Source organism: Allobosea sp. Tri-44, from assembly GCF_004123845.1.
Lineage (GTDB): Bacteria > Pseudomonadota > Alphaproteobacteria > Rhizobiales > Beijerinckiaceae > Allobosea.
In genome coordinates, this window is the sequence record NZ_NBDP01000023.1 from 110,704 (window position 1) to 165,176 (window position 54,473).

Below are 54,473 nucleotides of genomic sequence, written 5' to 3' on the forward strand. Positions count from 1 at the left end.
GGCCGGCGCCGCTTGGCGCGAGTGTCGCATATTCCGGCCGGATGCCGAGTTCGATCTTGCCGGCGAGAGCGGAATAGTGCCGCGCCAGCGCGATCTCCTGTCCGGCGAGGCTCGCTCGGGAGCCTTCGACCTTGCAGGGCAGCACGTTCATGCCGGGCGAGCCGATGAAATGGCCGACGAAGGTGTGGGCCGGGTGCTGGAACAGCTCTTCCGGCGTGCCGGTCTGCACCACGCCGCCATCATGCATCACCACCACCGTGTCGGCGAAGGTCAGCGCCTCGGTCTGGTCGTGGGTGACGTAGATCATGGTGAGGTCGAGCTTGCGGTGCAGCTCCTTCAGCATCGAGCGCAATTGCCATTTCAGATGCGGGTCAATGACGGTCAAAGGCTCGTCGAACAGGATCGCGGCGACGTCGGGCCGGACCAGGCCGCGCCCGAGCGAAATCTTCTGCTTGGCGTCGGCCCCGAGTCGGCTCGCCTTGCGGTCGAGCGCCGAGGTCAGATCGAGCAGGCCGGCGATCTCGGCGACGCGGGCTTCGATCTCGGCGCGCGCGACGCCACGGTTCTTCAGCGGGAAGGCGAGGTTCTCGCGCACTGTCATCGTGTCGTAGACGACCGGGAACTGGAAGACCTGGGCGATGTTGCGCGCCTCGGTCGGCAGCTTCGTCACATCCTTGTCGTCGAACAGGATGCGCCCGCGCGTCGGCACGACGAGACCGGAGATGATGTTGAGCAGCGTGGTCTTGCCGCAGCCGGACGGGCCGAGCAGCGCATAGGCGCCGCCCTGGCGCCAGACATGGTCGACCTCGCGCAGGGCATAGTCCTGCGGCCCCTGCGGGTTGGGCTTGTAGGCGTGGGCCAGTTTGTCGAGCGTGATCCTGGCCATCTCACGCCGCCTTTGCCGGAGCTGCCGCGGCGAGCCTGCCGGCGGCATCGAACAGGAAAATGCGGGCGGGATCGAGCCAGGCTGTCACGGCCGCGCCCGGCTCCAGACGCCGCACGCCCGGCACCAGCGCGATCAGGCGATGCGCGCCGACATCGAGATGGACGAAGGATTCCGAGCCGGTGATCTCGGAGACGGAGACATTCGCCTGCAAGGCGATCGCCGGCGCCGGCTGCGCATCGAGTGCGAGATGATGGGCGCGGAAACCGATCGTGTAGGCGCCATCAGGCACGCTCGCGAAGGCGCCCGTCGCCGGAATGCTCTGGCCGGTCGAGAGCCGGACCTCGCCGCCCTGCCTGGTGCCGGAGAGCGTGTTGAGCGGCGGGTCGGAGAAGACCTGCGCGGTCACAAGGTCATGCGGCTGGCGATAGACCTGCGCGGTCGGGCCGAACTGCGTGACCTTCCCCTGGAACAGGGTGGCGGTGTTACCGCCGAGCAGCAGGGCTTCACTCGGCTCGGTGGTGGCGTAGACGAAGATCGCGCCGGATTCGGCGAAGATGCGCGGCAATTCCTCGCGCAGCTCCTCGCGGAGCTTGTAGTCGAGATTGGCGAGCGGCTCGTCGAGCAGGACGAGCTCGGCACGCTTCACCAGCGCGCGGGCGATCGCGGTGCGCTGCTGCTGGCCGCCGGAGAGTTCGAGCGGCTTGCGCTGGAGATAGGGCTCGAGCCGCAGCAGTGCCGCCGCGCTCTTGACCCGGGTGTCGATCTCATTCGCCGGCAAGCCGGCGACGCGCAGCGGCGAGGCGATGTTCTCGTAGACCGATAGCGCCGGGTAGTTGATGAACTGCTGGTAGACCATCGCGACATTGCGCTTTTGGACCGGCAGCCCGGTGACGTCGCGGCCCTCGACCAGGACCTTGCCGCTGCTCGGTGCATCGAGCCCGGCCATCAGCCGCATCAGCGAGGTTTTTCCCGCAAGCGTCGCGCCGAGCAGCACGTTGAGCGAGCCCCTCTCCAGCGTCAGCGAGATATCGGCGAGCAGGGTCTGCGCGCCGCGCGTCAGGCCGATGCTGTCCAGCGTCAGGCTCATCCGCGCGCCTCCATCCTGACGGAAGCGGGCGACGAGGCCTTCGCCGCCATGTATTCGTCGAGCGCCCGGCGCTGCTCGGGCGAAAAGCGCAAGCCGAGCTTGCTGCGCCGGAACAGCACGTCCTCGGCGCTCGCAGCCCATTCCTGGCTCATCAGCCAGGCGACCTCGCGCTCGGTGAGATCGGCGCCGAAGACGCGGCCGAGATCGGCCATCGCCTTGGCGCCTTCGAGCAGGGCTTCCGTGCGGGTGCCGTAGGCGCGGGCGAGCCGGCGCGCCAGCTTTCGGTCGAGCCAGGGGCGGGCGGCGCAGATGCGCTCGACCAATCCCTCGAAACCCTCGACCGGGAAATCGCCGCCGGGCAGATGTGCCCCGGCCGTCCAGGGGGCAGCCCGCAGCGCCGGCACGGCGGCGGCAAGCTTTTCGACTGCCGCTTCCGCCAGCCGGCGCGCGGTGGTGATCTTGCCGCCGAAGACCGAAAGCAATGGCGCCGAGCCGGCCGGCTCGTCGAGCGTCAGCACATAGTCGCGCGTCGCCTCCTGCGCCTTGCTGGCCCCATCGTCATAGAGCGGGCGCACGCCGGAATAGGTCCAGACCACGTCCGTGCGCGCGATCGGCTTGCGGAAATACTCGCTCGCCGCGGCGCAGAGATAGGCGATCTCGTCCTCGCTGGCGGCGACCTTGGCGGGGTCGCCGTCATAGTCCTTGTCGGTGGTGCCGATCAGGGTCAGGTCGCCCTCATAGGGGATGGCGAAGATGATGCGGCCATCGGCGTTCTGGAAGATGTAGCAGCGCTCGTGCTCGAACAGGCGCGGCACGACGATATGGCTGCCCTGGACGAGTCGCACCGCGGCCGGACGGTTGCTGGCGACGATGCCGTTCAGCACGTCCGCGACCCAGGGGCCGGCGGCGTTGACCAGCACGCGCGCGCTGGTCTCGGCGCGGGTACCGTCCGCAGCTTCCGTGGAGACGACCCAGAGATCGCCCTGGCGGCGGGCACCGATGACCTTGGTCCGGGGCAAGATCTTGGCGCCGTGCTCCGTCGCATCGCGGGCGTTGAGCACGACGAGGCGGGCATCCTCGACCCAGCAATCGGAATATTCGAAGGCACGGTCGAAGCGCGGCTGCAGCGGCTCGCCGGCGGCGTCGCGCCTAAGGTCGAGCGAGCGCGTCGCCGGCAGCAGCTTGCGGCCGCCGAGATGGTCGTAGAGGAAGAGGCCGAGCCGCAGCATCCACCAGGGCCGCAGGCCCGCATGGTGCGGCAGCACGAAGCGTAAGGGCCGGATGATGTGCGGCGCGGCGCGCCACATCACCTCGCGTTCGGTCAGCGCCTCGCGCACCAGCCGGAATTCGTAATGCTCGAGATAACGCAGCCCGCCATGGATCAGCTTGGTCGAGGCCGAGGAGGTCGCGCTGGCGAGGTCGCCCTGTTCGAACAGCACGACTGAGGCGCCGCGGCCGGCAGCGTCGCGCGCAATGCCGCAGCCGTTCACCCCGCCGCCGATGATGGCGATGTCGAACACCGGAGCCGTCACGCATTCCTCCCACAGGCGCTCCTGCGAGTGCCCTTCAACGCACGGTAGAGCGTGATTTTCTTGCGTGCAACGGCAAAACGAAAGTGAAAGCGAAAATTCTAGCTTTCACTTTCGATGCGCAGGGCAGGTTCAGCCAGCGTTTCGGTTTCGACCACGGTGATGCCCTCGCTATGGCAGAGCTCGCGCAGCGCGGGTGGGCCGAACCTGTCGGTGACGAAGACGTCGACGTCGTGCAGATGGCCGATCCGGACCGGAGCGGAGCGCTCGAACTTGGTGCTGTCGGCGACGAGCAGGCATTGCCGGGCGTTTTCGATGATCGCCTGCGAGACCCTGACCTCGCGATAGTCGAAATCGAGCAGCGCGCCCTCCTCGTCGATGGCGGAGGTGCCGATCACGGCATAGTCGACCTTGAACTGGCGGATCAGGTCGACCGCGGCAGCGCCGATGACGCCACCATCGGAGCGCCGGACCGGTCCGCCGGCGACGATCACCTCGATGTTCTGATGCGGGTAGAGCAGCGTTGCGACATGGAGATTGTTGGTGATGACGAGCAGGCCGTGATGGTCGGTGAGCGCCCGTGCCACCTCTTCGGTCGTCGTCCCGATATTGATGAAGAGCGAGGCGTCGTTCGGGATCAGCGCCGCCGCGGCCCGGCCGATCGCCGCCTTCTCCTCGCGGGCGATGAAGCGGCGCGCCTCATAGGCGAGGTTTTCGACGCCTGATGCCACCACCGCCCCGCCATGGATGCGCGACATGATGCGCTGGTCGCAGAGCTGGTTCAGATCCTTGCGGATCGTCTGGGCGCTGACCTCGTAGCGCGCCGCAAGGTCCTCGACATTGACGCGCCCGTGCGCCCTAGCCAGCGCCACGATCTCGCGCTGGCGTGGCGTGATGGTCTCCATGTCCGGCTCCTCGTGACCTAGTGGTCTGATTCCGACATTCGCATCCCTCTATACCGGGCGGCGGAGCGAATGTCGGAATCAACAAGACCACTAGCAACTCTTTGATTATCTAGTGGAACTTATAAATTTGACATTTGCTCCCAGCGCGATGCCAGCCGGCCGGCAAATGTCAAATTCGTTCCACTAGCGCCAAGCTGACCGCGCGGGCTTGCAGCGTCAACCGCGAACAATTCGGCGGCTAATGATCGCCGCGGCCTCACGGGTGCCTCCAGCCGGACGACCTGTCAAAAGACATGCGGGTTTGACAGAGGCTGCGCTAGCGGTCGAATTATGATGCCTCATTCCCGACTCGAAAGCCTGCCCGTGCCGACACAGCTCGACAAGGATGTCCGTTTCCTGCGCGCCGTGCTCGCGGCCTCGGACGACTGCATCAAGGTCATTGGCCTCGACGGTGCGCTCGAATTCATGAGCGAAGGCGGCCAGCGCGTGATGGAAGTTCAGGATTTCGAGGCGATCCGTGGTTGTCCCTGGCTGCAGTTCTGGGATGGCGCCGGCAATGCGGAGGCCCAGGCGGCATTGGCGGCAGCGCGGGCCGGCAAGAGCTACCGGTTCCAGGGACCGGCCAGTACAGCTGCTGGCAATATGCGCTATTGGGATGTGCAGGTCTCACCGATCATCGCATCCGACGGCAAGCCCGAAGCCATCCTCTCGGTCTCGCGCGATATTACCGCATTGCGGGCCGGCGAGGAGCGCTACCAACTGCTCGCTGCCGAGCTGAATCACCGCATCAAGAACCTGCTTGCCATGGTCTCAGGCATCGTCAACCAGTCGCTGCGCGGCCAGGACGAGCCGCTCGATGCGGTGAAGCGACGCTTGTCCGACCGGCTGCAGGCGCTGGCGGCGGCACAGGATGTGCTCATGATGGCGAGCCGCCATGGCGTCGATCTCAGGCAACTCGTCGAGGTCGTTCTGGCGCCGCATCGCTCGGGCGAGCGCATCGCCTTCGACGGCCCATCTGTGACGCTCTCCTCGAAATGCGCGCTGGCGATGGCGCTCGCTCTGCACGAGCTCGGGACCAATGCGGTGAAATACGGCGCGCTCTCACAGGATGGCGGACATGTCGACGCCTCCTGGCGCAACGAGGACGGGGAATTCCACTTCCGCTGGCAGGAAAGCGGTGGACCTCGCGTCACGGCGCCGCAGCGACGCGGCTTCGGCTCGCAGATGATCGAGAAGGTGCTCGGCGGCTATCTCGGCGGCACCGCCCGGATCGACTTCGCGCCTGACGGGATCGTGCTGTCGCTTGACGCGCCGACCGCGGCATTGGCTGAAGGCTAGAGCCGGATGATTTCAGTTGGAATCGCAAGGCGATGCCAACTGAAATCTGAATCCGTCTCTCATCAAAGGGTTAGAGCAGGATTCTTGCGAAAAACCGGTTCCCACTTTTTCGCATCCTGCTCTAGAGCATTTTCGAGCGAAGTAGACTCCGTTCGCGTCAAGACAATGCTCTAGGCGCCGTCGAGGGACAGTGCGCGCTTGTTGCGGCGATGAAGGGCGATCCAGGAGCCCAGCCTTTGCTCGATCAGCCGGTGCACGATTATCCCGACGGCAATGCTGACGAGAATGCCGAGCAATCGAACGCCGTCGATACCCATCCAGGCGATCGAAAGCTGCGGTAGCAGCTTTCCGGCGATGGACAGCACGAACCAGTGCGAAAGATAGATACTGAAAGACGCGTCCCCGATGACGCGCCCCGGCCATGCAAAACGTGGATTTGCCTGGAAGTAGGGTTCGAGGCGCATCACCGCGACAATGATCAGGCCCGACAGGGCCATCCTCAGCGCGCAAGCCGCCTCGCGCTCGGGCAGGATCCTCGACAGGCAGAGCATCACGACGATAGCCACAGCGGCGAAGGCGCCGCTGGATCGGCCCGGCTGCGTATCACGGCAGTGCAGCAACCAGCCGAATCCGAATGCCGCCATGAAAGGATTGACCATCTCGAAGACCACCATGCCTCCGCTGGGGTTGGCGGCGATGGCGAAGCCCACGAGCCCAAAGGCCACGAGAAGCCAGCCAAGCCTGCTCTTCGCCGCCTCAATCATCCCCGTCGCCATGGCCGCGGCCACCATCAGATAGAACACCAGCTCCATTTCGAGCGTCCATCCGAGGGGCAGCAACGGCAACGCCGCTTGGGGAAGGGCCAGAAACGAGAAAAAGACGAACAGAAAACCGTTCTCCACTCTGGCGCTGAGCTCCAAATTGGGATTTGCGACATATGCGACAATCATAACTAAAGTAAATATAAAGTATAATGGATATATTTTGTAAGCCCTCGTTAACAAGAATTGTGTCGGACTGGATAATTTCATGACCTGAAGTGAGATCGAATATCCAGAAAGCATGAAAAACAGCTCGACACCAAAGCCACCGAGAAGATTATAGGCTGCATGGCGGGTGAGCTCCGCATTGTTCCATACGTGCTTCACGATGAGGTCGGTGTGCCAGACGACGACGGATATCGCGGCGATCGCTCTCAGCCACTGGATATCGGCGCGCCTGTGCGGGGGCAGTGCGGCAGATCCTCTCAACTCGACCATCCTTCTGCTCGATGGAGTTGGGTGGCCGAGCGAGAGATATGAGATGCCTGCGGGGCGCCGCCCCCGCGCATCGCAGGCGTCACCCGGCTCAGCAGCAGGATGTGGTCAGGTCTTGCCTCGTCTCCGGCATCGGCCGATATGCTCGACTTCACGACGATCGCGGCCGCACCAGCTCCGTACGCCAGGGCGATATCGGGAAAACGGGCGGCGCGCCCGGGAGGCGTCGCAACCGCGATCACCGGGAGGGCAGCGTCCGCGACCGGAACTCCGATATCGCAGTGCGGGTGGCGAGCGGGAATGTTCACTGTCGCTACCGCATCGCGCCCCGGCGTGAAGTCCTGCCTGCGATCGCCGCGAATCGCGGCGAACCTCGCCTCGCCAAGGACCTCTGCAGCAACCGGGCAGGTAGCGGGAACGAGCGCATGTCCGTCTCACGATAGCGATGTGCAGCACTATATCTGTGGAATTGGCAAAGGGTTGGGATGCATAGGAAGTAACACCGTCGTTCGCCTGTCGATGTCCTGTGTCAAATAGGGCCGGAGGAGCTGATGATCTGCGAAACAGAGGTACCCTTCTCGACAACACCGCCGATCAGATCGTTTCGCTAAATCAACCTGATCGGTGAATCGGTCTCTTGAGTCAGAGACCGTTTTACCGATCAGCTTGCGGTGCAGCTGATCGGTACGGACGCTAGCGTGCCTGGCCTCTCGCGATGGCCCGCGTCGCCTCGATCGGCATCGCCTTCAGCGTCGCGGACCAGAAGATGAGCGCGATCGCTGCGATCGCGGCGCCGAGCAGGCTCACGCCGGTCCAGCCGGCATACGCGTAGACCAGCGTCGAGCTCGACGAACCGAATGCACTGCCGATCGAATAGAACACCATGTATCCGGCGGTCAGCCGGCTCTGCGCTTCCGGCCGGACGCGGTAGATCATCGCCTGATTGGTGACATGCACCGCCTGCAGGCCGAAATCGAGAATCAGCACGCCGGCGATCAGGAACAGGATCGACTGCGGCAGCAATCCGATCGGCAGCCAGGCGAGCAGCATCAATGCGAGCGCGATGCCGGTGACACGCTGGCCATGGCCGCGATCGGTCCAGGCGCCAGCCCGCGATGCGCCGAGCGCGCCCGCCGCTCCGGCGAGGCCGAACAGGCCGATCGCCGTATGCGAGAGCGAGAACGGCGGAGCCGCGAGCGGCAGCACCAGCGGCGTCAGCAGTGTGGTGACATCGGCGAAGATCAGCATGGCGATGATCGCGCGGATACGCAGCACCTTCTCCTCCCGGAACAGGGCAAAGAGCGAGGCGATCAGGCGTGGATAGGAGAGTTGCGCTGGCGTCTTGCGCCCGGGCGGCAGTGCCTTGAACAGGACGATGGCGATGATGAGCGTGGCTCCCGCCGAGAGCAGATACACTGCGCGCCAGCCCGAGAGATCGGCCATCGCGCCGGCGATGGCGCGGGCAAGCAGGATGCCGAGCACGATCCCGCTCGTCACCGCGCCGACCACCTGGCCACGCTCCTCCGGCCGCGCCAGACTCGCCGCATAGGCGACGAAGGCCTGCGTCACCACGGCGAGGAAGCCCATCACCGCCATCGCCACAAGCAGCATCGCGCCCGAAGCCGAAAGCGCGACGCCGATCAGTGCCGCGACCGAGAGCAGGGATTGCAGCACGACGAGTTTGCGGCGGTCGACGAGATCGCCGAGCGGCACCAACAGGATCAGCCCGAGCCCGTAGCCGAGCTGCGTCGCGCCAACGATGAGGCCAACCGTCGCCCGCGACAGCTTGAGTTCATCGGCGATGATGTCGAGCAGCGGCTGGGCGAAATACGCATTGGCGACGGCAAGCCCGCTCGCCACCGCGAAGAGGAAGATCATGCCGGCCGAGAGTGGCGCTGTCGCTGGGAGAGGCAATGGGCGTGCGTCAGCGCTCGCGGCGCCGGCCGGCGCCGCCTCAGGGTCCAGTCGCATGGGCAGGTCTCCACTAGATAAGTTTCATTATGAAACTTATTGCGGAATAGCAGTCGTGGTTTTATCTTGCAACCGATTACTGGTCACGGAGCCTTGAGGAGAGTCTCGCAGCCGATGGTGAAGCGCCGCAGCCTGGTGAGCGATTATTGCCCGAGCGCCCGGGCGCTCGACGCGATCGGCGACTGGTGGTCGATGCTGATCGTGCGCGACGCCTTCGACGGCATGACCCGCTTCAGCGAGTTCCAGAAAAGCCTCGGCATCGCCCGCAACATCCTTTCCGAGCGGCTGCGCACGCTGACGGCGCGCGGCATCTTGGAGGCAGTCCCGGCGGCGGCCGGCGGCTCGCGCCAGGAATACCGGCTCACCACCAAGGGCCGCGATCTCTTCCCGGTGATGGTGGCGCTGCGGCAATGGGGCGAGCAGCATCTGTTCACGCCGGGCGAGAAGCATTCTTCGCTGATCGAGCGCGACAGCGGCCGCAAGGTCACGCTGACCGTGCAGACCGAGGATGGCCGGCCGATCGGTGCGGATGAGGCCATGATCCTGAAGGTACAGGAGACGGGTTGAGCCGAAACCGACTTCTTCGGTCGCTTCGCCCATGCCTGAAATGTCGAAGCCGGTATCGGCCTGCACTCACTTCGCAGCGGCCTTGCGTCCCCGACTCTGGCGCATGACGAGCCCGGGCTCTATCCTGTAGCATTCCCTGCACACAGGACGGGCACGTACCGATGGACAAGCGGGTCGAGACGCCGCAGGCGGCGCTTTCCCATGCTGATATCCGGTCGATCCTGATCGGGACCATGCTCGCCATGTTCCTGGCGGCGCTGGACCAGACCATCGTCGCGACTGCCATGCCGACGATCGGCCGCGAGCTCGGCGATGTCGCTCATCTGCCCTGGGTCGTCACCGCCTATCTGCTCGCCTCGACAGCGGTGACGCCGCTCTACGGCAAGTTCGCCGACATCCACGGCCGACGCGTCACCATGCTCGGTGGCATCGTGATCTTCGTGATCGGCTCGATCGCCTGCGCGCTGGCCCCCTCGCTCTGGCTGCTGGTGGCCGCCCGTTTCGTCCAGGGGCTCGGCGGCGGCGGGCTGATCGCCATGGCGCAGACCATCGTCGGCGACATGGTTCCGCCCCGGGAGCGCGGCAAATACCAGGTCTATTTTGCCACCGTCTTCTTCACCTCCTCGCTGCTCGGGCCGGTACTTGGCGGCTTGATCGCCGAGGCGCTGCACTGGTCGGTGATCTTCTGGATCAACCTGCCGCTCGGGCTCGGCGCCTACTGGATGACCGACAAGGCCTTGCAGCGCCTGCCGCGGCATGAGCGGCCGCACAAGCTCGACGTGCTCGGCGCGCTGCTGATGACCAGCGCGACGATGACCCTGCTGCTGGCACTGTCCTGGGGCGGCACGCATTATCCATGGGTCTCTGCGCCGATCCTCGGCCTCGTCGCCGGCTCTGCCCTGCTCTGGCTCTGTTTTGCCTGGCGCCTGCGCAGCGCGGAGGAGCCGCTGATTCCGCTCACGGTCCTTGCCAATCCGGTGGTCCGCAATGGTACCATCGCCGCCGGCTTCGGCATGGGTACCTTCATTGGGCTCACCATCTATCTGCCGCTCTACTTCGAGACGGTGGCGGGCCTGTCGGCCGCCAATTCCGGTCTCGGCCTGATCCCGCTGACCTGTGGCACGGTCCTCGGCGCGACATCCTCGGGTCGGGCGATGGGCAAGCTCACGCATTACAAGCGCGTGCCGGTCATCGGGCTCGTTGTCGCGCTCGCCGGCACGGCAGCGCTGATCGCCTATGGCGACCAGCTGCCGCTGTGGGGCTTCGGGCTGGTACTGGCTTTCATCAGCGTCGGCTTCGGCACGCTCTTGCCGGTCGCGACCGTCTCGATCCAGAACGCCGTGCCGATGCATCAGCTCGGCACGGCCACCGGCACGGCGAACTTCTTCCGCCAGATCGGCGGGGCGCTGATCGTCGCCATCTTCGGTGCGATCGTGCTCGGCGGCCTCGGTGCGAGCGGCGTCGGCCTCTCGGCCGAGACGCTCAAGGCGGGAGGGGTCGACCGGGCGACCATGGTCGGGTTGTTCCGCTACGTCTTCGCCGCGAGCTTCGCCGGATTCGCCCTGGCTCTCCTCTTCCTGATACGCATGAAGGAGCTGCCTCTGCGCGGCGCGGCGCTCGCGGCCGCCAAGGAGGTGGGCGGAGAGTAGCGGAACGCCCGCACTCGTCGCGCGTTTGCCGCAAGCCCGTCACAGAGCGGCGGCAGTTTCGAGCCGTCGTGTCACAGGAGTGCGCCATGTCCGATCTCGTCGTCATCGTCTATCCGACCGAGGCCAAGGCCGAGGAAATGCGGCAGAAGATCATCGGCCTGCAGAAGGAATATCTGATCCAGATCAGCGATGCCGCGATCGCGGTGATGCACGAAGGTGGCAAGATCAAGCTCAACCAGCTGCTCAACACCACTGCGCTCGGTGCGGCATCGGGCGGCTTCTGGGGCCTGCTGATCGGCGCGATCTTCCTGATGCCGGTCTTCGGCGCGGCGATCGGTGCCGCCTCCGGCGCGCTCGGCGGGGCCCTCACCGATTACGGCGTCAATGACGGCTTCATGAAAGAGCTCGCCACCAATCTGCAGCCGGGGAATGCCGCGCTCTTCGTGCTGATCCAGAAGATGACGGGCGACAAGGTGCTCGAAGCGCTGAAGGGCACTGGCGGTGTCGTGCTCAAGACCTCGCTCGACCATTCGCAGGAGCAGAAGCTGCGCGACGCGCTCGCCGGCTCGCCGGCAGCGCAGCGGCAGGAGTTGGCGCCCGCCTCGACGGAGCCGACGCCGAACCCGATCCCTGGTGTATAAGTGCAGGCATAGCCCGGTAGCTGGCGCCGTTCTGGCGCCAGCTACCGCCGCTTGAAGGCCTGCTTGGCGATGGTCAGAGTGACCCTGCGCGCGGTTTCGGCCGAGCCTTCCATGCTGTGCGCCTTGAGCTCGGCACCGATGCCGGTCAGGCGCAGCCCGGCCGGATCGTCGGGCAGGCTCCAGCTTTGCGTGTCGGCATGGAAAGCCAGCGGCAGGTCGAAGCGGCCGCCGGCGCCCGGCAGGAAGGCGTTGATCTGGCCGACCGTGCCCGCTTTGGTCTGGTCGAGCCTGACTCGGTAGAGCGCGCGCCGGCCGATCAGATCGAGCTCGACGCCGACTACCAGATGCTCCGCGGGATGACGGGCGAAGGCGCTGGTCGAAGAGACGCTGCGGCGGTCGATCGTCGCCTCGGCCGTCATGCGCACGACGCCGCCTGCGTCGGTTGATAGATGCTGTCCTGCTCCCGGTGCGCTGGCCTCGGCCTCCGAACCGAGCACCACCCGGAGCGCCTGGCCGGCGATCGGCTTGCCGGCCTCGTCGACGAGCTTCAGCGTAAGGTTGACCGGCTCGGCGCGCACCTGCTGCGCGGAGAGGGTGAAGATCGAGAGGGCAGCGGCGCTCAGGAGGGCCTTCATGGGCTCCGCCTCGTTAGGCTCAGTCGCGCAACAATTCGTTAATGCCGGTCTTGGCGCGGGTCTGGGCGTCGACCGTCTTGACGATCACGGCGCAGTAGAGCGAGGGGCCGGGGGTGCCGTCGTTCAGCGGTTTGCCCGGCAGCGAGCCGGCGACGACGACCGAATAGGGCGGCACCTTGCCGACATGGACCTGGCCGGTGGCGCGGTCGACGATCTTGGTCGTGGCCGAGATGAAGACGCCCATGGCGAGCACCGAGCCTTCACCGACGACGACGCCCTCGACCACCTCGGAACGGGCGCCGATGAAGCAGTTGTCCTCGATGATGGTCGGGTTGGCCTGCAGCGGCTCGAGCACGCCGCCGATGCCGACGCCGCCCGAAAGGTGGACGTTCTTGCCGATCTGGGCGCAGGAGCCGACCGTCGCCCAGGTGTCGACCATCGTGCCGGAATCGACATAGGCGCCGATGTTGACGAAGGACGGCATCAGGATGACGTTCGGCCCGAGATAGGAGCCCTTGCGCGCCGCGGCCGGCGGCACGATGCGGAAGCCGGCGGCGCGGAAGCGGTTCTCGCCCCAGCCGGCGAACTTCGACGGCACCTTGTCCCAGAACACGCCGTCACCGGGACCGTTCGCCATCACCTCATTGTCGGCGAGGCGGAAGGAGAGCAGCACCGCCTTCTTCAGCCACTGATTCGTGATCCATTCGCCGCCGACCTTTTCGGCGACGCGCGCCTGGCCGGAATCGAGCAATTCGATCGCCTGCTCGACCGCCTCGCGCACGGCACCTTTCGTGTGGATGCCGATCTCGGCCCGGTTCTCCCAGGCGGCGTCGATGGTGGCGGCGAGATCGGTCAGGGACATGGAGCGGCTCTCTCTCGTCATGGTCGGTCTTGTGCCGACCATCCACGTCTTGCGACGTGGATGAAAAGGGGAAGACGTGGATGCTCGGGACAAGCCCGAGCACGACGGGGTGAGCGATGGCGGAAGCCCGCGGCGGCGTCAAGGCAAAGCGGGAACGCGAGCGGCGCCGGCATGTTACAATGCGAACAGGCTTAACGCAGCGGAGCCGAAAGATGACCCGGGTCCTGATCACTCTTCTCGCCCTCGGCCTCACTGGCGTGGCGTTCGCCCAGGCTCGGCCGCAATCCCCGGCGCGCAGCTGCGACGCCAATCGCCAGAGCGTCATCGCCAATGGCGCGATCGTGCTCGGCACCGGTGGCTATACCTATGACCGCTTCGTGCGCGACCGCAGCTTCTGTCAGTTCGACGAAATGGCCGATCCGGCCTGGGTGCCCGCCCGCGACACGCCGCAATGTTTCGTCGGCTACCGCTGCAAGAGCGCCTCGCCCTGGGACGATTGAGGCGGCGCGTCAGAATCCTGTGCGCTGGCGGATCGCCGCCGCCAGCGTGCCGTCGTCGAGATAGTCGAGCTCGCCGCCAACCGGCACGCCATGGGCGAGCTTGGTCACCTTGACCTGAAGATGCGCCAGCAGGTCGGTGATGAAATGCGCCGTGGTCTGGCCTTCGACCGTGGCGTTGAGCGCGAGGATCACTTCCTTCACCGCCGGCTCCGAGGCGCGCGCCACCAGCGCATCGAGCGAGAGGTTCTCGGGCCGGATGCCGTCGAGCGCCGAGAGCACGCCGCCGAGCACATGGTAGCGCCCGCCAACCGCGCCCGAGCGCTCCAGCGCCCAGAGATCGGCGATGTCGGCGACGACGACGATCAGGCCGTCGTCACGGCGTGGGTCGCGGCAGAGCCCGCAGGGATCGCTGGTGTCGACATTGCCGCAGGTCGAGCAGACGACGATGCGCTCGCGCGCCACCGCCATCGCCTCGGCAAGCGGGCCGAGCAATTGCTCGCGCTTCTTGACGAGGTGCAGCGCGGCGCGCCTGGCCGAACGCGGGCCTAAGCCCGGCAGCTTGGCCAGGAGCTGGATCAGGCGCTCGATCTCGGGGCCGGCGATGGTGCGGGACATGGGTCTCGGGGGCGTCATGGTCGGCCTTGAGCCAACCATCTCAGGACAAGAGGGCGCTTCTGCGAGGGATGCTGGGGCCTGGCCCGAGCATGACGCTGTGGCCTACTCAGAACAGCTTCATGCCGGGCGGGATCGGCAGGCCGCGGGTGACCTCGGCCATTCGCTCCTGCACGGAGCGCTCGGCCTTGTTGCGGGCGTCGTTGCTGGCGGAGATGACGAGATCCTCGAGGATCTCCTCCTCGCCCTGCACCATCAGACTCGGGTCGATCTTCACCGATTTCAGCACGTTCTTGGCGGTCATCACCACCTTGACCAGGCCGCCGCCGGCCGAGCCCTCGAATTCGAGCGTCTCGAGCTGGGCCTGCATGTCGGCCATCTTCTTCTGCATGTCCTGCGCCTGCTTCATCAGGCCCATCATGTCGCGCATGTCGGCGCTCCCTTTAGATCACGTCGTATTTTGACTGATACGTCAAAATGCGAAAAACGTGATCGATGCCAAAAGTTGAGAGCATTGCTCTTGCGAAAAACCGGTTCCCACTTTTTCGCGCAATGCTCTGTGTTCAATTATCGGTCCAGAACTCGACGCCGTCGAAATCGGGCTCGCTATCGTCGAAGAGCGGCTCGGCTTCCGGCAGATCCTCGTCGCCGCCCGCGGCCATGGCCGGCGTCTCCGGCTCCGGTTCGCGCGGATCGCGGACATCGACGATGCGCGCGCCCGGGAAGCGCTCCAGCACAGCGCGCACGGCCGGGTGGCTGGCAGCATCGTTCTCGCGCTTGTCGCGCACGGCCGCTGCCTGCTCGCGCAGGGTCGCCGTTCCCTCGGCGTTGACGACCGCGACCAGCCAGGTCTGGCCGGTCCATTCCTTCAGCCGCTTCGACAGATCGTTGGCGAGAAGGCGGTTGCCGCTCTCGGCCAGCGCGAACTCGATCCGGCCCTGCTCGAAACGCACCAGCCTGATGTCGCGTTCCAGCGCCAGCTTCATGGTGATGTCGCGCTGGCGCGAGGCGAGCGCGACCAGATCTTCCAGGTTCTGCGGCTGTGGCAGGGCGCTGGCGCGCGGCTGTGCGACAGGCACCGGATTGGCACTGGCGAGCACCGGGCGCGCCGCGAGCGCAGTCGCGCCGCCGCCGGAGGGTGACCGTGGAGCGGGCGAGCCATTGCCGCCTAGGCTGCCGCCGCCATCGCGCAGCATCCTGAGCGCCTCGTCCGGCGTCGGCAGGTCGGCGGCATGGGCGAGGCGTACCAGCGCCATCTCGGCCGCCAGCACCGGCCGGTCAGCCTGGCGGACTTCGCCGATCGCCTTCAGCAGCATCTGCCAGGCACGCGCCAGAACACGGATCGACAGGCGCTGGGCGAAGTCGGCGCCGCGTACCCGTTCGGCCTGGGAGAGGCTGTTGTCCTTGGCGGCATCCGGCACGAGCTTGAGGCGCGTCACCAGATGGCTGAACTCGGCGAGGTCGGAGAGCACGACAGCCGGATCGGCGCCGGCGTCATATTGTGCCCGAAGCTCGGTCAGCGCCCCGGCGATGTCGCCCTTCATGACGAGCTCGAACAGGTCGATGACGCGCGCCCGGTCGGAGAGACCGAGCATGCTGCGGACCTCGTCCAGCGTGATCCTGCCGCCGGCATGGGCGATCGCCTGGTCGAGGATCGAGAGCGAGTCGCGCACCGAGCCTTCGGCGGCTCGCGCCACGGCGGCGAGCGCCTCCTCCTCGGCCTCGATGCCCTCGGCCCGGCAGATCCTGTCGAGATGTCCGACCAGCAATGCCGCGTCGACGCGGCGCAGGTCGAAGCGCTGGCAGCGCGAGAGCACTGTCACGGGCACCTTGCGGATCTCGGTGGTGGCGAAGATGAACTTGGCGTGCGGCGGCGGCTCCTCCAGCGTCTTCAGGAAGGCGTTGAAGGCGCCTCCCGAGAGCATGTGGACCTCGTCGATGATGTAGACCTTGTAGCGCGCGCTGGTCGGGGCGTAGCGCACCGCATCGTTGATCTGGCGGACATTGTCGACGCCGTTGTTCGAGGCGGCGTCGATCTCCATCACGTCGATATGCCGGCCCTCGACGATCGCCTGGCAATGCACGCCGAACTGCGTGAGGTCGGTCGTCGGGGCGCCGCTGCCGTCGGCGTTCTGGTAGTTCAGCGCCCGCGCGAGGATGCGTGCCGTCGTGGTCTTGCCGACACCGCGCACGCCGGTCAGCATCCAGGCCTGCGGGATGCGGCCCGCCGCGAAGGCATTGGTCAGCGTCCTGACCATGGCGTCCTGGCCGATCAGGTCGCCGAAATGCGCCGGCCGGTACTTTCGCGCCAGCACGCGATAGCCGGTGGGCGCTGCGGCCGGGGCTGGCGCCGGAGCCATGCCGGGAAAACCCGGCTCGTCGGCGGGGACGGTCTCGTCGGTCATGCCCCTGCTTTCGCCAATCGCGGCGCGCCGGTCAACGCCGCTCTGTCATGGGCGGGCGCGAATGCGTCAGGAATATGAGGGAGGCGCGGCTTGCGCACATGCGCGAAGATGGACTTGCGCCAAGGTAGGAGGTTGGACGAAGACCCGTTCGGTCTCGTTACGGCTGCTTCCTTCCGGACCTGACCGGGTTGGCGAGTGAGACGTCCCTCGCCAACCTCCCGCCGGCTATATCGTTGCTTTGGCGCGCGAGCGCAAGTCTGCGATGCAAGGCGCTGCTGCGACGGTCCGGCACAGGCGTTTCGGCATTGACTTGGGCTGCCCCATCCGCCATAAGCCCGCCACCTGCGCTGCCTACCGGGCGGCGCGGACCCTTTTTGCACGACAGGCCTGGCTGGCATCGGCTTTCTTATGAGAGCTACGCTCGCCGCGCCGATCTAGGCCCCGGAGACGGACCGTGAAGAGAACCTATCAACCCAGCAAGCTGGTGCGTAAGCGCCGCCACGGCTACCGCGCCCGTATGGCGACCAAGGGTGGCCAGAAGGTCATCGCCGCCCGTCGCGCCCACGGCCGCAAGCGCCTGTCGGCCTGATGAGCTCAAGGCGCGCTGTCAAGGCGCGCCCGTTCCGGAAGACTGGCAAACCGCCATGCGCCTCGCCCGTCTGACGCAACGCAAGGACTTTCTCGCGGCGGCCGAGCACGGCCGCCGTTTTCGTTCGTCCGCCTTCACCGCGCAGGTCCTCGACAAGCCGGCGCAGGACGGCCTGCGCCTCGGGCTGACCGCTTCGCGCAAGACCGGCAACGCCGTGGTGCGCAACCGCATCCGCCGCCGCCTGCGCGCCGCCGCTGCGCTCGCTCTGGCTGAGCAGACCAGGAAGCCCTGCGATCTCGTGATCGTTGCCCGGCCCGAAACCGTGAACGCCGCGTTCAGGGCCATGGTCGATGATATCGCGGTCGCGCTCGACCGTGCCCGCCCGAGCGGCGGCAAGCGCCGCCCCGATCGGCGCTCCCCTTCGCGCCCCGCCTCATAGACGCCCGCCAGGGCTGCCAGCGAGACCGTTTTCAGACGATGATGATGAAAGAAGACAACCGCAACCTGCTGCTGGCGATCACGCTCTCGGTCGTCGTGCTGCTCGGCTGGCAATATTTCTACGGCCTGCCGCAAGCCGAGAAGCAGAAGCAGATCGCCCAGCAGAATCAGCAGACGCAAAGCCAGCAAGCGCCCGGCCAGCAGGCGACCCAGCCTTCCGGCGTCCCGGCTGCTCCCGGCACTGCCCCGGCGCCGGGCACAGCGCCGGCGCAGCCCGGCCAGGCGCCCGTCACGGCCGCCCCGGTCGCCGCGACCCGCGAGGCGGCCCTCGCCGCCGGACCGCGCCTCAGGATCGATACGCCCAAGATCGCCGGCTCGCTCTCGCTGACCGGCGCGCGCATCGATGACGTCTCGCTCAAGGCCTATCGCGAGACGGTCGACCCGAAGAGCCCGATCATCGTGCTGCTCTCGCCGGCCGGCGGCCCGAACGCCTATTATTCCGATTTCGGCTGGGTCGCGGGACCGGGCGCTTCCGTCCCGCTGCCGAACGCCACCACGGTCTGGAGCGCCGACAGCGAGGTCCTGACCTCGGCCAAGCCGGTGACGCTGACCTGGGACAACGGCCAGGGCCTGGTCTTCAAGCGCACGATCGCGGTCGACGACAACGCCCTGTTCTCGATCCGCGACGAAGTCGAGAACAAGGGCGCGAACGCCGTCTCGCTCTACCCCTATGGCCAGATCGTCCGCGTCGGCAAGCCGGCGACGCTCGGCTACTACGTGCTGCACGAGGGCATGATCGGCTCGCTCGGCGAGCAGGGCCTGCAGGAATACACCTACGACACCGTCGACAAGGAGCCGGCGCTCGGCTCGGCGACGCATGGCAAGGCCTGGAAGGACGTCGTCGGCGGCTTCGTCGGCATCACCGACAAGTACTGGGCCGCTGCCGCGATCCCGGACCAGGGCAAGAAGTACGAAGGCCGCTACTCCTCGGTGCAGACCGGGTCGGTCCGCACCTACCAGGCCGATTTCCTCGGCGAAGCCGTCAATGTCGCGCCGGGTGCTTCGGCCAGCGCTTCCTCGCGCCTGTTCGCCGGCGCCAAGGAAGTCTCAGCCATCGACGGCTACGAGAAGAACCAGGGCATCAAGCGCTTCGAGCTGATGATCGACTGGGGCTGGTTCTATTTCATCACGAAGCCGATGTTCTACGTGATGGACTGGGTCTACAAGCATGTCGGCAATTTCGGCATCGCGATCCTGGTCGTGACTGTCCTGCTGAAGGGCCTGTTCTTCCCGCTCGCCAACAAGTCCTACGCCTCGATGGCGAAGATGAAGGCGGTGCAGCCGGAAATGCTGGCGATCCGCGAGCGCTATGCTGACGACAAGATGAAGCAGCAGCAGGCGCTGATGGAGCTGTACAAGACGCAGAAGATCAACCCGCTCGCCGGCTGCTGGCCGGTGCTGGTGCAGATCCCGGTCTTCTTCGCGCTCTACAAGATCCTGTTCATCACCATCGAGATGCGGCACGCGCCGTTCTACGGCTGGATCCGTGACCTTGCCGCGCCGGACCCGACCAACCTCTTCAACCTGTTCGGCGCCCTGCCGTTCACGCCGCCGGCCATGCTGCATCTCGGCATCTGGCCGATCCTGATGGGCGTGACGATGTTCGTGCAGATGAAGATGAACCCGGAGCCGCCGGATCCGGTCCAGAAGATGATGTTCACCTGGATGCCGGTGTTCTTCACCTTCCTGCTCGGCTCGTTCCCGGCCGGCCTGGTGATCTACTGGAGCTGGAACAACCTGCTCTCGATCCTCCAGCAGGGCTTCATCATGCGCAAGCACGGCGTCAAGATCGAGCTGTTCGACAACATCAAGGCGATGTTCGGCAAGAAGCCGGCTGAGGCTGGCGCTGTAACCGCGCCCAAGCCGGCCAACAGCAATAAGAAGTGAGGTGGTGGGGCGCGAGCCCCGACCGCAACGACATGGAACGCCGGACGCCTCCTCGGGCTCCGGCGTTTTGCGTTTGCTGCCGGGGTTGCCCGGCTTCGTGGCTTGTCCCGGACGGTGGCGATGTGCTTAGTGCCGCGCCATGCCTCTTCCAGATCCGAAAACCCGCCATCCGATCGCCGGCTGGAAGGGCACGGCCTTTCTCAAGGCCGTCGTCGACCACCCGCTCGTCGAGGTCGGCGACTACAGCTATTACGACGACTCGCGCGGTCCCGAGCATTTCCTCGCCCGCTGCGTGCGCTATCATTTCGACTTCATCGGCGACCGGCTGATCATCGGCAAGTTCGTCGCGATCGCTCAAGGAGCGCAGTTCATCATGAACGGCGCCAACCATCCGATGGGCGGCTTCTCGACCTATCCGTTCGGCATGTTCGGCTTCGAGAACGTGCCGGATTTCACCCGTGATGGCCTCGGTTTGCGCGGCGACACCGTGATCGGCAACGATGTCTGGATCGGCCGCGAGGCGGTGATCATGCCGGGCGTCACCATCGGCGATGGCGCGATCATCGGCACGCGGGCGCAGGTCGCGCGCGACGTGCCGCCCTATGCCGTCATCGTCGGCAATCCCGGGCGCGTCGTGAAGATGCGCTTTGCGCCGGAGGTGGTCGCGGCGCTGCTCGAGATCCGCTGGTGGGACTGGGAGCCGGAAAAGATCGCACGCAACCTGCCATTGATAGCCGGTGCGGACATCGACGCGCTGCGCGCCGCCGTGTAGGCAGGGGCAATGACCTCAGATCAGACCACGCCCTTCACCGCCGACGAGCTCGAATCCGCCCGCAAGCTGTTCGAGGGTCCGTGGGATTTCGTCTGGGCCTCGACCAAGATCGACGACCTGCCGCCCATGGTCGGGCAGGAGATAGCCTTCGCCGGCCGCTCCAATGTCGGCAAGTCGAGCCTGATCAACGCGCTCACCCGCCGCAACGCCTTGGCGCGGACGTCGCATACGCCGGGCCGCACCCAGCAGCTCAACTTCTTCCGTCAGGTCGACCATGACGAGCGCCTGACCATCGTCGACATGCCGGGCTATGGCTACGCCGCCGTCGGCAAGGAGAAGGTCGCGGCCTGGACGCGGCTGATTCATGAGTATCTGCGCGGCCGCGCCAACCTGATGCGGGTCTATGTGCTGATCGATGCCCGCCACGGCATCAAGGACGTCGACGGCGCCGTGCTGGAGACGCTGGACAAGGCCGCCGTCAGCTATCAGGTCGTGCTGACCAAGGGCGATGCGCTCAAGCAGGCCGACCAGACCTTTATGGCCGAGGCGACCTATGACGAGATCAAGCGCCGCCCCGCTGCTTTCCCCGAAGTGCTGCTGACCTCCAGCGAGAAGGGTCTCGGCATTCCCGAATTCCGCGCTGCGATCGCGCGGGCGCTGGCCGAGCGGGCCTGACAGCTTGGGTTGTCATTGCTTCGTCGCTTTGCTTTTAGCGATAGTGATTCGATGAGATTGCGGTGGCGCAATATCTGATTTGCCCGCGAGGGGACGACAAGCGCGGTTGAAAGCCCCATCTTGCAGTCAGGCGGCGTTGCCGCCAGCAAGTTTGGAGCAGTCCCCATGTCCGCAGCCACAGAGGCTTTGGCCCAACCCGTCCGTAACGAGGCGCTCGACGCTCCCGTCCATATCGGTGCAGTGAGTTTGCGCGTCCGCGATCTTCCCGGGCTGACGGCGTTCTATCGCGACGCGATCGGGCTCTCCGTCCTGAGTCAGGATGCGGAGCGGGCCGTGCTCGGCGCCGGCGACGAGCCGCTGGTCAAGCTCGAAGCCGGCGCGCAGCATCCATCCTCAGCCGCCGGCCTGTTCCACATGGCGATCCTGCTGCCCTCGCGCCGCGATCTCGGCAACTGGCTGCAGCATGCCGCGCAAACGTCCGTGCCGCTTGAAGGTGCCTCGAACCATCTCGTCAGCGAGGCGCTCTATCTTTCCGATCCCGAGGGCAATGGCATCGAGATCTATCGCGACCGCAGCCGCCCCGAATGGCCGCGGCTCGATGGCGGCCGGCTCAAGATGGCGACCGAGCGGCTCGACCTCGATGCGCTGCTGCGCGACGGCGACGGCCGTGCCTATGCCGGTATGCCGGGCGGTACCGTTATGGGCCATATCCATCTGCGCGTCGGCGACGTTGCGCAGGCCGAGAGCTTCTATCGCGATGCGCTCGGCTTCGAGGTGACGGTGCATTATCCCGGTGCGAGCTTCATGGCGACCGGGGGCTATCACCACCACATCGCCGCCAATGTCTGGCACAGCCGCGGCGCCGGTCCGCGCCGGGACAGTGAGGCGGGATTGTCGAGCTTCGAGCTGGTCGCGCGCGATGCGGAGGCTCATGCCGCGCTGAGCCGGCGCCTGGCGGCTGCTGGCGACGATGCTGGATCGGCGGTCGATCCCTGGGGGAATCGCATCACGCTCCGAGGCTGACCGACTCAGCGCACGAGAAGATGTGTACGGCGTGGGCCGCTGGCATCCGGCTGGAAACCCATCGCCTCCCAGAAGGCGCTGGCGCCGGCATCGGCGGTGTGGAGCGACAGGCGCGACGCCAGCGCGAAGCCCTGCTGGACCAGGGCGCTGGCGAGCGCCCTGCCGGCGCCTCCGCGCCGGGAGGCCGGTCGCACATAGACGTGGCGGATACGGAGCAGATCGGGAACCGGATCATAGGGGTCTGGCGTCACGGCTCCGACCGCTGCCAGAATGCCGTCGCGGTAGAGCGCGAAAAGCGCGTTGCGGTCGTCTCCAACCAGATAGCGGCCGGCATCCCATTCTTCGAGGATACCTTCGACGAAGCGGTAGCCCTCGGCCGCCGCTTCGGCCTGCAAGGCGGGCAGATCGTTCGGCAGGGCTTCGCTCAGCCGGACGATCTGCAGGTTCGCTGGCGTCACAGACCCTCGAACAAAGCGCTGGAGATGTAGCGCTCGGCGAAGGAGGGGATGATCACCACGATCGTCTTGCCGGCGTTCTCCGGCCGGGCGCCGACCTCGAGTGCCGCAGCGACCGCCGCGCCCGAGGAGATGCCGGCCGGGATGCCCTCGGCCTTGGCGAGTGCGCGGGCGGTCTCGAAGGCGGTCTGGTTGCCGACGGTGACGACCTCGTCGATGACGCCGCGGTCGAGGATGCCCGGCACAAAGCCGGCGCCGATGCCCTGGATCTTGTGCGGGCCGGGCTGGCCGCCGGACAGGACCGGCGAATCCTCCGGCTCCACCGCGACCATCTTCACGGAAGCCTTCTTGGCCTTGAGTACCTGGCCGACGCCGGTGATGGTGCCGCCGGTGCCGACGCCGGAAATCACGATGTCGACCGCTCCGTTGGTGTCGTTCCAGATCTCTTCGGCCGTGGTCTTGCGATGGATCGCCGGGTTGGCCGGGTTCTCGAACTGCTGCGGGATGATCGAGCCCGGAATCTCGTTCTTGAGCTCCTCGGCCTTGGCGACGGCGCCGCGCATGCCACCGGGGCCGGGCGTCAACACCAGCTCGGCACCGAGGAAGGCCAGCATCTTGCGGCGCTCGAGCGACATCGTCTCGGGCATCACCAGGATCAGCCGGTAGCCGCGCGCGGCGGCGACGAAGGCGAGCGCGATGCCGGTATTGCCCGAGGTCGGCTCGATCAGCGTCCCGCCCGGCTTGAGCGCGCCGGATGCTTCGAGCGCGTCGATCATGGAGACGCCGATGCGGTCCTTGACGCTGGAGATCGGGTTGAAGAATTCGAGCTTGGCCAGGATCGTCGCCTGCACGCCGCGCTCGGCCGGCAGGCGGTTCAGGCGCACCAGCGGGGTATCGCCGATCGTGTCGGTGATCGAGTCATAGACGCGGCCACGGCCGGGGACATGGGCGGGCTTCTGCGCTGCATCGGCCATGGCGGCCTCCTTGCTGGTCTGGGCTTGCAAACTGGAATTCAGGCTAGCATCAAATCACAGAATCTGTCGAGGAATGACAGATTTAACAGCTCAAATTGTGAAATCTGTGTCGACCAACGGTTTTCCGGTCGCGGAACGCTCCTCGGCCTGGCGGCACAGGTCGGCGACGCTGACCGCGTCGAGCCTGGCAAGCCAGGCTTCCATGGCCTGCTGCATCATCGGTTCGACCACAGCGTCGACCAAGGCGGAACGCGGCAGCGGCGGCAGGGTTTCGTCGGCATTGGCCTGCATGGCGGCCCGCACGATTTCGCCGGCAGTGATGCGGCGGCGTTCCCGGGCGAGCTCGTAGCCGCCGCGCGGCCCACGCACGCCCTTGAGGATGCCGACCCTGACCAGTGCCTGCAGCACTGTTTCGAGATGGCGCGGCGGCAATTCGTGGCGAGCCGCCAGCGCCTTGGCCGCGACGGGGGTGGGGCGGGCGTGCAGGGCGATGTCGATCACCGCAGTGACGGCGAGCAGGCTGCGGCGCGAGAGCTGGATCATGCCTTGCCTCCGGCCGCCTGCCGCGGAGCGGTGTCGCTCACCCCGGTCGAGCCGAAGCCGCCGGCGCCGCGCGCGGTGTCCGTGAGTTCCTCGACCTCGATGATCTCGGCCTGCAGCACGGCCGCGACGACGAACTGGGCGATGCGGTCGCCGTGCTCGATCGTAAAGACCAACTGGCCGTGATTGATCAGGATGACCCCGACCTCGCCGCGGTAGTCCGCGTCGATCGTGCCGGGGGTGTTGAGCAGGGTGACGCCATGGCGCAGCGCCAGACCCGAGCGTGGCCTGACCTGGCCTTCGGTGCCCACCGGCAATTCGAGTATGAGCCCGGTCGGGACGAGCAGGCGCTCACCCGGCTCCAGCCGCAGCGGTCCCTGAGGCAAAGCGGCGCGCAGATCAAGCCCGGCGGCACCAGCGCTCTCATAGGCCGGCAGTGGCAGGTCGTGGGCGTGCGCCAGGCGCCTTATGCGGAGCGTCGCCATCGCCTTCAGCCCTTCGGCTTCAGCAGATCGGCGAAATGCGCGACGAGGCGCGCCGCCACTTCCGCCTTGGGCAAGGTCGGCCAGGTCTCGACACTGTCGGCGCTGACGAGGTGGACGGTGTTGGCGTCGCCGCCCATCACGCCGGTGCCGCCGACATCATTGGCGACGATCAGGTCGCAGCCCTTCCTGGCCAGCTTGGCGCGGGCATAGTCGACGACGTTCTGCGTCTCGGCTGCGAAGCCGACGACCAGGGCCGGCCGGTCGATCTCGCGCGCTGCGATGGTTGCGAGGATATCCGGATTCTCGACCAGAGCGAGGCTGGGCGGGCCGCTGCCATCCTTCTTCATCTTCTGGCCGGCGGCGTTGGCGGTGCGCCAGTCGGCGACGGCGGCGGCGAAGATCGCGAGATCGGCTGGCAGCGCCGCCTCGGTCGCCGCCAGCATGTCGCGGGCGCTCTCGACATGGACCGTGTTGACGCCGGCGGGATCGGCAATGGTCACCGGGCCGGAAATCAGCGTCACCTCCGCACCGGCCGCTGCCGCCGCCGCCGCGATGGCATGACCCTGCTTGCCGGAGGAGCGGTTGGCGATGTAGCGCACCGGGTCGATCGGCTCATGCGTCGGGCCGGAGGTGACGAGCACGCGCTTGCCCGCCAGCGGCTTAGGGCCGGACGGCGCGCCGCCGGGCAAACGGCCGAGGAAGCCGATCGAGGGCGGATGCCGGGTTTCGCCGGCGAGCGCCAATTCGATCGCCGCCAGGAGTTCGTGCGGCTCAGCCATGCGGCCGGGCCCGCTCTCGCCGCGCTCGGCCATGGCGCCGGAGTTCGGCCCGACCACGAGGACGCCGTCCTTCTGCAAGGTCGCCATGTTGCGCCGCGTCGCCGGGTGCTCCCACATCCGCGGATTCATCGCCGGGGCGACCAGAATGCGCTTATCGGTGGCGAGGAGCGCTGTGGAGGCTAGATCGTCGGCATGGCCGTTCGCCATCTTGGCGAGCAGGTCGGCGGTTGCGGGCGCGACGACCAGCAGGTCGGTCGAGCGCGACAGGGCGATATGGCCAATATCGGCCTCGTCGGTCAGAGAGAACAGGTCGGTGAAGCATTTCTCGCCGGCGAGCGAGGAGACCGCGAGCGGCGTGACGAATTGCTCGCCGGCCCTGGTCAGGATGCAGCGGCAGGCGATGCCGTGATCCTTCAGGCGCCGGATCAGCTCCAGGCACTTATAGGCGGCGATGCCGCCGCCGATGATCAGCAGGATGGAGCGGGAGGCGGGCAAGGGCTTGGCTCCGGAAGGCGGGACGCGCAGTTTGGTAGCACCGGCCGGGCGGGGCTGTCATGTGCCGGCCTTAGAGCCGGATCAGATCAGGTTGAATCCACCTGATCTGTGAATCCGTCGCTAAACCTAAAGATCTCTGGAGCCTCTCAGCCGTGCATCGTCGCACGAGGGGCGCGTCAGCGGCGCATGTTGCAACCGCACCATGCGCTCGGCTAGTTGTTTTCAAGCCTCCCCACCCAGCGACGAAGGCATCCCGATGAAGAAGGTTTATCCCGACGCCAAGGCGGCACTCGCCGGCGCCGTCAAGGACGGCATGACCATCATGGCCGGCGGTTTCGGCCTCTGCGGCATTCCCGATACGCTGATCGAGGCGATCCGCGAATCCGGCGCCAGGAACCTGACCTTCATTTCCAACAATGCCGGTGTCGACGGCGCCGGCCTCGGCATCCTGCTCGAAACCCGCCAGATCAAGAAGATGATCTCGTCCTATGTCGGCGAGAACAAGCTCTTCGCCGAGCAGTATCTCTCCGGCCAGCTCGAGCTCGAATTCAACCCCCAGGGCACCCTCGCCGAGCGTATCCGCGCCGGCGGCGCCGGCATCCCAGCCTTCTTCACCAAGACCGGCGTCGGTACCCTGATCGCCGAGGGCAAGGAGGAGCGCGAATTCGACGGCGAGCGCTATATCATGGAGCGCGGCCTCTTCGCCGACATCTCGATCGTCCATGCCTGGAAGGGCGATACAGAGGGCAACCTCGTCTACCGGAAGACGGCGCGCAACTTCAATCCGATGATGGCTTCAGCCTCGCGCCTCACCGTGGCGCAGGTCGAGCATCTCGTCCCCGCCGGCGAGATCGATCCCGACCAGATCCATACCCCCGGCATCTTCGTGAAGCGCATCGTGCACGTCGCCAATCCGGCAAAGCGCATCGAGCAGCGCACCGTGCGCAAGCGCGAAACGGCTTGAGAGGAGATCACGCACATGGCCTGGACCCGTGAACAGATCGCCGCTCGCGCCGCCAAGGAGCTGAAGGACGGTTTCTACGTCAATCTTGGCATCGGCATCCCGACGCTCGTCTCGAACTACATCCCCGACGGCATGAGCGTTCAGCTCCAGTCGGAGAACGGCATGCTCGGCATGGGCCCCTTTCCCTATGAGGGCGAGGAGGATCCCGACCTGATCAATGCCGGCAAACAGACCATCACCGAATTGCCGACGACGAGCTATTTCTCGTCCTCGGACTCGTTCGGCATGATCCGTGGCGGCCATATCGACCTCTCCATCCTTGGGGCCATGCAGGTTGCCGAGAACGGTGACCTCGCCAACTGGATGATCCCCGGCAAGATGGTGAAGGGCATGGGCGGCGCCATGGACCTCGTCGCCGGCGTCAAGAAGGTCGTCGTGGTGATGGAGCACGTCGCCAGGAACAAGGACGGCTCGGAATCGCCGAAGCTGCTCAAGGCCTGCGACCTGCCGCTGACCGGCGCCGGCGTCGTCGACATGGTGATCACCGATCTCGGCGTCTTCACGATTGACGAAAACGGCGGCGGCATGACCCTGATCGAGCTCGCCGAAGGCGTGACGCTCGACGAAATCAAGGCCAAGACCGAGGCACCGTTCAAGGTGGCGCTCTGACATCCTCGTTACAAAGCTGCGTCAGCGCCTCCGCGAAGGCGCGTGCGGCCGGGCCCATCGCCTCGTCGAGGCGGTGGGCGAGATAGGCCTCGGCCGGCAGTTGGGCGTTCCGCCCGAGCGCCCTGGTCGCGACCCTGACCAGCCTGCCCTCAGTGAGATCGCGCTCGATCAGCCAATGCGGCAGCCGGCCCCAGCCGAGCCCGGCCAGGATCATCGCATGCTTGGTATCCTGCCCGGTGACGCGGCAGGTCTGCGGCGAGAGCACGTTGAAATCCTGCGCGCCCGAGATCGGCGTCGGGTCGATCTGCACGATCTGGAGATGCCCGGCGAGTTCGGATCGGGTCAGCGGCCGTTCTTCGCCGGCCCGGGCGAGCGGGTGCGTCGCCGCGACGACCGCGATCGCCTCGATGCTCGTCAGGGCCTCGATCGCGATGCGCGGATCACGGAAATTCTCGCCGACTGTGATCGCCAGCGCGCTGCGCCGCTCCAATAGCGCTGCGATAGGTCCGCCGAGTGGCTCGATGGCGAGCCGGATCGAGACCGATGGATAGCGCTCGCGCAGGTCGGCGAGCGCCGCGCCGATCAGCGGAGACGGGAACAAGACGTCGATCGTCAGCGAGAGCTCGATCTCGACACCCTTGCTGAGGCCATGTGCGCGGGCCTTCAGCGCGCCGACACGCAGCAGGACCTCCCTGATGTCGTTGAGCAGCGCCCGTCCTTCTGCCGTCAGGGCGGGGCGATGGCCGGAGCGGTCGAACAGCGAGATGCCGAGCTGGCCCTCGAGATTGGCGATGGCGTGGCTCACCGCCGATTGCGCCCGCGACAGGCGCGTCGCCGCCGAACGGAAGCTGCCGGCTTCGGCCACGGTGGCGAAGACGCGCATCTGGTCGAGCGTAAGAGCATCCAGCATGATCGATTGCCTTGATCGAGTTGATGCGAATTATCCCACTTTCTGAGATCGACAGGAAACCACATCTCGGAGCGGTGCCAGCATTTGGCCGAGGAGTGGCCATGACCGACTGCAAAGTCCCGACCATCATTGCGAGGCCTTGTTCATGACGACGATCACGGTGGCACCTGCCGCCAAGACGGATTGGCTCGCCGTCTCCGTCGTCGTCGCCGGCGGCATCGTCGCGGCGCTGCAGGTCGGCAAGGCAGCGATCGCGATGCCGCTGGTCCAGGCCGAGTTCGGGCTCGACCTTGGCACGCTCGGCTGGCTGGCCTCGATCTTCGCCGTGCTCGGTATGATCGGCGGCATCCCGGTCGGCACGCTCGCCATCGGCCTTGGGGCGCGGCGCGTGCTCCTCTTCGGCCTGCTCGCGGTTGCGGTCGGTGCCTTCCTGGGTGCGGCGGCACCGCGCTTTCCGATGCTGCTGGCCTCCCGGGTTCTCGAAGGCTTCGGCTTCCTGCTGATCACCATCGCGGGGCCGGCCATTTTGCAGCGCGTCGCCAGCCCCGCGCAGCGCGACATCGCCATGGCGCTGTGGAGTTGCTTCATGCCGACCGGCATCGCGCTCGCCATGCTCGCCGGGCTCTGGCTCACCGACTGGCGCATGATCTGGCAGGTCACCGGCGCCCTTGCCGTCGTCGCGATCGCGCTCACCATGCTCGCCGTGCCGCAAGTCGATGGTGGTGGGCGCACCTCCCTGGCGGCCCTGGCAGGCGATGCCGGCGCAGTGCTGAGCGCGCGCGGCCCGCTGCTGCTCGCGCTCAGCTTTGCGCTTTACGCGCTGATGTTCTTTGCCCTGTTCAGCTTCCTGCCGGTGCTGCTGATGCAGCGCATGCAGGTCTCGCTCGCGACTGCTGGCGTGCTCAGCGCGCTCGCCAGCGCCGTCAACATCATCGGCAACCTCGCCGCCGGAATGTTGCTGGCGCGCGGCGTCTCGCGCATCGGCCTGATCGTCTTCGCCAGCCTGGTGATGGGACTTTCCGCGCTCGGGATCTTCCTCGGCCTCTTGGCGGATACCGCGACTTTCCTGCTCTGCGTGCTGTTCTCGATGGTCGGCGGCATCATCCCTGCGACATTGCTCTCTTCCGCGCCCGTGCTGGCGCCATCGGCGGCGCTGACCCCAGTCGTCATCGGCCTGCTGATGCAGGGCAGCAACCTCGGCCAGGTCGTCGGCCCCGTTGCGGTCGGCGGCGTCATCGAGGCGCTGGGCTGGCCTTCGGCGGCCGGGCTGGTCGGTGGCGCTGCGGTGCTTGCCATCCTGACGGCATTCGGCCTGCGCGGCGCACTCAGCCGGGCAAGCTAGCCGCGCTCGGCGAGCCGCGGATCGCTCTCCCAGCCGGCGCGGACGAGCTCTGGCACCTCGTGCTCCTCGTTGGGATAGCCGAGACAGAGATAGCCGATCAGCTTCCACTCCGGCGGCGCGCCGACAATCTTGGCGATCTCGGCGGGATCGAGGATCGAGACCCAGCCGAGACCGAGCCCATGGGCGCGGGCGGCGAGCCAGAACTGCGTGATCGCCGCCACGACCGAATAGTCGAGCATCTCCGGCATGGTCCGCCGGCCGAGGCCGTGGCCCTGCGCCGTGCCATGGTCGCAGAACACCGCGAACTGCACCGGCGCTTCGCGCAGGCCTTCGAGCTTGAGGCGGGCATAAAGCGCGGCGCGTTCGCCCTCGTACTCGGCCAACGCGTCCGCATTGCAGCGCGAAAAGCTCGCCTGCACGGCGGCGCGCTGCTCGGGATCGTCCACGCGCAGCCAGCGCCAGGGCTGCGAATGGCCGACTGAAGGCGCGAGTTGCATCAGATCGAGCAGCTTCGCCAGCAGTTCTTCTGGCACCGGCTCGCGCTGGAAGCGCCTGATATCGCGGCGCCAGGCGATGAGCTCGCCGAGCTTGTCGCGGAAGCCGTCATCGAAGACGGGCGGCGCGCTCACGCGCCCTCCCGCACCGCGATCGCGTGGAAGAACGAGCCCGAGACGAGGCCGCGACGGCTGCCGGCGGGCGCGGGGGCCGAGCCATGCGGATCCGCGACCATGGCGAAGGGCGGATCCTCGCCTTGCGAGATCACGGTCGCGTAGTGGAATTCGTGCCCGCTCAGGCGGCTGCCCGCAGGGCCGAGCGGTCCGTCGGCAGCGAGCACCGCATTGCGATAGCCGAGGTTCATCTTGCGCTTGGCGAAGCTGGTCTCGACCGAGAGCAGCCCGGCCATGGCATGGCTGATGCCGTCGGCGTCAGTGAGAGCGTTCCCGAGCACCATATAGCCGCCGCACTCGCCATGGACCGCGCGGGTTCGGGCGAAATCACGCAGCCCATCGAGAAAGCGCGAGGCACCAGCGAGCCGGCCGGCATGCAGCTCGGGATAGCCGCCCGGCAGCCAGCAGGCATCGCAGGCTTCAGGCGGCGGCTCGTCGGTGAGGGGCGAGAACGGCACGAGCTCGGTCCCCAGCGCCCGCCAGCCCGCCTCGACATGCGGGTAGACGAAGCTGAACGCGGCATCGCGGGCGATGGCGAGTCGCTTTCCCGGCGCCGGTAGCGGGATCGTCCGGTCTGTGGAAATCGGCAAAGCGGTCACGCCGGCGGCGGCGACCACGGCGTCGAGGTCGATCGCGGCCGCGACCGCGTCGGCAAGCGCGTCGAGGCGCTGGCGCAGATCCTCGGTCTCGCCGGCCTGGACCAGGCCGAGATGGCGTTCGGGCAGGATCAGGCTCGCCTCGCGCGGCAGCGCGCCGAACACGGGCAGCCCGATCTTCTCCATGCCCGCCGCGGCGAGGCGACGATGGCGCTCGCTCGCGACCTTGTTGAGGATCACGCCGGCGACGCGGATGCGCTTGTCGTAGATCATGCAGCCGAGCGCCACGGCTCCCGCCGATTGCGCCTGGCCGGAGACGTCGACGACCAGCACGATCGGCCAGCCGAGCAGCGCCGCGATGTCGGCGCCGGTACCGGTATGCCCGTCGGGGCCCGGTACGCCGTCGAACAGCCCCATCGAGCCCTCGGCGATGACGATATCCGCGTCGTTCGCTGCCATGCTGGCGATCTGGCCGAGCAGCGCGTCCGGCATCGCATAGCTGTCGAGATTGGCGCTGGGCGCGCCCGTCGCGGCGGCATGGAAGGCCGGGTCGATATAATCCGGCCCGCATTTCAGCCCACGCACCTCGAGGCCGCGCTGGGACAGTGCCCGCTGCAGGCCGAGTGTGATCGTGGTCTTGCCCGAGCCGGAACGCGGCGCGGCAATGAGCAGGCCCTTGGCCGTCATTCCTGGCCTCCGCGCGGCCGGAAGCGGCGGTCGTAGCCGGTGGAGTACAGTGCGCTTTCGGAAAAATCCTCGGCCGCCAGCGCCGGGCCGATCAGGATCAGCGCGGTGCGCTCGAGTTCCGCCACCCTGACCTGACCGGCGATATCGGCAAGCCGCCCGCGCAGGATTCGTTCTTCCGGCCAGGAGGCGCGGAAGACGATCGCGACCGGACAATCGGCACCGTAAAAGGGCGTGAGTTCGGCAACGACCTGCTCGATCACATGGATCGAGAGATGGACTGCCAGCGTCGCGCCGGAGGCTGCGAAAGTCGCCAGTTTCTCCTTCTCCGGCATGGCCGAGGCGCGGCCGGAGGTGCGCGTAAGGACGAGCGACTGGGCGACGCCGGGCAAGGTCAATTCGCATTTGAGCGCGGCCGCCGCGGCAGCGAAGGCGGGGACGCCGGGTGTGATCTCATAGGGGGTGCCGAGCTGGTCCAGCCGGCGCATCTGCTCGCCCGTCGCGCTCCAGATCGAGATGTCGCCGGAGTGCAGCCGGGCGACGTCCTTGCCGTCCGCGTGAGCGCTCTGGATCTCGGCGATGATCGCGTCTAGGTCGAGCGGGGCGGTGTCGACGATACGCGCCCCCGGCGGGCACCAGCCGAGCATCGCCTTGGGGATCAGCGAGCCCGCATAGAGACAGACCGGGCAGGCGCCAATCAATTCGCGCCCGCGCAGGGTGATGAGATCGACCGCACCGGGGCCGGCGCCGATGAAATGGACGGTCACGCGGCGCTCCTGGCGAGAGCACAGGTGACGCGCGCCGTGGCGATCCGCGGCTGGATCAGGGTCGCGCCCGGCCCGGCCGCGGCGAGTGCCGCCGCCTCGGCGACCGAGCCGACGCCGTAGAGCCCGGAAATTCTCGTCGAGCGGGTGGCGCAGGCAGCCTCGAAGCCGGCGAGCGCTTCGTCAGGGATGGCGACGACGGTGAGATCATGCGCCTGCGCGACGGCGGTCAGCCCCGGCTCGTCCCGGCGCGAGGCCAACGTCGCGAGGCGGTTGATCGCTTCCGCCGGCAGGTTGGCGGCAGCGAGTGTTTGCGTCAGGCAAGTCTCGATGTCGGCTTCCGAAGTCCCCGGGCGCAGGCCGATGCCGGCGGTGATGCCGCTCACGGCTTCACCACCCGCCATTGCGTCACCGCCATCGCGGCGCGCCAGCCATGCATCGTCCCGATCGGGTCGAGATGCGCGACGCCGATGCGGCGTAAGTTCCCGCCATGGACGGCGAACAGCCCGGCGAGCCGGGCCTCGCCCTCGATCGTCACGGCGTTCGCCACCAGTCGCCCGCGCGGCTTCAGCGCCGCGAAGGCGGCTTCGAACACGCCAGGGTCGGTGAGCCCGCCGCCGATGAAGACGGCGTCCGGGGAGGCCTTGCCGGCGAAGCTCTCGGGCGCCTTGCCCTCGACCACCTCGAGTGGCGGCGCGCCGAGCGCCAGCCGGTTGCGGGCGATACGGGCGGCGCGCTCCGGCCGCTCCTCGAAGGCGATGGCCCGGTTGTGGCGGTGGCGCAGGCTCCATTCGATGCCGATCGAGCCCGAGCCGGCTCCGATATCCCAGAGCAGCTCGCCGGCGCGCGGCGCCAGCGCCGAGAGCGTGATCGCCCGGATATCGGCCTTGGTGAGCTGGCCGTCATGCTCGAACCAGTCGTCGGAGAGCCCGGTCGCCAGCGGCAATATGCGGGCATCACGGCTGGCGACCACCTCGATCGCCAGCAGGTTGAGCGGCACGATGCCGTCGAGCGCGAACGAGTCGGCACGGGCCTCGCGGATGCGCTCGTTCGGGCCGCCGATCGTTTCCAGCACGGTAATCGTACTTTCGCCGAAGCCGCGGGCGCTCATCAGCTGGGCGACGGCGAGCGGCGTCGAATCGTCCCAGGACAGGGCCAGAACCCGCGCGCCCGGCTGGAGAAAAGGGATGATCCTCTGAAGGGCGCGGCCATGCAGCGAGACCAGCCCGCATTCCTCTTGCGGCCAGCGCATGCGCGTGCAGGCCATGGAGAAGGAGGAGAGCTGCGGGATGACGCGCATCTCCGCCGCCGGCACCGCCTTGGTCAGCCCGGCGCCGATGCCGTAATGGAACGGATCGCTGGTCGCGAGCACGCAGACATTGCGGCCCTTTTCGGCCAGAATCGCCGGCAGCGCATTGCGGAAGGGCTGTGGCCAAGGCCGCGCTTCGCCGGGCACGTCGCCGATCAGCTTGAGGTGGCGTTCGCCGCCGAAGACGATCTCGGCGCTCTCCAGCGCCGCCAATGCCTCGGCGCAGAGGCCGGCACGGCCATCCTCGCCGAGCCCGACCAGCGAGAGCCAGGGTCCGGGCGGTGCGCTCGACAGTTTGGTCGTTTCAGGCGAAAACTGTTCCATGACGGTCCTCATCCTCGGCGGCACCAGCGAAGCGGCTGCACTCGATCAGCTCCTGGCTGAACAGGCACCCGAGATTCGCGCCGTGATCTCGCTCGCAGGCCATACCTCCGACCCGCGCCCTCTGTCCTTGCCGACCCGCACCGGCGGCTTCGGCGGCATTGCCGGCCTCAGGCAATATCTCATCGACGAAGGCGTCGTCGCCGTCATCGATGCGACCCATCCCTTCGCCGCGATCATGCCCTATCACGCGCAGGCCGCCTGCAAGGCGGAAGGCGTGCCGCTGCTGGCGATCCGGCGTGAATCCTGGAAGCCGCAGGACGGCGATCACTGGAAATGCGTGCCCGACATCGACGCCGCTGTCGAGGCGCTCGGAGACGAGCCGCGGAAGGTCTTCCTGACTATCGGCCGGCTCGAATTGCCGCATGTCTTCGCTGCCCCGCAGCACCATTATTTGATCCGCGTGATCGAGCCCGTCAAAGACTTGCCTTTGCCGCACGCCAAGGTGTTGCAGCAGCGCGGCCCCTTCGAGGCGGAGGCTGAAGAGAAGCTGATGCGGGAGGAGGGCGTCGAGGTCCTGGTCAGCAAGAATGCCGGCGGGCCGATGACGCTCGGCAAGCTCGTGGCGGCACGCCGGCTTTCCCTGCCGGTGATCATGGTCGAGCGGCCGCCCAAGCCCGATGTCGAGACCGTCGAGCATATCGATCAGGTCCTGCCCTGGCTGGTGACGCAGGGGCTCTTCGTCACCGAGCGCGGCGTATAGACGATCGAGCTCATCCCCTCGCGGGCGATCAGTCGCGTCGCGCTGGCGCCGATCATCACCAGGGTCGCCATGTCGGCGGTCTCGGCTGCCGTGATCGCGTCCGCGAGGGTCAGGATGCGCAGGCTCTCGTCGGGGCGCCCGACGGCGCGGGCGAAGATCACCGGCGTTTCGGCCGCACGGATCGTCGCCGCCAATTCCAGCGCCTTGCCGAGTTGCCAAGGCCGCGCTTTCGAGATCGGGTTGTAGAGCGCGATCACGAAATCGGCGGTGAGGACCGCGCTGAGCCTGGCGGTCACGACATCCCAGGGCTTGAGATTGTCGGAAAGCGAGATCGCGCAGAAATCGCCGCCGAGCGGCGCGCCGACCCTGGCCGCTGCCGCCAGCATGGCGGTGATGCCGGGTTCGACCGTGATCTGGAGTGTGCGCCAGGAAGGCTCGCCGGCTTCCAGCGCCTCGAACACCGCCGCGGCCATGGCGAAGACGCCGGGATCGCCGCCGGAGACGACCGCGACGGCCTTGCCTTCAGCGGCCAGCATCAGTGCATGCCGGGCACGCTCGACCTCGACGCGGTTGTCGGAGGCATGCTTGGTCTGGCCCTCGCGTGCCGGCACGCGGTCGAGATAGGGCCCGTAGCCGACGAGATCGCTGGCGGCCTCGAGCGCCGCCAGCGCCGAGGGCGTCAGATAGCGCGCTTCGCCCGGTCCGAGGCCGATAATGGCGAGCGAGCCGCTCACAGCCGCCGCCCTTCGCCGGGGATGAGGATCATCGAGAAATACGGCGCCTCGTCATCGGTCTTGTCGGCGAGCCGCGTCACCACCTGCCCGGCCATGGTGGCGCGCTCGACATAGATCGCGCGATTGATCAGCCCGGCCGTCTTCAGCGCACGGCGCACCTTGGGCAGGTTGCGGCCGAGCTTCATGATCACCGCGGCGTCGGTGTCGACGAGCCGGCGCGTCAGCTCGCTCTCGGCGAGCGTGCCCGGCACCACCGTCATGACGTCGTCGCCCCAACTGATCGGGGCCGCGGCGCGGGCCCAGGCGCCGGCCATGCCGGTGACGCCCGGCACCACCTCGGTCGGGAAGCGATGGGCAAGGCGGCGCCACAGATGCATGAAGGAGCCGTAGAAGAAGGGGTCGCCGTCGCAGAGCACGGCAACGCTGCGGCCGGCCGCCATCTCGCCGGCGAGCTGCTCGGCCGCTTCGTCGTAGAAGGTGGCGATCGGGCCGGTATAGCCCTCGTCCTCGACCGGCACCTCGATCGTCACCGGAAAGGCGAGCTCGATTTCACGGGCCGGATCGGGCGCGATGATGGCATCGGCGGTGACGCGGGCATTGCCGCGCTTGCCGCGCTTGCAGAAATGCACCAGCCGGTCCGCCTTCAGGATGACGTCGCGGGCGCGCACGGTCATGTAGTCGGGATCGCCGGGACCGAGGCCGACGCCGTACAGCAGGATGCGGGGTGCCTCAACGCTCACGCCGCTCATTCCGTCACCTGCGCCAGCGCGTTGACGGCTGCCGCTGCCATGGCCGAGCCGCCGCGCCGTCCGTGCACGACGAGGAAGGGCACGCGCCCGTCCTGCGCCAGCGCCTCTTTCGATTCCGCCGCGCCGACGAAGCCGACGGGAATGCCGATGACAGCGGCCGGCTTCGGTGCCCCTTCGTCGAGCATGTCGAGCAGGTGGAACAGCGAAGTCGGCGCATTGCCGATCACGACGACACTGCCGGCGAGATGCGGCCGCCACAGCTCCATCGCTGCGGCCGAGCGCGTCGTGCCCATCTCCTCGGCCAGCTTCGGCACGGATGCGTCGGGAAGCGTGCAGATCACCTCGTTCTTCGCTGGCAGGCGTGCACGGGTGACGCCGTCGGCGACCATGCGCGCATCGCACAGGATCGGCGCGCCCTTGGCCAAAGCCGCCTCGGCGATCTCAGCGAAGCCCGGCGACATCACGACGTCCTTCGGCAGGTCGGTCATTCCGCAGGCATGGATCATCCGCACGACCACGCGCTCGGCCGTGCCGGAAAAGCGCGACAGGTCGGCTTCTGCCCGGATGATGGCGAAGGAGCGCTCATAGATCGCGGCTCCGTCGCGGATATAGGCGTGACGCGTGTTCAAACTCGCTACCTGTCTTCAACCAGTATGGGCGGCATCCAGCCGCGCGCGGATGTCCTGACCCGGTTCGAGCCGGCGCACAAGTTCTCCAAGCGAAAGATGGGCGATGGCGGCATCGCCGGCGGCTCCGCTGAGGATCACGTCATAGCGCCCATCGCGACCAACGAGCGTGAGATCGGCGCTGCCGGTATGGGCGCAGGACTTGGCACAGCCGGAGACGTGCAGCGAAAGCCCGCCCGTCAGCAGCGGTGCGAGCGTGTCGGCTAGCACGGTGGCATCGACCAGCGCCGGCACCTCGCCGCGCGCGCAGGCCGGTGCGCCGGCGCAGGCAGAGACCGAAAGGCGCGGATCGTCCAGCTCGACGACGAGGCCCTTGCTTCGAAGCGTGTCGCATAGAATGCTCGCCACGTCGGCCGGGAGGCCGCAGAAAGCGAGGCCGCGCCAGGGCGACAACCTGATCTCGCGAACGCCGGCATCGCGGGCGCGTGCACCGAGCCGGTGCAAGCCGTCCGCATCCGTCCGGCCGAAGGGCAATCCGGCCAGCACGGCGACCCGGTTATCCCGCTCGGCGACGAGGCCGACGGAAACGGGCCCGGGCCGGGCGGCCGGCGCCGTCATCGGCACCAGCCCGGATGATGCGGCCAGCGCGGTCAGCTCAGCCGGATCGAGATAGCGCATGCGGCGAATGTGGTCAGGGCTGCGGCGGCTCGCAGCGACGAAGCTGTCGAGCAACTGCGCCGTGAGCACCGGCACCTCCTCCGGCGCAACCGGCCCGAACCAGAGCTCGCCCGGCAGGCCAATGGCAAGCGTCCCGGCCGCGACGGCGAGCAGCCTGAGATCGGCGGCGAAGCCATCGAGCGCCAGCGCGCCACCGCCATCAACGACGATCGAGAGCTTTGCCGGCAGGCCGGCGATTGCGCGGCCGGCACGCTCGACCGCCTCAGCCAGTGCAGCGGCGTCGAGCAGTTCGTCCGCCGCCCTTCCTGCGAGCGGCGAGGTCAGCACTAGCCGGTTCGGGCCATCGCCCTCGGCTTCGTCGACGAGGCCTGCCTCAAGCAGATCATCGACCAGCGCCGGATGCGCCTCCTCGCGGATGCCGCGCAGCTGCAGATTGCCGCGGCCGGAGATTTCGATCTGGCCGTTGCCATGGCGGCTCGCCAGCTCGGCGACCTGCGCGAACTGGTCAGGCGTCAGCACATTGCGCGGCGGATGCAGGCGCACGAGCAGCCCGTCGCCGGTCGCCATCGGCCGCAAGGTGCCGGGGCACCAGCCGCGCCGCATCGTCTCGCGGGCCGGGACGCTCATTCGGCGGCCTCCTGCTCAGCGAGCATTGCGGCCGAGTTCAGCCGGCTGTGCCACAATCCGCGCTCCCGTGCCTCGGCAAGGCGGGAGCGGATCGAGGCGGCGGCCGGCGCATTCGCCTGTTCCAGCGCCTGCCAGATGGTGGGATCGCCGCAATAGGCTTGGAACATCGCATCGAACAGGCCGTCCGAGACGGCATCTGTAGCAGCCGCATAGACGAAGAGCGCATCGACCGCCTCCGCCAGCTCGGCCGCACCGCGCCAGCCATGGGCGAGATGGCTCGCGATCCATTGGGGATGGCAGAGCCGGCCATGGACGATGCGCGAGACGTCCTCGGCCAGCGTTCTTGCCTTCGGCTTCTGCGGGTCGGAGGTGTCGAGGCTGTAGAGTGCCGCCTTGCCGCCTTGCGCCTGCATGGCTGAGACGAAGCCGCCGATCACGTCGGCAGCGCTGGTTGCTTCGAGGATGTCGCGCCCGGCGGTGTCGCTGACATGGACGAAGGCTTCGGCCCCGGCGACTCGGGTGGCGAAACCGGCATCGAGCGAGGCAGCGCCGTCCGGCCCGCCATAGGCGTGGCTGGTGGCGGAAAGATAGGCCTCGCCGAGTTCCGCACGCGCCTGCCAGTCACCGTCGAGCGCCCGGTCAGCCATGGCGGCGCCATAACGGCCAGGCGCGGCGCCGAAGATGCGCGCGCCTGCCTCGCCGCGCCGATGGGCGGTGGCTGGCTCGTTCCACTCGTCCGGTTCGTCGAGGGCCGCGACGGCGCGCGCGGCGCTATCGAGCAGAGCGATCTGCGCCGGAAAGGTATCGCGGAAGGCGCCGGAGATGCGGATGGTGACGTCGGCGCGCGGCGCGGCGAGCTTCGCCTGCGGGATGATCGAGAAGCCGGTGACGCGGGTCGAGCCATGGTCCCAAAGCGGTTCGACCCCCATCAGGTGCAGGGCGTGGGCAATGTCCTCGCCGCCCGAGCGCAAGGTCGGCGAGGCCCACAGATCCATGACGATCCGGCGCGGATAATCGCCCTCGTCCTGGAGATGCCTGGCGATGACGGCCTTGGCTGCCTTGGCGCCGAGCCTGGCGGCCGAGCGGGTCGGCAAGGCGCGCGGATCGAGCGTCGAGAGATTGCGCCCGCTCGGCAGCACGTCGGGCCGGCCGCGATGCGGTGCGCCGGCCGGGCCGGGCGGCACGAAGCCGGCGTCGAGCGCCTTCAAGAGGTTGCGGCGCTCGTTCTCGGCGGAGGCTGGGTCGGCCTCGGACGCGCCGAAGACGTGGAGCCCGTCGCGAAAGGCGGTCTCGGCGAGGTCGCAGAGATGGGCGTCGAGCGATGCGAGCGCGCTTGGCATGTCCTGCCCAGCCGTGACGCCACTCGCCGCGGCGAGGCCGGTCCGCTCGGCCCGGTCGAGGATCTCGCGCGCGACCAGTTCGGCCCGGCGCGGATCGAGCACCTGCGCCTGCGAATACTCCTCGACGAGATCGCGCAGCAGCGCCGCCTCGCCGGCCGTGTCATGGCTCGCCAGCGGCGGCGGCAGGTGGCCGAGCGTCAGCGCCGAGAGCCGGCGCTTGGCCGGCGCCGCCTCGCCCGGATCGTCGACCACGTAAGGATAGATCACCGGCAGGGCGCCAACCGCGAGCCGCGGCCAGCAGGCGGATGAGAGCGCGACCGCCTTGCCGGGCAGCCATTCGGTCGTGCCATGGGTGCCGAGATGGATCAACGCGTCGGTGCGCAGCACTTGGCGCAGGCCGAGATAGAAGGCGAGATAGGCGTGGCCGGGCGGCGCGTCGGGGTCGTGATAGCGCGCCTTGCGGTCGGGCGAAGCGTCGCGTGCCGGCTGCAGGGCGATGGCAAGCTTGCCTAAGCGCACGAGGCGGAAACGGAAGATTTCGCCGTCGCAGACTGGGTCGGTTTCGGGGGTGCCGTGGCTCGCGAGCAGGGTTTCGCGGGCGGCAGCCGGGATGGTCGCGAGCCAGGCGCGGTAGCTGGCGAGCGGGACGGCGAAGTCGACTGGGCCCTCTGTGAGGGCTTGCATGAGGTTCGAGCCATCCGGGTTGCCGGTATCGGATGCAGCCGGGCTGGCATCATACCCTGCCCCGCCCAGCAACTCCCGGATCGCCAGCGCGCTCGCGGGCGTGTCGAGGCCGACGGCGAAGCCGGCGCGGCCGCCGCGGGCGGGATAGTCGGACATCACCAGTGCGAGCCGCCGCGCGTCACGGGGCTTGCGGCCGAGCGCGACCCAGTTCGCCGCGAGGTCGGCGAGCGCGGCGATGCCCTCGGCATCTGGTGCGAGCCGGCGCAGCGCCAAACCGGTCGCAGGGTCGGCGATCTCTTCCTTGAAGGCGACGGGGATGGCGCCGAGCCGTCCGTCGAATTCCGGCAGGGCGGCTTGCATGGCGAGATCGGCGGCGGAGAGCCCGCGCTGCAACGCGTCCCAGGCCTCGCGCGCGCTGCCGACCGGTACCGCCTGCAGGATCGGGCAATCGGCGGCGTCGAGCACGAAACCGTCGCCGTCGCGGGCGGAGAAGGCGGTGGTGGTGACGATCAGCGCCGGCTTGCGCGTCGCGATCAGCGCGGCGAGTTCGGCAGCGATGCTTGTGTCCTTGAGGCTGGTCAGGGCGAGCGGCAGCGCTGCGAGGCCGCGCTCGGCGAGAGCTGACGCGATCGCCTCGACCATCGCCGTGTCGCCGGCAGCGACACCGGAGCGGTAGACGAGGATCGGGACGAGCGGTGCGTCTGCCGGCAGAGCGGCAAGCGCCGCGCGCCAGGGTAGGGGCGTGGCGTTGGGGCCAAGAGCGAAGAGGGTCGGGAGGGGAATGGGGGCAAGGTCGCGCTGGCCCTCATCCCCCTGCCGGGACCTTCTCCCCCGAGGGGAGAAGGGGGCTGTTGTTACCGCCTCTTCCTTCTCCGCTCGAGGGAGAAGGTGGCCCGGCGAAGCCGGGTCGGATGAGGGCAGCGCCGTCAGATGGCCCCCCACCCGCCCCAGCAATCGCCGCATATTCTCGGCGCCGCCGCCGGCATGGAAATAGCCGAGCAAGTCCGCTGCAAAACCCGGCGGCACCGTGCCATAGCCGGCGAGCCGCTCATCCTCGCGGTCATCGCCGGGCAGCACCGCCAGCGCGATGCCATGCTGCCGGCAAGCGCTGGCGATCTGCTCGACGCCATAGCGCAGATAGTCGAGCCCGCCGAGGCAGCGCAGCAGCACGAAGCGCGAGCTGGCGAGCGTCTTCTCGATCAGCAGGTCGATCGAGAGCGGGTGCTTGAACCGCCTCAGCGGCACGAGGCGGAGGCCCAGCCTGCTCTCGGGCGCAGCCGCCGCCAGCGCCGAGAGGTCGCTGTCGCTGAAGGAAAGGACGACGAGATCTCCCGGCGGCAAGGCGAGGTCGACGGCGTCTTCGCCGTCGTCGAGCCTCACCTCGCTGGTCGGGAGAAGGTGCATTGCACTATCCAGCCAGAGCCGCTTCCACGGCGGCGCGGTCGAAGCCCTTGAGACCGATCACCACGAGCCTTCCGTCGCGCGCCTCGTCCGCACCCCAGGCCCGGTCGTAATGGTGCCCGACGCGCCGGCCGACGCCCTGGACGACGAGCCGCATCGGCTTGCCGGGGATGCCGGCGAAGCCTTTCAGGCGCAGCACGCCCTCGGCTTCGGCCGCCCTGGCGACACGGGCGACCAGTTCCTCCGGCGAGGCGGCCTGGGGCAGCGGCAGCGCGACGCTGTCGAAATCGTCATGGTCGTGATCCTCGCCCTCACCATGATGCGAGGGGCGGGCGGCGAGGTCGGCCTCAGCCGCGGCGCCGAGGCCGATGATCAGCGCCGGCTCGACCTTGCCATGGGCGGTCTCGACCACCTTGATCGCCTTGGGCAGGTGCTGCGCGATCTCGGCCTTGACCCGTTCGCGCCCGGCTGCGTCGAGGATGTCGCTCTTGTTGAGCAGGATCAGGTCGGCGCAGAGGATCTGGTCCTCGAACACCTCTTCCAGCGGGTTGTCGTGGTCGACCGCTTGGTCCTGCGCGGCCTGCGCCTTCAGCGCCTCGGGATCGTCGGCGAACTGGCCCTCCGCCACCGCCGGCCCGTCGACCACGGCGATGACGCCGTCGACGGTGACGCGCGAACGGATCGCCGGCCAGTTGAAGGCCTTCACCAGCGGCTTGGGCAGCGCCAGCCCCGAGGTCTCGATCAGGATGTGCTGCGGCGGGTTCGGCCGGTTCAAAAGCTTCTCCAGCGCCGGCACGAAATCGTCGGCGACGGTACAGCAGATGCAGCCGTTGGGCAGCTCGACGATGTCCTCCTGCGTGCAGCCCTCGATGCCGCAGCCGGCGATGAAGGAGCCGTCGAAGCCGAGGTCGCCGAACTCGTTGACCAGTACGGCGAGGCGTTTGCCGCCGGCATTCTCGAGCAGATGGCGGACGAGTGTGGTTTTGCCGGCGCCGAGGAAGCCGGTGATGATCGTGCACGGCACCTTGCCGAGCGCGGGGTTCTGGGGAGCGTTCATTCGTTTGATCCTTGTGTGCGCGGCAGAGGGGGCACGCGCGCGACCACGCCCTTGCGGAACGAGACGGGTCTTTCTTTCCAGGGAACGATGCCGTTGGCGCTGGCGGCAAAGCTTTCCGCCGCGCCGACGATCTCGTCGAGATGAAGACCGGCGTCGAGATCGCCGATCAGATAGGTCCATTTGCCGTCGGCCGCGAGCGCGATCGTGCAGGGCCGCTTGCAGACGGCGAGGCACTCGGCCGGGACGACGGCGATGCCGCTGCCGGCCATGCGCTCGGAGAGCGCCGCCGCGAGGCCGATGCCGGGCTGGTCGTAACCCTCCGGCAGGTCTTCGCGCTGGCGCCGGCAGACGGTGCAGACATGGATGGTACAGCCCGGCTCCAGCCGGACTTGCGTCGCGGGGGCGAGATCGCCTTCGAGCATCAAGACGCCTCCTTGGATTGGCGCGGCCGCCTCCGGCCGCGCGAGGCGTCAGGCCGCCGCGGTTGCGGCGCTACGGCGTGCGACCCAGGGCCAGAGCACGCCGACGGCGAAGCCGGTGGCGAGCCAGAGCGCGGCCTGGATGGCGAGCGAGAGTGCGGCGAAATGCGCGGCGATCTCGGCCGGCACCTTGCTTTCCGGCGCCGCCGGGTGCGGCGCGCCGATCAGATGCGGCAGCAGCAGAGCGAGCACGGCGAGCGCCCGCGCCCAGGAGGCCTCGACCCGCAGGAAGACGAAGAGCGCGCCGGCGGTGACCACCGCCGTCAGCAGCCACCAGAGCTGGCGTTGTTGCAATTCGGCTGCGGCGGAGCCCGGCAATTCAGGTGCCAGCCCCATCGCCGGAGCGAGACCGAAGGCGAGGAAACCGCATATTGCCCAAGCGAGCGCCCGGCGCTGGTCGATCTGCTCGTTCGCCGCGATCATTCCGGCGAGCAGCAGCGCGGCAAAGCCGATCGCGGTGCCGATCGTCACCAGGCTGGTGAAGGCGGTGCGCTGCAAGCCGTCCTGCGGCTTCCAGTCGTGCTCGCCGGTGTGTTCCGCCCCGGCCTTCGGGTCGTTGTGGGCGAGGATGATGCGAGCCTCGCCGGAGAAGCCCGCCTGCATCGGCGCAGCCTGGAGCCGCAGCGCCGCCTCATAGGTTTCGGCCTTGAGGATCAGCGGGGTGGTGGTGACATGCTGGAGCGCCGAGATCAGCAGCCCAGCCAGAAGCCCGGCCAGGATGCTGACCGTGAGAACACGCGTGACCATGTGCTTCCCCTCAATGACAGGGGAAGGCGAGGCCGTGACGCGTGTCGTGCGCCGCGTTGTGGATATCGGACGAGGCGGCGAAGCCGACGGTGTAGATCAGCACGAAGCCGAGGATCAGCGCGGCGGCGACGGCTTTCGCCCGTTCGGAGACGCTGGCCTGGCTGGTAACGGTAGCCGTATTCATCTTGGTTCACTTCCTGGCCACCCCACCGGCAGCCTGCTGGACGACATCGGACGACGGCAGGTCTCCTGGCTCACGGCTTGGTGTCCTGCTCCGCCTTCCCGGGAAACCCAGTGGCCGATGGCGCAGGACGCGCCGCTTACAGTTGCGGGGGCAGCCGCGGTCTTTCACCGCGTTCCCTTTTCACCTCGTTGCCGAGGCACCGTCAGCAACGATCATTAGCCATCCGGCGGGCACTGTGCAATGCAATCCCCGTCATTCCCGGCGGAGCGCGGCGCAAGCCGAAGCATGAGGCGGAAGACTGCACCATGACCCTTCCCCCGCTGACCCTCGTCCTCGGCGGCGCCCGTTCCGGCAAGAGCCGCCATGCCGAAGCGCTGATCGAGGCGCTGCCGGGCCCCTGGACCTATATCGCCACCGCCCAGGCCTATGACGACGAGATGCGTGCCCGCATCGCCGAGCACCGCGCTCGCCGTTCCCGCGACTGGCACACGGTCGATGCCCCGGTCGCCTTGCCGGAGGCGATCCGCAACGCCCGGGCCGGGCCGCCCATCCTCGTGGACTGCCTGACGCTCTGGCTGACCAATCTCCTGCTCGCCGAGCGCGACATCGCGATTGCCACAGGCGAGCTCATCGCGGCCTGCCGCGAGGCAGGGGCCCCGGTGGTTCTGGTCTCGAACGAGGTCGGCCTCGGCATCGTGCCTGACAACGCACTCGCCCGCCGCTTCCGCGACGAGGCCGGCCGCCTGCATCAGCGCCTTGCGGCGCAGGCCGGGCGCGTGGTCTTCATGGTCGCCGGATTGCCGATGCAAGTGAAATAAAAGAGCGAAGTAACGATGGACGAGACTGAGGACGCCGCCCGCCACAAGGCGAAGATGGCCAAGCGCAAGGCGGTGCAGGACGCCGAGGTCGCCGGCAAGACGCTGGAAAAGGGCCTACTGATCGTCAACACCGGCCCAGGCAAGGGCAAGTCGACCGCTGCCTTCGGCCTGACCCTGCGCGCGCTCGGCCATGGCTGGCGCACCGGCATCGTGCAGTTCATCAAGGGTGCCTGGTCGACCGGCGAGCGCAAGGCGCTGGAGGCTTTCGGTGACCAGATCTCCTGGCACTCCATGGGCGAGGGCTTCACCTGGGAGACGCAGGACAAGGCCCGCGACATCGCCGCCGCGACAAGAGCCTTCGACAAGGCGAAGGAGTTGATGGCGGATGAAGGCATCCGGCTGCTGGTGCTGGACGAGCTCAACATCGCGCTGCGTTACGACTATCTGCCGCTCGCCGAGGTCGTGGCGGTGCTGCAGGGCCGCCGGAGCGATCTCCACATCGTCGTCACCGGCCGCAACGCCAAGCCGGAGCTGATCGAGGCCGCCGACCTCGTGACGGAAATGACGCTGGTGAAGCACCATTTCGCCGCCGGCGTGAAGGCGCAGGAAGGGATCGAGTTTTAAAGGACGATGGCGATGAGGCTTCCAGCCGCCGCCAGCCCCCAAAGCAGCAGGCAGGCGCGCCGGTAGAGGGTGAGCGCCCGCCGGATGTCGGCCGCCGTTGCCTCCGCCCTGCCATCGCCCATCCAGCCATCCTCGACCCTGACCGCGCCATAGACGCGCGGGCCGGCGAGGCGAAGTCCGAGCGCGCCGGCCATCGCCGCCTCCGGCCAGCCGGCATTGGGCGAGCGATGGCGGCCGGCATCGCGGCGCACGGCGCGCCAGGCCGCGTCGGCATCGGCCTGCCGGTCCAGAGTCGCGGCAACAGTCAGCAGCAGCGCAGTCAACCGCGAGGCCGGCAGGTTGACGAGGTCGTCGAGCCGCGCCGCCGCCCAGCCGAAGGCAAGATGCCTTGGCGATTTATGGCCGATCATCGAATCGGCGGTGTTGATCGCCTTGTAGAGCGCGCCGCCCGGCAGGCCGCCTGCGCCGAGCCAGAAGGCCGGCGCGACGATCCCGTCGGAAAAATTCTCGGAGAGGCTCTCGATCGCGGCGCGTGCGACGCCAGCTTCGTCCAGGCTCTCGGGATCGCGCCCGACGATCATCGCGACGGCCTTGCGCCCACCGGCGAGCCCGTCTTGCTCCAGCCCAGCAGCGACGCGGGCGACGTGTTCGTAGAGGCTGCGCTGGGCGAGCAGTGTGGAGGCCAGTAGCGCCAGCGGCAAGAGGGCGAATGCGCCGGCAAGACGGCAGAGCGCAACGAGGGCAAGTGCGGCAGCCAGCGTCACGCCGAGCAGGATCAGCAAGGCAACGACACCGGCCAGCCGCCGCAGCGCGAAGCTCGCGGTCTCGCGGTTGAGGTTGCGGTCGAGCCAGCCGATCAGCCCGCCGATCCAGGTGACGGGATGGCCGATCCATGCGAACAGGCGCGCCGGATAGCCGATCGCCGCCTCGGTCACGAGGGCGGCGAGAAGCAGCGGCAGGCTTTCGGAGAGCGACATGGCGGCCGGGGCGACGAAAGAAGCGATCTGGCACGGCGGCGATCTCGCCACGGCCAAGGCGCTGTTCCCGCAGGCGCCCGAACCCTGGATCGATCTCTCGACCGGTATCAACCCGATCCCCTATCCGCTTCCGGAGCTGCCGTTAAGCCTGTGGCAGCGCCTTCCGGGCACGGCCGAAGAGGCAATACTGCTCGCGGCGGCCCGCAAGGCCTACCGCATTCGCCCCGAAAGCGGTCTCGTCGCGGCGCCCGGTACGCAGATTCTCATCGAATTGCTGCCGCGTCTGGTGCCGGCCGCCAAGGTCGCCGTGCTCGGGCCGACCTATGGCGAGCACGCGCCGGCCTGGCGCAAGGCGGGCGCGACGATGCGGGAGATCGTCGATCTCACTGAGATCGGCGACGCCGATGTCGTCGTGCTGGTCAACCCGAATAATCCGGACGGGCGCATCGTCCCGACCCAGACGCTGGTCGAACTGGCCGGAGCGCTCGCAGCCCGAGGCGGCCTGCTGGTGGTCGACGAGGCCTTCGCCGATTTTGCGCCGGAAGTGAGCCTGCTGCCGATCCTGCCGGAGGGGACGCTTGTGCTGCGCTCCTTCGGCAAGGCCTACGGGCTGGCTGGGCTCCGACTTGGCTTCGCGGTCGGCGAAGCGCGTTTCACCGACGCCCTCCAGACCATGCTCGGCCCCTGGGCTGTCGCTGGGCCGGCGCTGCACGTCGGAGCCGTCGCGCTCGGCGATGCGGCCTGGCTCTCGACCACGGCTGGCACCCGCGCCGCCGACAGCAGGCGTCTCGATGCCCTGCTCGCCCCGCATGGCCGGGTCGTCGGTGGGACTGTGCTCTACCGCCTGCTCGAGACGCCGCGTGCGGCGTCCCTGTTCGAGCGGCTCGGCCAGGCCGGGATCTATGTCCGCCGCTTCCAGCACGATCCATCGCGCCTGCGCTTTGGCCTGCCGGGCGACGAGGCTGCGTGGACGCGACTTGCGGACACGTTCGCATTGGCCTGAACCCGCTGCGCGGTCATCGCAGTCACCGCATGCGGCTGAGCGCGGGACGAAGCGGCGCCCCAACGTTATCGTCTGGTGATTCCAGCGATCCGGAGACGAAGAGCATGCAGCCTTTGCCGAAGCAGTCCGCGCTCACCATCGGCTTCGCCCATGCCGCCTATCAGCTGCGTGATGAGTATCTGGCGCGCAATGGCGGGGCGACGAGCTTCGAGGTCCGGACCGTCGACGATCTCAAGGCCCGCGCCCATGAGGCCGATGTGCTGGTTGTATCCGGCCTCTGGCGCAACGAGATGCTGGAGGGCTTGAGCAAGCTGCGCTTCATCCAGTCGATCAGCGCCGGCACCGACCAGTTCGACAAGTCGAAACTGGCCGCAGCGGGCGTTCGTCTCGCCAGCGCTCAGGGCGGTAATGAGCGCGCCGTCGCCGAGCATGCGATCTCGCTGATTCTGGCACTTGCCCGCCAGCTCCATCTCGCCCGTGACAACCAGTCAAAGCAGTTCTGGCGGCCGATGATCGGCGACCGTTCCCGCCGCGAGGACGAACTTGGCGGCCGCACGCTGGTGATCGTCGGCCTCGGCCGCATCGGTTTGCGGCTGGCAGCGATTGCGTCGGCCTTCGGCATGCGCGTCATCGGCGTGCGCCGCCGGCCGGGTTCGGAGCCGAATGTCGAGCGGATCGTGCCGCCGGCGGAGCTGCACGCCGCGCTTGCGCAGGCCGATTTCGTTGCGCTGACCTGTCCGCTGACACCAGAGACGGAAGGGCTGATCGACGCCGCCGCGCTCGCGGCGATGAAGCCGTCCGCCAACCTGATCAACGTCGCGCGCGGCCGCGTCGTCGACGAGCCGGCGCTGATCGCCGCGCTCGAGGCCGGCCGGATTGCCGGCGCCGGCGTCGACTGCGTCTATGAGGAGCCGTTGCCGGCCGCCTCGCCGCTCTGGGCGATGCCCCAGGTTTTGCTGACCCCGCACAGCGCCGGCGAGACCCGCGCCTATGAAGGCAATGTCGTCGACATCCTGCTCGACAATCTCGGCCGGCTGGAGCGCGGCGAGAGCGCGCTGCTGAACCAGATCGTCTGAGAGACCGGCCAAGGCTCCGCCGTCATGCTCGCCCTTGTGGCGAGCATCCACGTCTTGAACCGCGGATGCCTGCAGCGAAGACGTGGATGGTCGGGACAAGCCCGACCATGACGGTGCTGGAAGCGGGCCGCCGCTCACACCTTCAGCTTGCGCCTCAAAAAGTCGCGGATCAGCGCCGCGATCTCCTCGCCCTTGTCCTCCAGCGCGAAATGGCCGCTGTCGATCAGGTTGAGTTCTGCCTCGGGCAGGTCACGGAGATAGGCGCGTGCCCCTTCCGGCGGGAAGATGAAGTCGTTCTTGCCCCAGGCGATCAGCGTGGGCGGCTTGCGCTCACGGAAGAAGGCGTGGAACTGCGGGTAGAGCTCGACATTGGTGCGGTAGTCCTTGAACAAATCGAGATGGATCTCGCTGACGCCGGGCCGGTCGATCAGCATCTGGTCGATCAGCCAGCTGTCGGAATCGACCAGGCTCTTGTCGGCGACACCATCGAGATATTGCGAGCGCGTCGCCTCCAATGTCAGCCCGCCGCGCATCTTCTCGCGGCCTGCCTGGGTATCGTCGGCCCAATAGGCCTTCACCGGGATCCAGAAGTCGCGCAGGCCCTCCTCATAGGCATTGCCGTTCTGGGCGATCAGCGCCGTCACCTGGCCGGGGCGCTTCAGCGCCAGGCGGAAGCCGACCGGCGCGCCATAATCCATCACATAGAGCGCGAAGCGGTCGATTCTGAGCTCGGTCAGGAACGTGTCGATCAGCTCTGCGAAGCGGGCGAAGCCATACTTGAAGCTCGCCCGGTCCGGCACGGCGCTGTGGCCGAAGCCTGGATAATCAGGCGCGATCACCCGGTAGCGATCCGACAGCGCCGGGATGAGGTTGCGGAACATCCGCGAGGAACTCGGGAAGCCGTGCAGCAGGAGCAGAACCGGCGCATCGACCGGGCCGGCCTCGCGATAGAATATCTCGATGCCGTCGATGGTGATCGTGCGGTGATGCGTGGGCTTGGCCTTCTGCTGTGCCTGCGCCGGTGCGGTGAAACCGGCGAAGGCTCCCCCGGTGGCGGTCGCCGACAGGGCGGCGAAAGCGTCGCGGCGGCTGAATGAATCCTGGGTCATCTGAAGGCTCCTCGCGGTGGCTGGCGATCAGCCGGCCGATTTCGTAAGGGCAACATATAGGCTGACGGAATTCGGCAGAATGGCTATACAAGGAAAGCTATTCTTCCAGAAAATGGAATGACGATGGATCGGTTGGAAGCGATGCGCGTTTTCGTCAGCGCGCTCGACGAGGGCAGCCTGGCCGGGGCAGGGCGGCGGCTCGGGCGCTCGGCCCCGGCCGTGACGCGCGCCATCACTGCGCTCGAGGGCCATGTCGGAGCGCGGTTGCTCGATCGCACCACGCGGATGATCCGCCTCACCGAGGCCGGCGAGCGCTATGCTGCCGCCTGCCGGCGCGTACTCGTCGATCTGGAAGAGGCCGAGCTGCAGGCGGCGGGTGAACGCGCCGCGCCGCGCGGCCTCCTCACTTTGACCGCCCCGGTCGTCGCCGGCACGCGCCTGCTGCGTCCGCTGGTCGATGCCTTCCTCGACGAGCAGCCTGAGGTTCAGGTCAGGATGCTGCTGCTCGACCGCGTCGTCAGCCTGCTCGACGAGGGCGTCGATCTCGCCCTGCGCATCGCTCATCTCCCGGATTCAAGTCTGGTCGCCCTGCGTGTCGGCAGCGTGCGCCAGATCGTCTGCGCCGCGCCGTCCTATCTCGCCCGGCATGGCGTGCCGCAGGAGCCGGGCGATCTCGCCGGCCATCGTTGTATCGCGCAGATTCATCCACTGGCTGGCGAACTCTGGACCTTCCCACCGATTTCAGAAGGTGGCCGGCCGCGTCAGGTCAAGGTCAAGCCGCGCCTGATGGCCAATTCGGTCGAGGCGGTGATCGCCTCGGCGGTCGAGGGGCATGGGCTGGTGCGTCCGCTCTGCTACCAGGTCGCAGACGAGGTCCGCAGCGGCCGGCTCGAGCTGGTGCTGACCGATTGCGAGCCGGAGCCGCTTCCGGTCCATCTCGTCGCGCCGGAGGGCAGGCTCTCCGTGGCCAAGGTCCGCGCCTTCGCCGATTTCGCTCTGCCAAAGCTGAAGGCGCGTTTCGCCGAACGAGTCGGCGAGAGCCGGGTCCGATCAGATTGAATCAATCTGATCGGTGAATCCGTCTCTCACTTCTAGTTTAGAGACCGTTTTACCGATCAGCTTGCGTTGCAAGCCGATCGGAACGGGCTCTAGCGCCTCAATTCAAGAAGTCGGGCTCATCGCTTACCAGCGCGGGCGCGGGCCGTAGCTGCCGTCGCAGCCGACGAGCGGGCCACCCGGATAGTAGTCGTCGATGACGATGTCCGGCATCTGGCAGCCACCGCGACTGACGCTGCGGCTGATCCGGCGGCGCTGCTGGCCATAATCGTCGGGCTGCGCCCAGACGGTGCGGCCGTCATAGCGCGGCTCTGCCTGGCGATCGAGCGCCGGCTTCTGGGCCACGACACGCGGCGCCTGGGCTCGGCTCGCGGCCTTCTCGGTGGCCTGCTGGCGCACCGGGGGCACTGGCGCTGCTGCGACATCGGCCGTGTCCTTGCCGTCCTTGCCGGCGAGCTGTGAGGCCGCGACGACCGTATCCTCGGCGGTGGCGCGGACCAGTTTCTGGACGCCGGTATCGAGGGCGAGCGTGCGGAAGGAAGCATCGCCGCAACCGCCGCAGCGAGCCGGGTCGAGCGGGACGAGGTCGACGCGCGCCTTGCCGTCGTCGCTGGCCTGGCCTTCGCCGGCGGCGCGGGCGGCGATCACCACCTTGCCGGCGTCCTCGAGCTGCATCTCGATCAGCTGGGTGCGCAGAGCGCGGGCGCGGCGATAATTGACGACCTCGTCGCCACCCGAGACCAGGATCGCGAAAGGCGCGCCCTTGGGAGCGTTGCCGCGGAAGATGTCGCGCAGCTGGGTGATGGCGCGGCGGGCGTCGGAGGTGACCTCCCAGCTGCCGGGCGCGAACGGGATCTGGCGCGTTGTCATGATCTCGCGGGCCGCCTGAGCGACGCCGAACGAAACCGTGCGCGAGGAGAATTCCAGCTTGAGCGACTGCGGCCGCTCGGCGACCTTCGGCGCATCCGGGTTACCCCCGCTGACCTGCGCCTGCTCGGCCGTAGGTAGGCTGTTGCGCTCGGCCTGCGCAAAGGTCGTGCTCGCCGAGACGATGACGGCGAGCGCGGCGACGGCGATGCGCAGACGGGTGCTGCGCTGGCGAGCGGTCTGGTCGAGCTGGAAGCCCATGGCGGGTCTCCTCATGAACGGATGTGCGCTGGGCACGTTGCCTGGCCCTTGGCGATCCTTGAGCCGGTTTCGCGAATGCCCGCTCAAAAGGCGGTGCGTCTCATGTTGAACGCGCGCGCGTAGGAGGCCGCGCATTCATCCACTGTTCAGGAAAAAATGCCGTTCGACGCGAAAATGGGGCAAACAGTGGCAAAGCTCGGACAACGCCACTGCCGCGCCCCGCTTTCACCTGACCGGGTCGTCGCATTGTCGAGGCTACTGGACTATGCGAAGAGAGGGTAAACAGGGGGTCTGGCTATGAAGAACGCAGATGAGCGCAAGGACAACAGCGACCTTCCGCAGATGATGTCTCGCCGTGCGCTCGGTGGATTCGTGCTTTCGCTGCCGCTGCTCAGTGCTGTTCCTGCATTGGCGCAGACCGATCAGGGCGCGACCAACATCTTGCGTTCCCTGGCGCCGCATGATCGCGTGCCGGGTGGCGGCGCCAGCGGTGGCGGCAGGGTCGTGGTGCGCCGCGTCGCGCCGGTGCCGCGCCGAATCCAGACGCGCGGTTACGGCCAGGACGTCGTGATCGACCTGACCCGCCGCGTCGAGGTCACCGTCTTCTTCGACAACGACTCGGCTTCCTTGCGTCGTGGCGCGGAGGCGACCCTGATGCGGCTTGCCTTGGCGCTGCGCGATCCGATCCTGCTCGATCAGCGCTTCCTGATCGCCGGCCACACCAGCGCCGAAGGGGGCCACGACTACAATGTCGAGCTCTCTCAGGAGCGGGCTGCCGCGGTCCGCGACTGGCTGGTCTCCTACGGCGAGATCGCGCCGAGCCGCCTCGTCGCCCACGGCTTCGGCCCTGACATGCTGCGCAATCCGCGCAGTCCGTATTCGCCCGTCAATCGCCGCGTTGAAGTCATCGCCATTACCGGCTGAGTTTCTACCGTCTTCCCGAAACAACCATTTGCCTCAGGGGGCACTGTCATGGCTTTGTTCAAGCGTCTCATGCTCGGCTTCGCGCTGCTGATGTCCTTCGCAGTCGTTGCCCACGCTCAATCGCCGAATTCCCGCATCAACCTCCTGGTGATGTCGGACGATGCCGATCCGGACACGGTTCCGCGCAACAACCGCATCTTCAACCGGGTCCAGCTCCAGCTTTCGGAGTATCTGAATACCCGCGGCTTCCAGGTCTATGACGAGACCAGCCTGGCGCTCGGCATCACGCAGACCGCCCGTGTCCGCCGCCGCGACGCCGAGCTGATCGAGATCGCCCGTGCCGTCTCGACTCCGGTCGACGCCATGGTCGTCTACCAGATCTACGCCTCGGCGCGCCGCGCCGTCGCCGCCGACATCCGCTTCCCCGAAATCCGCATCGCCGGCCGCGTGCTCAACGTCCGCTCCGGCCAGTTCATTGCGGCTTTCGAGGTCGGCGGCTTCCAGCTGCCCGCTCTGCCCAATCCCTGCAGCGCCGAGTGCCTGCTCGAGACCGTCGGCACCCAGTCGCGCCTCCTCGCCGCCGATCTCGGCGCCGCGATCGCCCAGAAGCTCGAGGGTTTCGCCCGCCCGAGCGGTGGTGCGGCTGCTGTCGGCAAGGACGGCATCGTTCTCGGCGGTGGAACTGCTGCCGGTGCGGCTCCGGTCGCCGCTGGTGGCGACGGCTGCAACAACCTGCCGACCGACTTCGTGATCCAGCTGCGCGACTTCACCACCGCGGAAGTCGACCGGGTTGAGAGCGAGTTCGTCCGCTGGGGTTGCTACCGCGCCCACCGCGCCACGCAGATGACCTCGACCTCGGCCGATTTCTTCTACTCGACATCCGCCGATTCGGCTCGGCTGACCCGCAATTTCCGCTTGATGCTGGAACTCGTCGGTCTGAACGGTCAGGTCACCTTCTCCGGCAACCGGTTGGTCGTCAGCAAGGTCGCCACCCGCTGATAAAAGGGCGTCCGGGTAACCATAAACCCCGGCCCTCTCCTGCGAAAAAGCCGCCCGGTCGACACGGACCGGGCGGCTTGTTACTTTAATTATGGCAGCAATATGTGCCGGCCTGATGCGAACGGACTTGGCTGGGTTTCCGTTCGCCGCAGTTGACCGGTGTCCGATGCGGATATTTGAGAGATGGATTGGGGCATTGACCCGGCTCGGGTCGCGGAGATCAGCACGATCGCGTCTTCGCGCCGGTTTTCTGCGCGGGACACCGAGAAGTTCGTTCTGGCGATTACCGGCAGTGGCTCGGAGAATGCCGACCTGCCGCTCTGGGACATGCTCCAGGTGCTGTTCTCGCTCGGCGCGCTGACCGCAAATCCGCGCATGCCGGCCCGCGACGCGGCCATCGGCTGCATGCTCGACGAGAGCGGAATCCTTTTGCGACCGCTGCGCCAGG

General features: G+C 67.7%; 57 protein-coding genes, 1 other RNA gene and 1 riboswitch (2 of these 59 only partly in view). Of the genes, 23 read left to right on the plus strand and 35 right to left on the minus strand.

What is annotated here, in order from left to right; translation table 11 throughout:
• From B6S44_RS15640 to B6S44_RS15655, 4 genes are all read right to left on the minus strand, one after another.
• Window positions 1-886: the 5' portion of an ABC transporter ATP-binding protein gene (locus B6S44_RS15640; RefSeq protein WP_129157824.1), read on the minus strand. It extends 209 nt beyond the left edge of the window; the window shows 886 of its 1,095 coding nt (coding positions 1-886); its start codon is at window positions 884-886; its stop codon lies off the left edge, out of view.
• Window position 887: 1 nt separating this feature from the next.
• Window positions 888-1,973, minus strand: coding sequence for an ABC transporter ATP-binding protein (locus B6S44_RS15645; RefSeq protein WP_129157825.1), 1,086 nt, complete (start codon window positions 1,971-1,973; stop codon window positions 888-890).
• Window positions 1,970-3,505 (minus strand): glycerol-3-phosphate dehydrogenase, encoded by a 1,536-nt coding sequence (gene glpD / locus B6S44_RS15650; protein ID WP_129157826.1) that lies wholly within the window; start codon window positions 3,503-3,505, stop codon window positions 1,970-1,972. Before glpD ends, B6S44_RS15645 begins: the two co-directional genes overlap by 4 nt.
• Window positions 3,506-3,603: 98 nt before the next feature.
• Window positions 3,604-4,407, minus strand: coding sequence for a DeoR/GlpR family DNA-binding transcription regulator (locus B6S44_RS15655; protein ID WP_129157827.1), 804 nt, complete (start codon window positions 4,405-4,407; stop codon window positions 3,604-3,606).
• A gap of 363 nt (window positions 4,408-4,770) precedes the next feature.
• Here B6S44_RS15655 and B6S44_RS15660 point away from each other — a divergent pair, with 363 nt between their 5' ends.
• On the plus strand, window positions 4,771-5,745 hold the full coding sequence (locus tag B6S44_RS15660; protein ID WP_164985846.1) for a sensor histidine kinase: 975 nt from the start codon (window positions 4,771-4,773) through the stop codon (window positions 5,743-5,745).
• Between the two features lie 170 nt (window positions 5,746-5,915).
• Here the strand turns inward: B6S44_RS15660 and B6S44_RS15665 are convergent, their stop codons facing one another.
• Window positions 5,916-7,004 carry an acyltransferase family protein gene (locus tag B6S44_RS15665; RefSeq protein ID WP_129157829.1) on the minus strand — a complete coding sequence of 363 codons (1,089 nt, stop codon included), beginning with the start codon at window positions 7,002-7,004 and terminating at the stop codon, window positions 5,916-5,918.
• Window positions 7,005-7,694: 690 nt separating this feature from the next.
• Window positions 7,695-8,972 carry an MFS transporter gene (locus B6S44_RS15670; protein ID WP_129157830.1) on the minus strand — a complete coding sequence of 426 codons (1,278 nt, stop codon included), beginning with the start codon at window positions 8,970-8,972 and terminating at the stop codon, window positions 7,695-7,697.
• A gap of 114 nt (window positions 8,973-9,086) precedes the next feature.
• Here B6S44_RS15670 and B6S44_RS15675 point away from each other — a divergent pair, with 114 nt between their 5' ends.
• The 3 genes from B6S44_RS15675 to B6S44_RS15685 all read left to right on the plus strand — a co-directional run bounded on the left by B6S44_RS15675 (window position 9,087) and on the right by B6S44_RS15685 (window position 11,829).
• Window positions 9,087-9,539: a winged helix-turn-helix transcriptional regulator gene (locus B6S44_RS15675; RefSeq protein WP_129157831.1), complete on the plus strand. Its 453-nt coding sequence runs from the start codon at window positions 9,087-9,089 to the stop codon at window positions 9,537-9,539.
• A 161-nt stretch (window positions 9,540-9,700) separates the two neighbouring features.
• Window positions 9,701-11,188, plus strand: coding sequence for an MDR family MFS transporter (locus B6S44_RS15680; protein ID WP_129157832.1), 1,488 nt, complete (start codon window positions 9,701-9,703; stop codon window positions 11,186-11,188).
• A gap of 86 nt (window positions 11,189-11,274) precedes the next feature.
• Window positions 11,275-11,829 (plus strand): DUF1269 domain-containing protein, encoded by a 555-nt coding sequence (locus tag B6S44_RS15685; protein ID WP_129157833.1) that lies wholly within the window; start codon window positions 11,275-11,277, stop codon window positions 11,827-11,829.
• Between the two features lie 41 nt (window positions 11,830-11,870).
• Here B6S44_RS15685 and B6S44_RS15690 read toward each other — a convergent pair whose 3' ends face one another.
• Both B6S44_RS15690 and dapD read right to left on the minus strand, forming a co-directional pair.
• A complete protein-coding gene (locus tag B6S44_RS15690; RefSeq protein WP_129157834.1) occupies window positions 11,871-12,464 on the minus strand; it encodes a hypothetical protein in 594 nt (197 codons plus the stop codon).
• A 19-nt stretch (window positions 12,465-12,483) separates the two neighbouring features.
• Complete coding sequence (gene dapD, locus B6S44_RS15695) at window positions 12,484-13,326, minus strand: 2,3,4,5-tetrahydropyridine-2,6-dicarboxylate N-succinyltransferase (RefSeq protein ID WP_129157835.1); 843 nt, start codon at window positions 13,324-13,326, stop codon at window positions 12,484-12,486.
• Window positions 13,327-13,538: 212 nt separating this feature from the next.
• On the opposite strand from dapD, the gene B6S44_RS15700 reads away from it, so the two are divergent.
• Window positions 13,539-13,826 (plus strand): hypothetical protein, encoded by a 288-nt coding sequence (locus B6S44_RS15700; RefSeq protein WP_129157836.1) that lies wholly within the window; start codon window positions 13,539-13,541, stop codon window positions 13,824-13,826.
• Window positions 13,827-13,835: 9 nt separating this feature from the next.
• Here the strand turns inward: B6S44_RS15700 and recR are convergent, their stop codons facing one another.
• From recR to ffs, 4 genes are all read right to left on the minus strand, one after another.
• A complete protein-coding gene (gene recR, locus B6S44_RS15705; protein ID WP_129157837.1) occupies window positions 13,836-14,441 on the minus strand; it encodes a recombination mediator RecR in 606 nt (201 codons plus the stop codon).
• A 106-nt stretch (window positions 14,442-14,547) separates the two neighbouring features.
• Window positions 14,548-14,868 (minus strand): YbaB/EbfC family nucleoid-associated protein, encoded by a 321-nt coding sequence (locus tag B6S44_RS15710; protein WP_092157374.1) that lies wholly within the window; start codon window positions 14,866-14,868, stop codon window positions 14,548-14,550.
• 133 nt (window positions 14,869-15,001) lie between these two features.
• On the minus strand, window positions 15,002-16,843 hold the full coding sequence (locus B6S44_RS15715; protein WP_129157838.1) for a DNA polymerase III subunit gamma/tau: 1,842 nt from the start codon (window positions 16,841-16,843) through the stop codon (window positions 15,002-15,004).
• Between the two features lie 123 nt (window positions 16,844-16,966).
• Window positions 16,967-17,063, minus strand: an RNA gene (gene ffs, locus B6S44_RS15720) — signal recognition particle sRNA small type.
• A 234-nt stretch (window positions 17,064-17,297) separates the two neighbouring features.
• On the opposite strand from ffs, the gene rpmH reads away from it, so the two are divergent.
• From rpmH to B6S44_RS15750, 6 genes are all read left to right on the plus strand, one after another.
• On the plus strand, window positions 17,298-17,432 hold the full coding sequence (gene rpmH, locus B6S44_RS15725) for a 50S ribosomal protein L34 (RefSeq protein WP_103873127.1): 135 nt from the start codon (window positions 17,298-17,300) through the stop codon (window positions 17,430-17,432).
• A 55-nt stretch (window positions 17,433-17,487) separates the two neighbouring features.
• Window positions 17,488-17,871 (plus strand): ribonuclease P protein component, encoded by a 384-nt coding sequence (gene rnpA / locus B6S44_RS15730; protein WP_129157839.1) that lies wholly within the window; start codon window positions 17,488-17,490, stop codon window positions 17,869-17,871.
• Between the two features lie 44 nt (window positions 17,872-17,915).
• A complete protein-coding gene (gene yidC, locus B6S44_RS15735; protein ID WP_129157840.1) occupies window positions 17,916-19,817 on the plus strand; it encodes a membrane protein insertase YidC in 1,902 nt (633 codons plus the stop codon).
• A gap of 139 nt (window positions 19,818-19,956) precedes the next feature.
• Window positions 19,957-20,589, plus strand: a complete 633-nt coding sequence (locus B6S44_RS15740) for a CatB-related O-acetyltransferase (RefSeq protein WP_129157841.1) — start codon at window positions 19,957-19,959, stop codon at window positions 20,587-20,589.
• A 9-nt stretch (window positions 20,590-20,598) separates the two neighbouring features.
• The gene (gene yihA, locus B6S44_RS15745) at window positions 20,599-21,264 is read left to right on the plus strand and encodes a ribosome biogenesis GTP-binding protein YihA/YsxC (RefSeq protein ID WP_129157842.1); all 666 of its coding nucleotides are present in this window, start codon (window positions 20,599-20,601) and stop codon (window positions 21,262-21,264) included.
• Window positions 21,265-21,429: 165 nt separating this feature from the next.
• Window positions 21,430-22,287, plus strand: a complete 858-nt coding sequence (locus tag B6S44_RS15750) for a VOC family protein (RefSeq protein WP_129157843.1) — start codon at window positions 21,430-21,432, stop codon at window positions 22,285-22,287.
• 5 nt (window positions 22,288-22,292) lie between these two features.
• On the opposite strand, the gene B6S44_RS15755 is transcribed toward B6S44_RS15750, so the two are convergent.
• From B6S44_RS15755 to B6S44_RS15775, 5 genes are all read right to left on the minus strand, one after another.
• On the minus strand, window positions 22,293-22,745 hold the full coding sequence (locus B6S44_RS15755) for a GNAT family N-acetyltransferase (protein WP_129157844.1): 453 nt from the start codon (window positions 22,743-22,745) through the stop codon (window positions 22,293-22,295).
• Complete coding sequence (gene cysK, locus B6S44_RS15760) at window positions 22,742-23,716, minus strand: cysteine synthase A (protein ID WP_129157845.1); 975 nt, start codon at window positions 23,714-23,716, stop codon at window positions 22,742-22,744. Before cysK ends, B6S44_RS15755 begins: the two co-directional genes overlap by 4 nt.
• A 90-nt stretch (window positions 23,717-23,806) precedes the next feature.
• Window positions 23,807-24,259 (minus strand): RrF2 family transcriptional regulator, encoded by a 453-nt coding sequence (locus tag B6S44_RS15765; RefSeq protein WP_129157846.1) that lies wholly within the window; start codon window positions 24,257-24,259, stop codon window positions 23,807-23,809.
• Window positions 24,256-24,741 carry a dUTP diphosphatase gene (dut, locus tag B6S44_RS15770; protein ID WP_129157847.1) on the minus strand — a complete coding sequence of 162 codons (486 nt, stop codon included), beginning with the start codon at window positions 24,739-24,741 and terminating at the stop codon, window positions 24,256-24,258. The genes B6S44_RS15765 and dut overlap by 4 nt, the downstream gene beginning before the upstream one ends.
• Window positions 24,742-24,746: 5 nt before the next feature.
• Entirely contained in the window at window positions 24,747-26,045 is a 1,299-nt protein-coding gene (locus B6S44_RS15775) for a phosphopantothenoylcysteine decarboxylase domain-containing protein (protein WP_465246118.1), read from the minus strand.
• Window positions 26,046-26,271: 226 nt separating this feature from the next.
• On the opposite strand from B6S44_RS15775, the gene B6S44_RS15780 reads away from it, so the two are divergent.
• The gene (locus B6S44_RS15780; protein WP_129157849.1) at window positions 26,272-26,979 is read left to right on the plus strand and encodes a CoA transferase subunit A; all 708 of its coding nucleotides are present in this window, start codon (window positions 26,272-26,274) and stop codon (window positions 26,977-26,979) included.
• Between the two features lie 15 nt (window positions 26,980-26,994).
• A complete protein-coding gene (locus B6S44_RS15785) occupies window positions 26,995-27,648 on the plus strand; it encodes a CoA transferase subunit B (protein WP_129157850.1) in 654 nt (217 codons plus the stop codon).
• On the opposite strand, the gene B6S44_RS15790 is transcribed toward B6S44_RS15785, so the two are convergent.
• Window positions 27,632-28,558 carry a LysR family transcriptional regulator gene (locus B6S44_RS15790; RefSeq protein ID WP_129157851.1) on the minus strand — a complete coding sequence of 309 codons (927 nt, stop codon included), beginning with the start codon at window positions 28,556-28,558 and terminating at the stop codon, window positions 27,632-27,634. The two genes, B6S44_RS15785 and B6S44_RS15790, sit on opposite strands and share 17 nt — an antisense overlap.
• Window positions 28,559-28,703: 145 nt before the next feature.
• Here B6S44_RS15790 and B6S44_RS15795 point away from each other — a divergent pair, with 145 nt between their 5' ends.
• Window positions 28,704-29,900 carry an MFS transporter gene (locus B6S44_RS15795; protein WP_129157852.1) on the plus strand — a complete coding sequence of 399 codons (1,197 nt, stop codon included), beginning with the start codon at window positions 28,704-28,706 and terminating at the stop codon, window positions 29,898-29,900.
• Here B6S44_RS15795 and bluB read toward each other — a convergent pair.
• From bluB to cbiE, 5 genes are read right to left on the minus strand one after another with little or no spacing between them, the layout of a single operon-like run.
• On the minus strand, window positions 29,897-30,529 hold the full coding sequence (gene bluB / locus B6S44_RS15800; RefSeq protein WP_129157853.1) for a 5,6-dimethylbenzimidazole synthase: 633 nt from the start codon (window positions 30,527-30,529) through the stop codon (window positions 29,897-29,899). The genes B6S44_RS15795 and bluB overlap by 4 nt on opposite strands.
• A complete protein-coding gene (locus tag B6S44_RS15805) occupies window positions 30,526-31,851 on the minus strand; it encodes a cobyrinate a,c-diamide synthase (RefSeq protein WP_129157854.1) in 1,326 nt (441 codons plus the stop codon). Before B6S44_RS15805 ends, bluB begins: the two co-directional genes overlap by 4 nt.
• A complete protein-coding gene (cobM, locus tag B6S44_RS15810; protein ID WP_129157855.1) occupies window positions 31,848-32,615 on the minus strand; it encodes a precorrin-4 C(11)-methyltransferase in 768 nt (255 codons plus the stop codon). The genes B6S44_RS15805 and cobM overlap by 4 nt, the downstream gene beginning before the upstream one ends.
• Window positions 32,612-32,998, minus strand: coding sequence for a cobalamin biosynthesis protein (locus tag B6S44_RS15815; RefSeq protein WP_248309618.1), 387 nt, complete (start codon window positions 32,996-32,998; stop codon window positions 32,612-32,614). The genes cobM and B6S44_RS15815 overlap by 4 nt, the downstream gene beginning before the upstream one ends.
• Window positions 32,995-34,245 carry a precorrin-6y C5,15-methyltransferase (decarboxylating) subunit CbiE gene (gene cbiE, locus B6S44_RS15820; RefSeq protein WP_129157857.1) on the minus strand — a complete coding sequence of 417 codons (1,251 nt, stop codon included), beginning with the start codon at window positions 34,243-34,245 and terminating at the stop codon, window positions 32,995-32,997. The genes B6S44_RS15815 and cbiE overlap by 4 nt, the downstream gene beginning before the upstream one ends.
• Here cbiE and B6S44_RS15825 point away from each other — a divergent pair.
• Window positions 34,244-35,005, plus strand: a complete 762-nt coding sequence (locus B6S44_RS15825; RefSeq protein ID WP_129157858.1) for a cobalt-precorrin-6A reductase — start codon at window positions 34,244-34,246, stop codon at window positions 35,003-35,005. The two genes, cbiE and B6S44_RS15825, sit on opposite strands and share 2 nt — an antisense overlap.
• Here the strand turns inward: B6S44_RS15825 and cobJ are convergent.
• Genes cobJ through B6S44_RS15870 form a run of 9 tightly spaced genes read right to left on the minus strand, consistent with a single transcriptional unit; the run spans window position 34,948 to window position 44,311 of the window.
• Complete coding sequence (cobJ, locus tag B6S44_RS15830) at window positions 34,948-35,739, minus strand: precorrin-3B C(17)-methyltransferase (RefSeq protein WP_129157859.1); 792 nt, start codon at window positions 35,737-35,739, stop codon at window positions 34,948-34,950. The two genes, B6S44_RS15825 and cobJ, sit on opposite strands and share 58 nt — an antisense overlap.
• Window positions 35,736-36,488 carry a precorrin-2 C(20)-methyltransferase gene (locus tag B6S44_RS15835; RefSeq protein WP_129157860.1) on the minus strand — a complete coding sequence of 251 codons (753 nt, stop codon included), beginning with the start codon at window positions 36,486-36,488 and terminating at the stop codon, window positions 35,736-35,738. The genes cobJ and B6S44_RS15835 overlap by 4 nt, the downstream gene beginning before the upstream one ends.
• Window positions 36,485-37,117: a precorrin-8X methylmutase gene (locus tag B6S44_RS15840; RefSeq protein WP_129157861.1), complete on the minus strand. Its 633-nt coding sequence runs from the start codon at window positions 37,115-37,117 to the stop codon at window positions 36,485-36,487. Before B6S44_RS15840 ends, B6S44_RS15835 begins: the two co-directional genes overlap by 4 nt.
• A gap of 15 nt (window positions 37,118-37,132) precedes the next feature.
• Window positions 37,133-38,419, minus strand: a complete 1,287-nt coding sequence (gene cobG / locus B6S44_RS15845) for a precorrin-3B synthase (RefSeq protein WP_129157862.1) — start codon at window positions 38,417-38,419, stop codon at window positions 37,133-37,135.
• A complete protein-coding gene (gene cobN / locus B6S44_RS15850; protein ID WP_129157863.1) occupies window positions 38,416-41,847 on the minus strand; it encodes a cobaltochelatase subunit CobN in 3,432 nt (1,143 codons plus the stop codon). The genes cobG and cobN overlap by 4 nt, the downstream gene beginning before the upstream one ends.
• 4 nt (window positions 41,848-41,851) lie before the next feature.
• Complete coding sequence (gene cobW / locus B6S44_RS15855) at window positions 41,852-42,901, minus strand: cobalamin biosynthesis protein CobW (RefSeq protein ID WP_129157864.1); 1,050 nt, start codon at window positions 42,899-42,901, stop codon at window positions 41,852-41,854.
• On the minus strand, window positions 42,898-43,323 hold the full coding sequence (locus B6S44_RS15860) for a DUF1636 family protein (protein ID WP_129157865.1): 426 nt from the start codon (window positions 43,321-43,323) through the stop codon (window positions 42,898-42,900). The genes cobW and B6S44_RS15860 overlap by 4 nt, the downstream gene beginning before the upstream one ends.
• Before the next feature lie 48 nt (window positions 43,324-43,371).
• The gene (locus B6S44_RS15865) at window positions 43,372-44,127 is read right to left on the minus strand and encodes a CbtA family protein (RefSeq protein ID WP_129157866.1); all 756 of its coding nucleotides are present in this window, start codon (window positions 44,125-44,127) and stop codon (window positions 43,372-43,374) included.
• 10 nt (window positions 44,128-44,137) lie between these two features.
• The gene (locus B6S44_RS15870; protein ID WP_129157867.1) at window positions 44,138-44,311 is read right to left on the minus strand and encodes a CbtB domain-containing protein; all 174 of its coding nucleotides are present in this window, start codon (window positions 44,309-44,311) and stop codon (window positions 44,138-44,140) included.
• 38 nt (window positions 44,312-44,349) lie between these two features.
• Window positions 44,350-44,529, minus strand: a riboswitch (cobalamin riboswitch).
• Window positions 44,530-44,616: 87 nt separating this feature from the next.
• On the opposite strand from B6S44_RS15870, the gene cobU reads away from it, so the two are divergent.
• Both cobU and cobO read left to right on the plus strand, forming a co-directional pair.
• Window positions 44,617-45,129, plus strand: coding sequence for a bifunctional adenosylcobinamide kinase/adenosylcobinamide-phosphate guanylyltransferase (gene cobU, locus B6S44_RS15875; protein WP_129157868.1), 513 nt, complete (start codon window positions 44,617-44,619; stop codon window positions 45,127-45,129).
• 15 nt (window positions 45,130-45,144) lie between these two features.
• Window positions 45,145-45,753 carry a cob(I)yrinic acid a,c-diamide adenosyltransferase gene (gene cobO / locus B6S44_RS15880; RefSeq protein ID WP_129157869.1) on the plus strand — a complete coding sequence of 203 codons (609 nt, stop codon included), beginning with the start codon at window positions 45,145-45,147 and terminating at the stop codon, window positions 45,751-45,753.
• On the opposite strand, the gene cbiB is transcribed toward cobO, so the two are convergent.
• Window positions 45,750-46,730 (minus strand): adenosylcobinamide-phosphate synthase CbiB, encoded by a 981-nt coding sequence (gene cbiB, locus B6S44_RS15885; protein WP_129157870.1) that lies wholly within the window; start codon window positions 46,728-46,730, stop codon window positions 45,750-45,752. The genes cobO and cbiB overlap by 4 nt on opposite strands.
• Here cbiB and cobD point away from each other — a divergent pair.
• Entirely contained in the window at window positions 46,729-47,733 is a 1,005-nt protein-coding gene (gene cobD, locus B6S44_RS15890) for a threonine-phosphate decarboxylase CobD (RefSeq protein WP_129157871.1), read from the plus strand. The two genes, cbiB and cobD, sit on opposite strands and share 2 nt — an antisense overlap.
• Window positions 47,734-47,837: 104 nt before the next feature.
• On the plus strand, window positions 47,838-48,809 hold the full coding sequence (locus B6S44_RS15895) for a D-2-hydroxyacid dehydrogenase (RefSeq protein ID WP_129157872.1): 972 nt from the start codon (window positions 47,838-47,840) through the stop codon (window positions 48,807-48,809).
• A gap of 134 nt (window positions 48,810-48,943) precedes the next feature.
• Here the strand turns inward: B6S44_RS15895 and B6S44_RS15900 are convergent, their stop codons facing one another.
• On the minus strand, window positions 48,944-49,918 hold the full coding sequence (locus B6S44_RS15900; protein ID WP_129157873.1) for an alpha/beta fold hydrolase: 975 nt from the start codon (window positions 49,916-49,918) through the stop codon (window positions 48,944-48,946).
• 123 nt (window positions 49,919-50,041) lie between these two features.
• Between B6S44_RS15900 and B6S44_RS15905 the strand changes: the two genes are divergently transcribed.
• Window positions 50,042-50,977: a LysR family transcriptional regulator gene (locus B6S44_RS15905; protein WP_129157874.1), complete on the plus strand. Its 936-nt coding sequence runs from the start codon at window positions 50,042-50,044 to the stop codon at window positions 50,975-50,977.
• 123 nt (window positions 50,978-51,100) lie between these two features.
• Here the strand turns inward: B6S44_RS15905 and B6S44_RS15910 are convergent, their stop codons facing one another.
• Entirely contained in the window at window positions 51,101-52,102 is a 1,002-nt protein-coding gene (locus tag B6S44_RS15910; protein WP_129157875.1) for a hypothetical protein, read from the minus strand.
• Window positions 52,103-52,399: 297 nt separating this feature from the next.
• Between B6S44_RS15910 and B6S44_RS15915 the strand changes: the two genes are divergently transcribed.
• From B6S44_RS15915 to B6S44_RS29375, 3 genes are all read left to right on the plus strand, one after another.
• Window positions 52,400-53,026, plus strand: a complete 627-nt coding sequence (locus B6S44_RS15915) for an OmpA family protein (protein WP_129157876.1) — start codon at window positions 52,400-52,402, stop codon at window positions 53,024-53,026.
• A 48-nt stretch (window positions 53,027-53,074) separates the two neighbouring features.
• Window positions 53,075-54,025, plus strand: a complete 951-nt coding sequence (locus B6S44_RS15920) for a hypothetical protein (RefSeq protein WP_129157877.1) — start codon at window positions 53,075-53,077, stop codon at window positions 54,023-54,025.
• A 183-nt stretch (window positions 54,026-54,208) separates the two neighbouring features.
• On the plus strand, window positions 54,209-54,473 hold the 5' portion of the coding sequence (locus B6S44_RS29375; RefSeq protein ID WP_164985847.1) for a hypothetical protein. It continues 1,298 nt past the right edge of the window; 265 of the gene's 1,563 nt are visible here — the first part of the coding sequence; its start codon is at window positions 54,209-54,211; the stop codon falls past the right edge of the window.

Bases quoted from the DNA above. Each gene is read 5' to 3' on its own strand.
- B6S44_RS15645 (WP_129157825.1), bottom strand. From the start codon at position 1,973: ATGAGCCTGACGCTGGACAGCATCGGCCTGACGCGCGGCGCGCAGACC.
- B6S44_RS15655 (WP_129157827.1), bottom strand. From the start codon at position 4,407: ATGGAGACCATCACGCCACGCCAGCGCGAGATCGTGGCGCTGGCTAGG.
- B6S44_RS15665 (WP_129157829.1), bottom strand. From the start codon at position 7,004: ATGGTCGAGTTGAGAGGATCTGCCGCACTGCCCCCGCACAGGCGCGCC.
- B6S44_RS15670 (WP_129157830.1), bottom strand. From the start codon at position 8,972: ATGCGACTGGACCCTGAGGCGGCGCCGGCCGGCGCCGCGAGCGCTGAC.
- B6S44_RS15675 (WP_129157831.1), top strand. From the start codon at position 9,087: ATGGTGAAGCGCCGCAGCCTGGTGAGCGATTATTGCCCGAGCGCCCGG.
- B6S44_RS15680 (WP_129157832.1), top strand. From the start codon at position 9,701: ATGGACAAGCGGGTCGAGACGCCGCAGGCGGCGCTTTCCCATGCTGAT.
- B6S44_RS15685 (WP_129157833.1), top strand. From the start codon at position 11,275: ATGTCCGATCTCGTCGTCATCGTCTATCCGACCGAGGCCAAGGCCGAG.
- B6S44_RS15690 (WP_129157834.1), bottom strand. From the start codon at position 12,464: ATGAAGGCCCTCCTGAGCGCCGCTGCCCTCTCGATCTTCACCCTCTCC.
- dapD (WP_129157835.1), bottom strand. From the start codon at position 13,326: ATGTCCCTGACCGATCTCGCCGCCACCATCGACGCCGCCTGGGAGAAC.
- B6S44_RS15700 (WP_129157836.1), top strand. From the start codon at position 13,539: ATGACCCGGGTCCTGATCACTCTTCTCGCCCTCGGCCTCACTGGCGTG.
- recR (WP_129157837.1), bottom strand. From the start codon at position 14,441: ATGTCCCGCACCATCGCCGGCCCCGAGATCGAGCGCCTGATCCAGCTC.
- B6S44_RS15710 (WP_092157374.1), bottom strand. From the start codon at position 14,868: ATGCGCGACATGATGGGCCTGATGAAGCAGGCGCAGGACATGCAGAAG.
- B6S44_RS15715 (WP_129157838.1), bottom strand. From the start codon at position 16,843: ATGACCGACGAGACCGTCCCCGCCGACGAGCCGGGTTTTCCCGGCATG.
- rnpA (WP_129157839.1), top strand. From the start codon at position 17,488: ATGCGCCTCGCCCGTCTGACGCAACGCAAGGACTTTCTCGCGGCGGCC.
- yidC (WP_129157840.1), top strand. From the start codon at position 17,916: ATGAAAGAAGACAACCGCAACCTGCTGCTGGCGATCACGCTCTCGGTC.
- B6S44_RS15740 (WP_129157841.1), top strand. From the start codon at position 19,957: ATGCCTCTTCCAGATCCGAAAACCCGCCATCCGATCGCCGGCTGGAAG.
- yihA (WP_129157842.1), top strand. From the start codon at position 20,599: ATGACCTCAGATCAGACCACGCCCTTCACCGCCGACGAGCTCGAATCC.
- B6S44_RS15750 (WP_129157843.1), top strand. From the start codon at position 21,430: ATGTCCGCAGCCACAGAGGCTTTGGCCCAACCCGTCCGTAACGAGGCG.
- cysK (WP_129157845.1), bottom strand. From the start codon at position 23,716: ATGGCCGATGCAGCGCAGAAGCCCGCCCATGTCCCCGGCCGTGGCCGC.
- B6S44_RS15765 (WP_129157846.1), bottom strand. From the start codon at position 24,259: ATGATCCAGCTCTCGCGCCGCAGCCTGCTCGCCGTCACTGCGGTGATC.
- dut (WP_129157847.1), bottom strand. From the start codon at position 24,741: ATGGCGACGCTCCGCATAAGGCGCCTGGCGCACGCCCACGACCTGCCA.
- B6S44_RS15780 (WP_129157849.1), top strand. From the start codon at position 26,272: ATGAAGAAGGTTTATCCCGACGCCAAGGCGGCACTCGCCGGCGCCGTC.
- B6S44_RS15785 (WP_129157850.1), top strand. From the start codon at position 26,995: ATGGCCTGGACCCGTGAACAGATCGCCGCTCGCGCCGCCAAGGAGCTG.
- B6S44_RS15790 (WP_129157851.1), bottom strand. From the start codon at position 28,558: ATGCTGGATGCTCTTACGCTCGACCAGATGCGCGTCTTCGCCACCGTG.
- B6S44_RS15795 (WP_129157852.1), top strand. From the start codon at position 28,704: ATGACGACGATCACGGTGGCACCTGCCGCCAAGACGGATTGGCTCGCC.
- B6S44_RS15805 (WP_129157854.1), bottom strand. From the start codon at position 31,851: ATGACGGCCAAGGGCCTGCTCATTGCCGCGCCGCGTTCCGGCTCGGGC.
- B6S44_RS15825 (WP_129157858.1), top strand. From the start codon at position 34,244: ATGACGGTCCTCATCCTCGGCGGCACCAGCGAAGCGGCTGCACTCGAT.
- cbiE (WP_129157857.1), bottom strand. From the start codon at position 34,245: ATGGAACAGTTTTCGCCTGAAACGACCAAACTGTCGAGCGCACCGCCC.
- B6S44_RS15835 (WP_129157860.1), bottom strand. From the start codon at position 36,488: ATGAGCGGCGTGAGCGTTGAGGCACCCCGCATCCTGCTGTACGGCGTC.
- cobG (WP_129157862.1), bottom strand. From the start codon at position 38,419: ATGAGCGTCCCGGCCCGCGAGACGATGCGGCGCGGCTGGTGCCCCGGC.
- cobN (WP_129157863.1), bottom strand. From the start codon at position 41,847: ATGCACCTTCTCCCGACCAGCGAGGTGAGGCTCGACGACGGCGAAGAC.
- cobW (WP_129157864.1), bottom strand. From the start codon at position 42,901: ATGAACGCTCCCCAGAACCCCGCGCTCGGCAAGGTGCCGTGCACGATC.
- B6S44_RS15860 (WP_129157865.1), bottom strand. From the start codon at position 43,323: ATGCTCGAAGGCGATCTCGCCCCCGCGACGCAAGTCCGGCTGGAGCCG.
- B6S44_RS15865 (WP_129157866.1), bottom strand. From the start codon at position 44,127: ATGGTCACGCGTGTTCTCACGGTCAGCATCCTGGCCGGGCTTCTGGCT.
- B6S44_RS15870 (WP_129157867.1), bottom strand. From the start codon at position 44,311: ATGAATACGGCTACCGTTACCAGCCAGGCCAGCGTCTCCGAACGGGCG.
- cobU (WP_129157868.1), top strand. From the start codon at position 44,617: ATGACCCTTCCCCCGCTGACCCTCGTCCTCGGCGGCGCCCGTTCCGGC.
- cobO (WP_129157869.1), top strand. From the start codon at position 45,145: ATGGACGAGACTGAGGACGCCGCCCGCCACAAGGCGAAGATGGCCAAG.
- cobD (WP_129157871.1), top strand. From the start codon at position 46,729: ATGGCGGCCGGGGCGACGAAAGAAGCGATCTGGCACGGCGGCGATCTC.
- cbiB (WP_129157870.1), bottom strand. From the start codon at position 46,730: ATGTCGCTCTCCGAAAGCCTGCCGCTGCTTCTCGCCGCCCTCGTGACC.
- B6S44_RS15895 (WP_129157872.1), top strand. From the start codon at position 47,838: ATGCAGCCTTTGCCGAAGCAGTCCGCGCTCACCATCGGCTTCGCCCAT.
- B6S44_RS15900 (WP_129157873.1), bottom strand. From the start codon at position 49,918: ATGACCCAGGATTCATTCAGCCGCCGCGACGCTTTCGCCGCCCTGTCG.
- B6S44_RS15905 (WP_129157874.1), top strand. From the start codon at position 50,042: ATGGATCGGTTGGAAGCGATGCGCGTTTTCGTCAGCGCGCTCGACGAG.
- B6S44_RS15910 (WP_129157875.1), bottom strand. From the start codon at position 52,102: ATGGGCTTCCAGCTCGACCAGACCGCTCGCCAGCGCAGCACCCGTCTG.
- B6S44_RS15915 (WP_129157876.1), top strand. From the start codon at position 52,400: ATGAAGAACGCAGATGAGCGCAAGGACAACAGCGACCTTCCGCAGATG.
- B6S44_RS15920 (WP_129157877.1), top strand. From the start codon at position 53,075: ATGGCTTTGTTCAAGCGTCTCATGCTCGGCTTCGCGCTGCTGATGTCC.